This window comes from Flaviramulus basaltis (assembly GCF_900114265.1).
In the GTDB taxonomy this organism is placed as follows: domain Bacteria; phylum Bacteroidota; class Bacteroidia; order Flavobacteriales; family Flavobacteriaceae; genus Flaviramulus; species Flaviramulus basaltis.
Map to the genome: position 1 here is coordinate 173,014 of NZ_FPKV01000001.1, position 57,671 is coordinate 230,684.

Below are 57,671 nucleotides of genomic sequence, written 5' to 3' on the forward strand. Positions count from 1 at the left end.
AAATTGATAATCCTCAAATGTATTAATAACCATATCTGGAGTTCCATTTGGTTGTACAAATGGTTGAATACGTTTAGCATTACCAGAACTTACATTTATATAATAGTATGTTTTATCTGTATAACAGTTAATATGTGTTCTGCTTTCTTCATTATATTCTTTTGGTCCTTGAGCATAAAAAAGTATATAATCTTCATTATTAAAAATACCATCTTCCTCTCCTACAAATTTTATAGCATTCTCAGGCACATCAAAAGGATATGCTTCTGCATTAGAATAAGGAATCATACGCCCGCCATGACCATACAACTTAATACTTCTAGGATCAACATTATTAACATTAACACCTAAACGCTGTAAAAAGCTTTTAGATAATTTAAAAACACCTGTGGTATCAACGTAAAACCTGTACCATTCTCCAGAATTTAAAACCGAATTAGAAATAACTTTCGAGCTACCAAAGCTTTTATTTAATAGAGAGGACTTATTGGCATTAACACCATTTTTATAATTAATTTGAAACGATATTACCTTCTTATAAGTTCCATTAGCATCTTTTATTATTGGAGAAAGCTGAAAGTAGATATATTTTTTATTTCTTGAAATTGAATTTTTTAAACTAAACTTTAAAGTATTAGATATTATGTTAACATCTAAATCCTTTAATTCTGTTTTAGAAATTGTTTGATAAATAACATTAGTAAGAGATGCTGAAGCTTCATTTACCAAAGTACTTGTTTCCCATTGGTCAACAAACAGCAAACCATCATCAAAACTATAAGTAAAATGTTCTTTATTAAAGGAAGGTATTTGAATTGAAAAACTCTCACCAGAAAGTGTTTGGGAATCACCCCAAGAAATATTATATTTTTTTTGTTGGCTAAATACAACTGTTGAAAAAACCAGCAGTAACCATAAAATTTTCTCTTTCATCAATAAATTAACGTCATTAACAACTTGTTATTATTAAAAAAACAACAATTTTAAAAACTAGGGCGAAAATACAATAATAAATTAGTAAAACACACGTTAATACAAGACAAAACAATGGTGTAAAATAGTAAAAACATCGTTGTAATGTTTAAAAAATAGGACGAAATACACATTTTTTTGGTTAAAATGCAAAAAATAGCTTGCGTTATTCGGTTTAATTCTTATATTGCAGCACCAAAAATATTATTAGCTTACTTAAAAAGTATGGATATGAAAAAAGTAGTAGCATTCAAGATTGTGTTAGTTTTGGCATTAACAGTCGTGTCAACTAGCTGTAAAAAATCTTCGAGTTCAAAAAATAGCTCCAGAGCTACAGGTTGGCAAATCAACTCTAAAGAAGGTGGTTTCCAGTACAATAATGACTTCACAGAACAAGAAACTTCTCCTGGATTAGTTTTTGTAGAAGGCGGTACCTTTACTAAAGGTCAGGTTCAAGATGATGTGATGCATGATTGGAATAACAGTCCAAATCAGCAACACGTTCAATCCTTTTACATGGATGAAACTGAAGTTACTAATGCCATGTATATGGAGTATTTAGATTGGATAAAACGTGTTTATCCACCATCTGATGAGAACTTTAGAGCCATTTATCATGGTGCTTTACCAGATACATTGGTTTGGAGAAACCGTTTAGGCTTTAACGAAGTAATGACAGATAACTATTTACGTCACCCAGGTTATGGCGAATACCCTGTAGTTGGTGTAAGCTGGATTCAAGCTGTAGAATTTTCTAACTGGCGCTCAGACCGTGTTAATGAATACAACTTAGAAAAAGCAGGTTATTTAAAACGTGATGCTAAAATTGTTGATGTAAATTCAGAACAAACTTTTAGTACTGATACTTACATTAATGCCCCAACGTTAACTTATGGTGGTAATGAAGAAATTATTAACGGTGAGAAACGTAACAAAAAATATGTTAGAACAGATGCAGATGGCAATGAAACTAACATTTATGCAACTCGCGAAACGGGTTTAATCACACCTAAATATAGACTCCCAACTGAAACAGAATGGGAATATGCTGCTTTAGGTTTAAGTGAAATTAGAAGTTATAACCTTTACCGTGGACGTAAAAAATATCCTTGGGACGGACAATACACACGCTCAGGAAAACGTAAAATACGTGGTGACCAAATGGCTAACTTTAAGCAAGGAAAAGGTGATTATGGTGGGATTGCAGGTTGGTCTGACGATGGTGCAGATATCACAAATGCAGTAAAATCATACGATCCAAATGATTACGGTTTATATGATATGGCAGGTAATGTTGCTGAATGGGTTGCCGATGTTTACAGACCTATTATTGATGATGAATTTAACGATTTTAACTACTATCGTGGAAATGTATATACTAAAAATGCATTAAACGAAGATGGTACAGTCAAAGTTGTTACTTCAGACGATATCGTATATGATACTTTATCAAACGGAAAAGTAATCGCTAGAAATTTACCAGGCGAAATATTACAAGTTCCTGTTGATGAAAATGAAACATATTTACGTACTAACTTTGATAAAAGTGATGAAATAAACTTTAGAGATGGTGATAAGCGTTCTTCTCGTAACTTTGAAAGTTTTAACGATGATGAAGGTGTAGATGAAAGTACTGAAACAAGATTAATGTATAATTCACCTAAACATACAATATCTAGAGATTCTTCTGGCAATATCATCAGAGAATTTGACAAAAGAAACAACAGAACATCTTTAATTAATGATGAAGTTCGAGTTTACAAAGGTGGTTCTTGGAAAGACAGAGAGTATTGGTTAGATCCAGCTCAAAGACGTTACTTCCCTCAGGATATGGCAACAGACTATATAGGTTTTAGATGTGCTATGTCTCGTGTAGGATCAAAAAGTAAAACAAAAAATAAAACTAAAAACTAAAAATTAGTTTTTAAATAATAATTAAAAAAGTCCTAGCATTTGTTAGGACTTTTTTAATACATTTATTTTCTTAATAAAACATCTAACCTTTGAAAATAGAAGAAATACATCAACTTTTTTTAAAAAGCCATTCGGTTTGTACAGACACTAGAAAAATTCAGAAAAATGACATATTCTTTGCCTTAAAAGGTGATAATTTTAATGGAAATAAATATGCTAAAAAAGCTATTGAATTAGGTGCAAAGTATGCTATTATTGATGAAGAAGAGTTTAATACAACTTCTGAAATCATTTTAGTAAATGATGTTTTAGAAACACTTCAAAAACTAGCAACATTTCACAGAAACTATTTAAAAACACCAATAATAGCACTAACGGGCAGTAATGGTAAAACAACTACAAAAGAACTTATTAATGCTGTGCTATCTAAAAAATTCAAAACCACTGCCACAGTTGGCAATTTAAACAATCACATAGGTGTACCCTTAACATTATTGTCTATAACCAAAAACACCGAGATAGGTATAGTTGAAATGGGGGCTAATCATCAAAAAGAAATTGAATTTTTATGCTCAATTGCACTACCTGACTTTGGTTACATCACAAACTTTGGTAAAGCGCATTTGGAAGGTTTTGGTAGTGTTAAAGGCGTTATTAAAGGCAAAAGCGAAATGTATGATTACTTAATAACCAATAATAAAACTGTATTTGTAAATACAAACGATATTATTCAAGTTGAAAAAACGAAAAAAGCTAAGGTTTTCGCTTTTGGAAATAAGGAAAATACTAATGTTAAAATTAATTTTACTAAAGCCGACCCTTTTGTTATAAGTGAATACAATAAATTAGAAATTAAAAGCCAACTTATTGGAGATTATAACTACAACAATATTGCTGCTGCTATAACAATTGGAAACTATTTTAAAGTTGATGATTATGATATTAAGTCTGCTATTGAAGACTATAAACCAAATAATAACAGATCACAAATTATAGAAAAAGACACTAATAAAATTATTCTAGACGCCTATAATGCTAATCCTTCAAGCATGACAGCCGCTTTATTAAATTTTGAAAAACAAGCAGAAAATAAAGTTGCCATTTTAGGAGACATGTTTGAACTTGGTCAAGAAGCAGAAAAAGAACATCAAAGTATTGTAAATCTATCTAGCTCACTTAACATTAATCAAATAATTTTTATTGGTGAAAATTTTTACAAATCTAAAACTCAATCAGAAAAAATATTAAAATACAATTCTTTTGAAAGTTTTAAAAATACTTTTGATGTATCTGAAATTAAAAATTCTATATTTTTAATAAAAGGCTCTCGTGGCATGGCTTTAGAACGGGTTATTGAGCTTATATAAACTTAAAAAAATACTAAAAATATAAAAGTGCCACATTCAATTTATTGAAAAGTGACACTTTTTTTAATTCTCCCTAAGAACTAATTAATAGCAATGTAAAAGTCTTAATGTTAACAATGACTCACAATACTCAATTTGAGTAAATACCTTGTTTCTAAGCTTTTTTCGTTAAAACACCATTTAAATCTGTTTATAATTTAAGATGCAATAATTTTAAGACTACAAAATGGTTTTACTCATTTTTAACAAAGCAACAAGCTCTCCTGTAGATGATAAATTGAGCTTTTTTAAAATATTACGCCTGTGTGTATCAACAGTATGCGAACTAATATTTAATTTTTCTCCTATCTTTTTACTTGAATAGTTCAATATTAAAAGTCTAATAACATCGCGTTCTCGATGACTTACTGCATTATCTAAAAGTTTTTTGGAAAAGCTATTAAAATATTTTGTTTCATATTCATCATTGCTATTTAATAACTTCGCGGTGGCTGTTATATCCAATTTAATTTTGGGATCAAGAACAGTATAGTGCGCTAAACCTATAATTGGCTTCATACCAGAATCAAACTCTAATGGCGTAGTATTTTGTATAATATTCACATATTCATCTTGAGCATTTTTAAAACGGTAATTCCAAGTATAACTCATTCGGCTTCTATCATTTTCGATTATAGCGTCTAATGTAAAAATCATTAATTCATTAAGTGCTTGTAGCCATGGTTCAAGATCATCCGGATGAATTCTACTCCAAAAGTAGCGCATACCTTTAAATTGCATGTCAGCTTTATCTAAACCTACGCATGACGTCATGTTTTTACTTATATATTCAAAAGTGAGTTCCTGAGTATTGGTAATACAAAAAAATGTTGAACTATAAGGCCAATAAGCATCTAACTCAATGATTTTTTCAATGTGATTTTGAAGAGAAGGGTTGTCGTAAGACTTAAAAATATCTTTATAAAAATGCTTTATATTACTAAAAACCATAAGAGTATAATTCTTTTGTATAAAGTTACTAAAAGAAATTGATACATTAGCATTACTGAGTATTTGCTGGAATAAATGAGAAATAAAAAATCCTAAAGTAAAAACTTTAGGATTTTTTTGTGGGCGCAGAGGGATTCGAACCCCCGACCCCTTGGGTGTAAACCAAGTGCTCTGAACCAACTGAGCTATGCGCCCTTCTAATTAGGTGTGCAAATATAACCTAGTTTTTAATATTGCAAAAATTTTTTTAATAAAAATTTAAATTATTTCTGCTACAACAAAAGTACTCCCCCCAATAAAGAGTAAATCAGTAGATTTTGAGTTTTTTAAAGCCGCTTTATAAGCCTCATTAACTGAATTATACGCATCTCCTTTTAATCCATAATTATTAAAAGCCTGTTTTAATTCATTAGTATCTAAACCACGTGGAATATCTGGTTTACAAAAATAATAAGTTGCTTTTTTGGGTAATAAGTCTTTAATAGAGTTTAAATCTTTATCATTTACAACTCCAAAAACAATATGTAGTGTGTCATATACTTCTTTTGAAAGCTGATCCATTACATAAGTTAACCCATCTTTATTATGACCTGTATCACAAACTACTTTTGGGTTTTCTTGCAAAACCTGCCATCTACCTAATAATCCTGTGTTTTTTATAACATTTAGCAACCCTTTTTCAATATGATGTTGCGCGATTTTATATCCTTTTACTTGAAGCACCTTAACTGCTTGAATAACAGTTTTTATATTTTTAGCTTGATAACTCCCTACTAAATCTGATTTATAAATTTCTGAAATATTTTTATCTGCGTAAACTATTTCAGAATTATTATTTTTTGCTAAATCGTTAAAAACAGATGTTGTTTCTTTTTGAGTTTCCCCTATAACCACTGGTATATTAGGCTTAATAATGCCGCCTTTTTCAAAAGCGATAGCTTCTAATGTATCCCCTAAAAACTGTGTATGATCTAAACCTATATTAGTAATTACTGAAACTTCTGGAGTTATAATATTGGTTGAATCTAATCGCCCGCCTAATCCAACTTCAATTACAGCAATATCAACTTTATGTTTTGAAAAATAATCGAATGCCATCCCAACAGTCATTTCAAAAAACGATAATTGATTTGAATCAAAAAAAGATTTATTACGTTGTATAAAGCCAATTACAAATGCTTTACTTACTTCTTTCCCGTTTATTTTAATCCGCTCTCTAAAGTCTTTTAAATGTGGTGATGTATACAATCCAACTTTATAACCTGCTTCTTGAAAAATAGATGCTAACATATGACTTGTTGACCCTTTCCCATTAGTACCAGCTACATGAATAGATTTGAATTTAAGCTCAGGATTACGCAGCTTATCAACTAATTTTATGGTATTGGATAAATCTTTCTTAAATGCTATTTTACCTTGTTTTTGATACATTGGCAGTTGAGAAAACATCCAATTAAGAGTATCTTGATACGTCATTTTTTTATTGACCCAATTTGAAGTTTACTTTCACAAAACCTATTTGTTTTGCTGGCGCGTTAGAATCTGCAGGCCATTTATGAGATAATGCAATTTTTTTTGCTGGCTCTAATAAACATTGTGCAGTATTGGTTGTTCCTTTTTGTCCTGGTTCTGCTGAAATAACATTTCCGCTTTGGTTAACAACAATTCTAACGATTACCATTCCTGACTCGTTACAATCCTGTTTTAGGGTCTCATAGGTTGCTCTACCTCTACCATTTAAACCATAACCAACGCCACCACTTCCTGTACCTTGACCACCAAAATAACTTGGCGCATAAGGATCGCCATCTAATTGCCCCTTATCACCAGCTTTATTATCGTTACCCTCACTACCTGTTGTAGTGCCATCAGATTTACTAACACCTCCAATTAACGCATCCAACTTTTTCTTCTTTTCCTCTTGCTCACGTTTTTCTTTAGCAACTCTATCTGCTTCTGCCTTTGCTTTTGCATCTGCTATAGCTTTTGCTTTAGTTTCTGCCTCTTTTTGTTTTTTAATGGCAATTTCTTCAGCATTGTCTGCAGTCAAAACCTCCTCTTTAACCTCAGAAGACGCAGTTGGTTCTGCCTTATTTACCTCTGGTTGTGGTGGCTCGTTTACTTCTTGAGGAATAGATTTTACAGGCTCTTTTGGCTGAACGTTTCCTTTACCAAAATCGGTATTACCAAAGTTAACCGCTACACCATATTCTTCTGGTGGATCCATATAAGTTGTCCCAACAACAAAAAGCAAAAGCAATAGTATAATAGAAATTAAGGCTGTTAATTTCGCTGAATTTTTTTCGTGCTTTGTTTTGAAGTATTTCATAGTAAACTTACACCCTTGTATTTATTATAAAGTTAAACTTTAAGCAATATAAATCTTTAGAATCTTTATTTTATATTAGGAAACGATACTTTATCACCGATAACCCTTTAAATTAAGGCTTTACAGCTAATATAACTTTAAACTTATTTCTGTTAGCAATATCCATAACCTTAACAACATTTTCAACAGGTACAGATTTTTCGGCTCTTAAAACAATAGTAGGTTTTTCTTGTGATGAAAGCGCTGCAAGTAATTCATTTTCTAAAACACTTTCACCTACTCGTTTTTGATCTATATAATAAGTTAAATCTTTTTTTATACTAACCGCTACAGACTTTTTATTTTCTGTTTTACCACTCGCTTTTGGCAATAAAATATCAATAGCATTAGTGCTAACAAGTGTGGAAGCTATCATAAAAAATATAAGAAGCAGAAACACAATATCTGTCATAGACGACATATTGAATTCTGGTGTCACCTTATTTCTTCCTCTAAAATTCATATTATGTAGGTTCGTTTAAGTGATCTAAAAATTCTAACGAATTCGCTTCCATTTGATAAACAACTTTATCGGTTTTAACAACTAAATGGTTATATGCCATATAAGCTACAATACCCACTATTAAACCCGCTACAGTTGTTGTCATGGCAGTATATAACCCACTTGCCAAAACATCCATTTGTATAGTACCTCCTGCATTAGCCAATTCAAATATGGCTAAAATCATTCCAATTACTGTACCAAGAAACCCAATCATTGGGCCTGCTCCAGATATAGTTGCTAGAATACTCACGTTTTTTTCTAGTCCGTAAATTTCTAAACGTCCTGCATTTTCAATAGCTGTGTTAATATCAGCTAGTGGCTTTCCTATTCTTGAAATTCCTTTTCCTATTAATCGAGATACTGGTGAATTTACTTGAGCACAAAGCATTTGAGCAGAATCAATTTTACCATTACTAACATGGTCTTTAATTTGATTCATAAAATTAGCATCAACTTTTGAAGCCGCTTTTATAGCAAAAATGCGCTCAAAATAAATATAAATAGCCCCTACAAGTAATATAAACAGTACTGCAATTATAACTTGTCCCGCAGCACCACCACTACTAATTAGTTCAATTATTGAAAGTGTTTTTTCAACTGATTCTCCATCAGCCGGTACTTCTACTACTTCTTGTATGTTTAGTAATAATGTATTTAGCATATAATATTAAATTTATTGCAACTTAATAACGTTAGTTTTTCTTTTAAAGTATAAAGCTTCACCTTTTGCTTATTTCCGTGAAAGCGATAACTTGTTTATTTGTCTCTGTTTCCTTTTTGTTGAGAATGGCAATTTTTCGAAGACCTATTCAAAACACTAATATTTTAATTCTTAATTTAAAATAAAGTTCTAGTAAACATAAAAGCTACTGATCCCACTAGAAAACCTATTAAAGCTAACCATGAAATCTTTTTTAAGTACCAGAAAAAATCTATTTTTTCCATACCCATTGCAACTACTCCAGCTGCAGAACCTATAATTAACATACTACCTCCTGTACCTGCTGAATAGGCTATAAAGTGCCATAATTCATCATCCATAGGTTCGTGAAACATCCCTAAACTTGCTGCTACTAATGGTACATTATCAATTACAGCAGAACCAACACCAAGTAAAAGAACCACTAAATCTGAAACTCCTTCCCCTGTATGTATCTCAGTTCCGAGCATTGGCATAGAATCTTGTAATGAGTTAGCGAAATTAAATAAGATACCCAACGATTCTAAAGCTGCAACTGCCATTAAAATACCTAAAAAGAAAAGTATACTTGGTAATTCTATTTTTGATAGTGAATGATGCACAGGGCTATGGTGAGCGTGGGCGTCACTTTCCTCTGAATCATACTCAGTCATACTAAATTTAGAACTACTATAAATCTCAGCAAATATGGCCACAACTCCTAAAGACAGCATCATACCAACATAAGGTGGTAAATGTGTAATCATTTTAAATATTGGTACAAAAACAATAGCACCTAAGCCTAAATAAAGCATAGTTCCACTAAACTTAGATTTCTTTTTCTCTTCTACTTCTTCAACATCTAAATCTCCTTTAAATATTGGTAAAAATGAAGCGATAAAAGAAGGCACTGCCATACATAAGAATGAAGGAATAAATAAATAACCAACTAAATGGTCTGTTGACACCTTTTTACCAATCCATAACATTGTGGTTGTTACATCTCCAATTGGTGACCATGCTCCACCTGCGTTTGCTGCAATAATAATTAAACCTGCATAATAAAGACGAACGTCTCTATCTTTTACTATTTTTTGAAGAATAGAAATCAGTACTATAGTTGCTGTAAGATTATCAATAATAGCAGATAAAATAAATGCTAAGATTGAGAAAATCCATAAGATTTTTGTTTTCTTTTTTGTTTTAACAAAATCTTTTATGGTTGAAAACCCATCAAAATAATCTATAATTTCAACAATAGTCATGGCTCCCAAAAGGAACACTAATATTTCGGAAGTTTTACCTAAATGATGAAGTAAGGTTTCTTCCATAAGATGCATCTTTTCATCTGATGTGAAATTCCCAAAACCTTCTAATAATGAATGGTTAGCAGAATCAAACCATTGCGGAAAGCCTTCTAAACCTAGAGCAATTAGCGCCCAACAAATAGCCATCATGACCAATGCTGGAATTAATTTATCTATTTTTATACTATGCTCTAAAGTAATGGCTAAATATCCCATTACAAATACCAAAATAATTGCTGCTTCCATAAATTTATTTTTAGATAAGTTGGCTTAGTGCTATTTCAAATGCTGTTGCACTAATTTCTGTTTTTGATTTATTTTTATTGTAAATTTTTTCTATTGCTTCTCTAATTATATTTGATGTGTCATTAAATATGGCTTCATCAGTCATTTGTACACGTCTCTCCATAAAATATGCAAAAACACGAGCCATTCCACAGTTTGAAATAAAATCTGGAATTAAACTCACACGATAATCGGTATGCTCCATAATTGGTCCGAAGAAAATTTCTTTGTCTGCAAAAGGCACATTTGCTCCACAGGAAATAACTTCTAAACCGCTATCAATCATTTCATCAATCTGATTAATTGTAATTAATCTTGATGCGGCACAAGGTGCGAAAATTTCTGTTTTTATTGACCAAATTTTCTCGTTAATTTCATTAAATGGAATTAAATTTTCTGCTTCTAGAGTATTTCCTTTTTTAGCTAAGAAAAGATTCGTTATTTCTTCAAAAGTAAAACCTTCTTCTTTAATTAACCCGCCTGCTATATCAATAATTCCAACAACTTTAGCTCCCATTTGCGATAAATAAAAAGCTGCTGCGGCACCTACATTACCAAAACCTTGTATTACGGCGCGTTTACCTTCAACTGTACCACCATAAACATTATAATATTGTTTCACCGCTTCTGCAACGCCAAAACCGGTAATCATATCTGCAACTGTATATTTTCTTGAAACATTAGGAGAATACTCTGGGTTCTCAATAACCTTTATAACCCCTTGACGTAACTGACCTATTCTATTAATTTTATCAGCTTCAGTAGGTTTGAAATGACCATTAAAAACACCCTCTTGAGGATGCCAAACACCACTTTCTTCTGTTATTGGAATAACTTCATGAATTTCATCTACATTTAAATCACCACCCGTTCCATAATAACTTTTAAGTAGTGGCGAAACCGCTTTATACCAACGTTCTAAAACACCTTTTTTTCTTGGGTCTTGAGGGTCGAAATTGATACCTGATTTTGCACCACCAATAGCCGGACCAGAGACTGTAAATTTAATCTCCATAGTTTTTGCTAAAGACAACACCTCGTTCATATCAAGTCCTTTTCGCATTCGTGTTCCTCCACCAGCAGCTCCACCGCGTAATGAGTTTATAACAACCCAACCTTCTGCTTCTGTTTCAGAGTCTTTCCAATTAAAAACAATTTCAGGTTCTTTATTTTCGTACTTTTTTAATAATTCTTTCATTTATGTATTTATATGATTCGTTTTTAGCTTGTAATTAAATTTTTTGAAATTTTATTTAAGTGTAGCTAAAGCTGATTCATAAGGAAAGTATTAAATTATTAATGTAACAAATATAAAAAACTAAAATCCTTTAAGATTAATTTTTTGTTATTTTTAAGGTATATATATTTTGCCAGAACTGTGATCTTTTATTGCCCCCGTAACACTTTTTAAGCAATTAACTTGTTCTCTGAGTTTTAGCACACCTAGCAACCCAAAAATTAAGGCTTCCTTGTACTCAATTACCTCATTTTTAGGAATTATAATAGTATGTTTAGAATGTGCTTTTATTCTATTTATTAGATAACTATTATACACACCACCACCAGTAACTAAAACGGTTGCATTATTCTTTTTATTTATTTCTGAAGATATTTGAATTGAAATATGCTCAACAACTGTTTTTAAAACATCTTTAACTTCCAAATTAAAGCTATTTATTAATGGAAAAATATATTTATTCACCCACTCTAATCCTAAGGATTTAGGATAGTTTTCTTTATAAAACGCTATTGAATTTAATTGGCTTAGTAATTCTTGATTAATAATTCCTGTTGAAGCTATTTTACCGCCATCATCATAATTAAAACCAAGTTTGTTTACATAATGATTTAACACAATGTTTACCGGACAAACATCATAAGCAATTCGGTTTTCTTCTATTTCAGTTGAGATATTTGCAAATCCGCCCAAATTTAAACAGTAATCATAATTAGCAAACAATAATTTATCACCAATTGGTACTAATGGCGCACCTTGCCCACCAAGCTCAACATCTCCAACTCTAAAATTGCAAACAACCTTTTGCTTTAATAATCTTGCTAAAACTGGCTTATTCCCTATTTGGTAGGTTAATTTTTTTTCTGGCTGATGTAATGCAGTATGCCCATGAGAACAGACGGCATCAATATTATTTATATCATATTTTTTGATAAAATTTTCAATAATACCTGCTAAATAAATAGTGTAATCTTCATCTATTTGCTGTAATTCTTCAAGCGAAAAAGACACCAATTTTTTCAATACATTATACCAATCGTTGGTGTAGCTTACGGTTTCACAATGAATGATTTCAAAACGCCAAAAATCATTAAACTGGAATTTCACTAAAACCAGATCGATTCCGTCTAAAGATGTTCCAGACATCACCCCAATAATATTGTATTCATTTTTTTCCATGAGAGGTAAAAATAATAATCCCAACTGAAAAATTAACACTAATAAGCTATATTTGTAAATATTTTTTACCAAAACATCATTTTAATTACGAATTATGAATTTTAGTCTTTCCGAAGAACATATTATGATACGCGAAGCTGCTCGCGATTTTGCACAAACAGAATTACTACCAGGTGTTATTGAACGAGACAACAAACAAGTGTTTCCTAATGAGCTAGTTAAGAAAATGGGCGAACTTGGATTTATGGGTATTATGGTAGACCCAAAATATGGCGGAAGCGGTATGGATGCTATTTCTTATGTTCTTATTATGGAAGAATTATCAAAAATTGATGCTTCGGCTTCAGTAATTGTTTCTGTAAATAATTCGTTGGTTTGTTATGGTCTTGAAGCTTATGGATCTGAAGAACAAAAACAAAAATATTTAACCAAATTAGCAACTGGAGAATTTGTAGGTGCTTTTTGTTTAAGTGAACCTGAAGCTGGTAGTGATGCTACATCACAAAGAACTACAGCTATAGATCATGGTGATCATTACGTTATAAATGGCACAAAAAACTGGATTACAAATGGTGGTCGTGCCGATGTTTATTTAGTAATTGCTCAAACTGACAGAGATAAAGGTTCTCATGGTATTAATGCTTTTATTGTTGAAAAAGGTATGGAAGGTTTTCATGTGGGACCTAAAGAAGACAAGTTAGGAATCCGCGGAAGCGACACTCACACCTTACAATTTAATGATGTTAAAGTCCCTAAAGAAAACAGAATTGGCACAAATGGTTCTGGTTTTAGATTTGCAATGAAAACACTATCTGGTGGTCGTATTGGTATTGCTTCTCAAGCTTTAGGAATAGCGTCTGGTGCTTACGAGTTAGCTCTTAAATACTCAAAAGAAAGAAAAGCTTTTGGTACCGAGATTTGCAACCATCAAGCTATTGCTTTTAAATTAGCCGATATGTATACGGAAATTGAAGCAGCAAGGTATTTAGTAATGAAAGCTGCTTGGGATAAAGACCAAGGTAACAACTACGATAAGTCTAGTGCTATGGCAAAACTTTACGCCTCTAAAGTAGCTATGGAACATACCGTTGAAGCTGTACAAATTCATGGTGGTAATGGTTTTGTAAAAGACTATCACGTAGAACGTTTAATGCGTGACGCCAAAATCACACAGATTTACGAAGGCACTTCAGAAATTCAAAAAATAGTTATTTCTAGAAGTTTAATAAAGGAATAATTTCCTTTTCTTTATTAATAAGCTTAAATACTTTAATTCAAAACTAAAATAATAGGTCTAGTACCTAACTAACAAATAGGCAATTCTGTTTTTAAAATTGTATATTTGTTAGTTAGGCTTATCGCCTATTTCAAAATAATCAATTTAAAAAAATGAATATATTAGAAAGAGAAAAATTCATGCTAGAAGCCGTAAATGCTGCTTTAAAAGGCATGAATAATAATGAAGGCGGACCGTTTGGTTGCGTAGTTGTTAAAAACGGAGAAATTATTGGGCGTGGAAACAATAAAGTAACCTCAACTAATGATCCAACTGCACATGCCGAAGTTACCGCAATAAGAGATGCTTGTAAAAATTTGAATTCTTTTCAATTAGATGGCTGCGAAATTTACACCTCTTGCGAGCCATGTCCAATGTGTTTGGGGGCTATTTATTGGGCACGTCCAGACAAAGTTTTCTACGGAAGCAATCAAGCAGATGCCGCAAATATTGGATTTGATGACGAGTTTATTTATAAAGAAATCCCATTACCTTATGCAGAACGCAGCATTCCTTTTGAACAATTAGCAAGAGAAATTGCCTTAGAACCATTTCAAAAATGGCAAAAAAAAGAAGATAAAACAGAATACTAAATGCCAATGATTCAATTCATTCTGAACAATAAAACAATTAAGACGTCTCAAAATTCTGGAATGACTTTATTAGATTTTGTGAGATACGAACAAAGTCTAACAGGTACTAAAATTGGTTGTCGTGAAGGAGATTGTGGAGCTTGCACGGTTTTGGTTGGCACTTTAAAAAACAATGAGCACATTGAATACCAAAGCATCACCTCTTGCATTTCCCCTTTAGGAAACGCACATGGCAAGCATATAGTTACAGTTGAAGGCACAAACCTTCAAGATAAATTAACAACAGCTCAAGAAGCCATGAAAGCTAATTATGCAACACAATGTGGTTTTTGCACACCTGGCTTTGTTGTTTCTCTAACAGGGTTTGCTTTATCTAATTCTGAAAAAAATCACAATAATGCACTTAACGCTATTAGTGGTAACATTTGTAGATGCACAGGTTACAAAGCTATTGAAAAAGCAGCTTATCAAGTTGTTGAAAAATTACAAGACCAGAAAACTGACAACTCTTTTAATTGGTTAATAAAAAATGAATTTATTCCAGATTATTTTAAAAGTATCCCAAAGCGTTTAAAAGATTTAGATGTAAAAAACATACAGCAACCAAAGGGCAAATATGTGTCTGGTGGAACCGATTTATATGTGCAACAAGCTGATAATTTAGTAGACAACTCGGTACATCTTATCGCAGAAAAAGATTATCTAAAAGAAATTACTTTTAATAATAACATTTGCACTATTGGATCAAACTCAACAGTTTCAGATTTATGGAATAACACTGAGTTAAATGCAAAATTACCCAACTTAAGAAAATACTTAAAACTTGTTTCCTCAGAACAAATTAGAAACATGGCTTCCTTTGGAGGAAATCTTGTAAATGCTTCGCCAATTGCAGATATGGCTATTTTCTTTTTAGCCTTAAATAGTAAAATAACCATTACTAATGTAGAAGAAGAAAAAGAACGTATAATTTCTCTTAAAAACTTCTATCAAGGTTATAAAACATACGATTTAAAAGAAGGAGAACTAATTAAAAATATCACCTTTAAATTACCAACAGATCAAACCTTTTTTAATTTCGAAAAAGTGTGTAAACGAACCCATCTAGATATTGCTAGTGTAAATTCTGCGATTCAAATTTCTTTGGCAAACAACATAATTTCTACTGCTCACATATCAATTGGTGGCGTTTCTGCCATTCCAAAGTATTTACACAAAACTTCAAGTTTTTTAGCAGGAAAAACTCTTACCTCAAAAACAATAATTGAAGCAAACGATATTTTACAAGAGGAAATCTCACCAATAAGCGATGTTAGAGGCACAAGTGATTACAAACGTTTATTAGGAAGACAATTATTTTTTGCTCACTTTATCGAATTATTTCCGAAGCAATTCACTTTAAAAGATTTTGTTCAGCATGCATAAAAATAAATTAAATAATAGCCTAAATTTAAAATTAGATCATGTTTCTAATGCTTTAAAAAAAAGTGTAAAAAACATTGATTCTTATACGCATGTGCGTGGAGAATCCTTATATGTTGATGATGTTATTGTGCGACAAGGAACGTTCCATGCTGTAGTTTTTGATTCACCAAAGGCACATGGAATAATAAAAAGCATCGATTATTCTAAAGCGGAAGCTCTAGAAGGTGTAGAACGAATTTTCACCTGTAAAGATATTCCTGGTAAAAATGAAATTGGGGGTATTATACATGATGAACCTTTATTTGCTGAAAATGAAGTCCATTTTTGGGGAATGCCCATAGCATTAATTGTAGCTAAAACAGAATTTATAGCTAGAAAAGCACGAGAATTAATTCAAATTGAAATTGAAGAATTACCTGTTATTACAACTGCAAAAGAAGCTAAAGTAAAAGGAAGTTTTATTAATGCCCCGCGCTCTTTCAGTTTAGGTGATACTGAAAAAGCTTTTTCAAGTTGTGAATACATTTTTGAAGGTGAAACATTTTCTAATGGACAAGAACATTTATACATTGAAGCACAAGGTGCGTATTCCGAACCTTTAGAAAACGGAAATATAAAAATAACCTCATCTACTCAAGGTCCTACTTCTGTTCAAAAAACTATTGCAAATGTATTAGGGATTGCTATGCATAAAATTGAAGTAGATGTAACACGTCTTGGTGGTGGTTTTGGTGGAAAAGAAGACCAAGCAACACCATGGGCGGTTATGGCTGCTTTAGCCACTTATTATTTAAACAAGTCTGTTAAATTGATATTGAATCGTCATGATGATTTACGCATGACAGGAAAACGCCATCCTTATGAAAGCACTTATAAAATAGGATTATCCAAAGATTTAAAGATTTTGGCTTACCAAGTTGAATTTCTTCAAAACTCTGGTGCAGCTGCCGATTTATCTCCTGCAATTGCTGAGCGCACTTTGTTTCATGCTACCAACAGTTATTATGTACCAAATGTATTGTCAAAAGTTTTAAGTTGTAAAACAAACTTACCACCAAATACTGCTTTTAGAGGTTTTGGCGGACCTCAAGGCATGTTTGTTATTGAATCTGCAATTGCAAAAGCGGCCTCAAAAATTGGTGTTTCAGCAAGACAAATTCAAGAAACCAATTTATTAAATGAAAACGACACTTTTTCTTATGGACAAATTGCTAAAAAAGTAGAAGCCAAAAACACTTGGAATTCAGCTAAAGATATTTTCGATATTGATGCTTTAGAAGATGAAATTGAATACTTCAACAAAAACAATGCTACCTTTAAAAAAGGCCTCGCTTTAATGCCCATTACTTTTGGTATTTCATTTACAAATACATCAATGAATCACGCACGAGCCTTGGTTCATATTTATCTAGATGGAAGTATTGGCATTAGTACTGCTGCTGTAGAAATGGGACAAGGCGTAAATACAAAAATAATGCAAATCGCTGCACAAGTATTTTCTGTTTCTTTAGATAAAATTAAAATTGAAACCACTAACACAACTCGGGTTGCTAATACCTCGCCTTCCGCCGCTAGTTCTACAGCAGATTTAAACGGAAAATCGACCTTAATGGCTTGTAATTCATTATTAGAACGACTTAAAAAAGTAGCCTCTGAAAATTTAAATGTTTTAGAAGAAAACATAAAATTGAAAGATGAATTTGTTTACATAAATGATGAAAAATCAAACTTATCATGGACAGAACTCATTAGCAAAGCCATGTTTAATCGTGTGGCTTTAACTGAAAATGCCCATTACGCAACACCAGAAATTCACTTTGATAAAACCAAAGAAAAGGGACATCCTTTCGCATATCATGTTTATGGAACTGCAATTTTTACCACAACGGTAGACTGTATACGTGGTACTTACGAATTCGATTCGGTTAAAATCGTACACGATTATGGAAAAAGTATGAGTGAAGGTATAGACTTAGGTCAAGTTGAAGGTGCATTAGTACAAGGCATTGGCTGGATGACTATGGAGGAAATTGCATATAATAGTAACGGCAAGCTACTTTCTAACGCGCTCTCAACATATAAGGTTCCAGATGTTTTTTCAGTTCCAAAAAGTATTGAAGTTATTCCCGTAGAAACAGATGGTAACGATATGGCTATTTTAAAATCTAAAGCAGTTGGTGAACCACCATTAATGTATGGTATTGGTGCTTATTTTGCTATCCAAAATGCAATAAAAGCTTTTAATCCAAACTACAAAGTAAAATTTCATGCTCCAATGACCCCTGAAAAGGTTTTAATGAGTTTATATAGCGAATAACCTAATGACAGAATTTTTAATATATAGCAAACGTTGTTTTATCAACGATAGATTTGTTGAGTCTACAATTCACATAAAAAATGACAAAATTCATCAAATCTATAATGGTTACAATGAGCATAATGAAATACCGCTTTTAAATTATAATAATCTTATTGTAATGCCTGGAATTATTGATGCTCATGTTCATATTAATGAACCTGGTCGTGATACTTGGGAAGGTTTTGAAACCGCCACAAAAGCAGCAGCGATTGGAGGTATTACCACACTTATTGAAATGCCTTTAAACGCTAGTCCAGTTACAACCTCTATAAAAGCATTTAAAATTAAACAAAATGCCGCAGTAAACAAATTACATGTAAACTGTGGGTTTTATGGAGGTGTTATTCCTTCAAATTTAACAGATATAGAAGGTTTAATAAAAGAAGGTGTTTTTGGCATCAAAGGGTTTTTAACGCATTCTGGAATTGACGAATTTCCAAATGTTACTAAAAACCATTTAGAACAAATTGCGCCTATTTTAAAAAAGTACAACGTTCCGCTACTATTACATTGTGAATTAAGCGACAATAATGTACCTAAAGTTAATAATCCAAAAAGCTATCAAGAGTATTTACTATCGAGACCACAAAATTGGGAAACCAATGCCATTGATTTAGCTTTAGACATACAAAAACGTTTTGATATTAAAGTACATATTGTACATCTTTCAGCTTCTGATGGGATAAAAAAAATATTAGAACATAAGGAAAAAACCAACAAATTAACGGTAGAAACCTGTCCTCATTATTTATATTTTAATGCTGAAAACATTCCTGATGCTTCACCTATTTTTAAATGTGCTCCACCAATTAGAGAAGCCTCAAACAATGATAAACTTTGGGGATTTCTATTAGAAGATGGCTTTAATTTTATAGCTTCAGATCATTCTCCTGCGCCTCCAGAAATAAAACAACTTGAAACTGGAGATTTTTTTAAAGCTTGGGGAGGAATTTCGGGATTGCAATTCACATTACCTATTTTATATACAGAAGGAAAAAAAAGAGGTTTAAAACTGGAAAAATTAATTCCTTTGCTTACCAAAAATCCAGCCGAATTTTTAGGACTAGATTACAAAAAAGGAATATTAAAAATTGGTTATGATGCAGACATTTCTGTTTGGGATGACACTCATGAATTTAAAATCACTGAAGAAACCATTCAGCATAAACACAAAGGGACGCCATATTTAAATGAAGTTGTATTTGGAAAAAATATTCATACTTTTATCAATGGTGTTCAAGTAGTAAAAAATTCCGAACTTAAAACCCTTCAACAAGGACAATTCCTACTTAATAAAATTACATGATTGAAATTTTAATTCTTATAGCTTGGCTTATAATATTTACAATAATAATAGCTGCTACATACAAAACTCATCACCTAATTAATCACCATAAAAATGAGGGGAACAATGATGTAGCAGAGAACTTACAAACATCTCAAAACTGGTTTTACACCTTTATAATTATAGCTTCAATTAGTGGCATTGGCATTCTTTATCTTTTTTTAAAAGACACTATTTATGAAAGTCATTTATTTGAATGGCTTAACTTAACTATTCGCCTCATTCACATCACCTTTGGTATTGCATGGATTGGCGCTTCGTTTTATTTTGTTTTTTTAGAAAACGCTCTTAATAGAACAGATAATGTAAGAGATGAATTAGCGGGTAATCTTTGGGCCGTTCATGGCGGTGGCTTTTATTATTTAGAAAAATATAAACTGGCTCCAAAAAAGATTCCTAAAAACTTACATTGGTTTAAATACGAAGCCTATTTTACATGGCTTTCTGGTTTTAGCTTACTTACTGTTGTTTATTACTTTAATGCAAAATCATTTTTAATTGACCCCGAAGTTTTAGACCTTCAACCATTTCAAGCCATTTCTATAAGTATTATATCATTAATTATTGGATGGATTGCGTACGACCTTATTTGTAAAAAATTAAGCAATAACAAGGTTGTTTTTACAATCGCGATTACTGTTCTAGTTTTCTTTTTTGCTTGGTTTTATTCTCAAGTTTTTAGTGGAAGAGCTTCATATATCCATTTTGGAGCTTTACTTGGTACTTTAATGGCAGCAAATGTGTTTTTTATCATTATCCCTGGTCAAAAACGTATGGTAAACGCTGCTAAAAAAGGACTACCTCCAAACCCAGAAGATGGCAAAGCAGCATTTTTGCGTTCATATACCAATAACTATTTTACACTTCCTGTATTATTTGTAATGATTAGCAATCATTTTCCAAGTACTTTTGGAAATAACTATCAATGGATTGTTCTTATTGCTATTACTCTTGGAACAGCTGGTGTAAAGCACTATTTAAATATTCGTGAAAAAGGACAACTTTCTGTTTTAGTTATGCCAATTTCTGTTTTAATTTTATTAGGTGCTGCTTTTATGACTGCTCCTGTAAAACCTAAATATGAAAATTGTATAGAAACAGTATCTTTCAATGATGTTGTATTAATAATAAATAAAAGATGTATTACGTGTCATTCTTCAAACCCAACAGATGCTATTTGGAAAGTTGCTCCAAATGGTGTAAAGTATGATACAGCAGAACAGATTTATAATTTAAAAGACAAGATTTTTCAACGTGCTGTTGTGAGTAAGAATATGCCTTTTAATAACAACCAAACAGGCATGACACAAGAAGAACGAGATATGATTAATTGCTGGATGTCTCAAGGCGCATTAAAAGAATAAATATCATGACTTTAAATCAACTTAATTCACTTTCAAAACAGGATGCTTTTGCAAACTTAGAAACATGTTGTGTATCTAAAACATGGGTTTTAAAAATGTTAGAAAATAGACCTTTTAATTCGGAGGAAGAGCTTATTAAAAAAGCGGCTTCTATATGGTACAATGAGTGTTCTATTAACGATTTTAAAGAGGCTTTTACTGGTCATCCAAAAATTGGAGATATAAATAGTCTTAAAGAAAAATTCGCGCATACAGCAAATTGGGCAAATAACGAACAAGCTGAAGTTGCACAAGCAAACACTAAAACCATTGAAGCCCTAGCTGAAGCTAACAAGCAATACGAAAATAAATTTAAATATATATTTATTGTAAGCGCTAGCGGAAAATCTGCAGAAGAAATGTTAGCCATTATTAATGAAAGGTTACACCACAATTCTGAAGATGAGATATATATTGCTATGAATGAGCAACATAAAATAACCGTAATTCGTTTAGCAAAACTTATTGAGGACTTGTCTGAAAAAGCTAATTTAACAAGTCATATAACTACACATGCTTTAGACACCTCCATAGGAATTCCTGCAAACCAAATGCTTATTACTTTAAAAGGGTTACGAAACAATCAATGGAAACCAATGAGTTTAGGTGTTACAAATAATGATGGAAGAATTTCAGATTTACTACCGCCTGGACAATTATTAAGCCCTGGAGTATATACAATAACATTTAACACTGCTAGTTATTATAAAAGTAAAAATCAAAAAGGTTTTTATCCTGAAGCTTCTATTCAATTTGAAGTTAATAATACTAACCATTATCACATTCCTCTGCTAATAAACCCATTTGGTTATTCAACTTACAAAGGAAGTTAGATCACAATAAATAAAAACATAATATTAATTCATAAAAATATAAAAAATGGCATATACATTCAATCCACCAAAAAGATATTTAATGGGTCCTGGACCATCTGATGCTCATCCAAGAGTACTAAAAGCAATGGCCTCACCTTTAATTGGTCATCTAGATCCTCATTTTGTAAATATGATGGATGAAGTTAAAGACATGGTTCAAAAAGCATTTTTAACAAAAAACAACTTAACATTTGTAGTATCTGCTCCTGGAAGTGCTGGAATGGAAACCTGTTTAGTAAATTTACTAGAACCAGGAGATGAATGCATTATATGTATTAATGGTGTTTTTGGAGGTAGAATGGCAGAAATTGCTGAACGTTGTGGCGCTAAAGTTCATAAAGTAATAACGCCTTGGGGAAAAGTAACCAGCGAACAACAAATAAAAGATGCTCTAAAAGAATGTCCAAAACCAAAGCTTGTGGCTTTAGTACATGCAGAAACCTCAACAGGTGCTTTACAGCCTTTGGAAGAAATTAGCAAACTAGTTCACGAAGTAGATTCGCTTTTAGTAGTTGATGCTGTTACTTCTTTTTGTGGTGTTCCTTTAAAGGTTGATGAATGGGGAATTGATGCTATTTATACAGGATCTCAAAAAAACTTAAGTGCACCTCCAGGATTATCCCCTGTAAGTTTTTCTCCTAGAGCTATTGAAGTACTTGAAAACAGAAAAACAAAAGTACAAAGCTGGTTTTTAGATTTAAATTTAGTTAAAAATTATTGGGCTGGTGCTAAAAGAGCTTATCATCATACAGCTCCTGTTTCTGCAGTGTTTGCTTTACATGAAGCATTAAACTTAGTTATGGAAGAAGGTTTAGAAAACAGATGGAAAAGACATTATGAAGTACACGAATATCTTCAAAAAGAATTAGAAGCCCTTGGCTTTAGATATTTAGTTGATAAAGAACACAGATTACCAAATTTAAACTCGGTTTATCTACCAGAAAACGTTAAAGATGAAGCTGCTTTAAGAAATACACTCTTAAATGACTTTAATATTGAAGTTGGTGGAGGACTAGGTGATTTTGCTGGTAAAATTTGGCGTATTGGAATTATGGGTGAAAGTTGTACGCATAACCATGTTAATATGCTAATTGGAGCTTTAAAAGAAATATTGTAAAATGAAATAAAAAAATTGCCGGTTTTTTAACCGTCAATTTCTTTTAATGTTAATGCTAAAGTCTTTACGCCTTTCTCAATTTGTTCTGGAGAACTATACTCATCTGGTCTATGACTTACACCGTCTTTACTAGGTATAAAAATCATTGTAGTAGGAAACAATTGTGCCATAAACAGTGAATCATGATAAGCATGACTCGCCATTATTTTAGAAGAATACCCCAAACTATTCGTTACTTTTTCAATAGTATTTACCAATTGGGAATCACATATTGCTGGCGGATCACAGTTTAATATTTCTATTGAATATTTAATATTGCGTTTTTCACATATTTCTGCTATTTCCTGTTTTAAATCGCTTAAAGCTTTATCTCTAGTTTCAATATTAGTATCTCGCAAATCAATTTCTAAATAAGCCTCTTTAGGAATACTATTTACAGCTCTTGGTAAAATATCAAAAATTCCTGTAGTACCAACAGTATCATCACTATTCGATTTTTTTGCAATACGTTCTACAGCAATCATAATTTCTGCACCAGCAATGCCTGCATCTTTTCGAATTGGCATTAATACGGCTCCTGCATGACCTCCTTCACCAATCAAATTAACTCTTAGCGTACTTGGAGCTGCAATTTTACTTACTATACCTATATCTAACCCTTCTTTTTCTAATCTTGGACCTTGTTCTATGTGCAATTCTATAAAAGCATGATAGTAATCTTTAGAAAGTTCTACTTCATTTAAATCGCCTTTAAAGCCTGCTTCTATTCTAACATCATTTAAAAAATTACCCTCTTTATCTTTTAACTTTAATGCTTGTTCTAGTTTTAATTGTCCAGACATCATCCTACTACCCAAGCATCCTATTGCAAAACGCGTAGGTTCTTCCGCAGTAAACAATACTAATTCTATAGATCGTTTGGGTTTAAAATTTATACTTTTTAAGTATCTAATAGCTTCTAAAGCTCCAAAAACCCCAACAGTCCCATCATATTGTCCAGATAACGGAATGGCATCTATATGCGAACCCGTACCTATTGCTGCCAATTTTGGTTCGGCACCTTCCCAACGTGCATATGTATTCCCTATAGGATCAATTCGTACTTTCAAATTTAAGTCTTCACATAATGAAATGAAATATTGTCTGGCTTCTAAATCATTTTGTGTGTATAAAACTCTTGTAACCGAAGGATATTCACTTGAAGAAAAACGCGCTAATTTATCTAACTCTTCATGTAATCTTTGCATAAAATTTTAAATTGTAGTTGGAAATCGGTTAATATTTTTATAATAAATATAGACCGCTGGCTCTGTACCTAAAGCACCAAACCATTGCGGGCAATAAGGTGCCATCCAAATACTATCTCCTTTTTTAATTGGATACCATTTATCTGCTAAGCGATAAATACCTTGTCCTTCTAAATAAATTAAGCCATGTTCCATAATGTGTGTTTCAACAAATGGAAGATTAGCTCCTGGATTATATGTAAAAATATTAACTGCCATATCAAAAGATAAATTATCTTGATCTGGTAATAAATTTTGCATTAATAGATTTGGATCTTCACAATAAATATTTTGATTAATATTTGATGCATTATTAATCATCACATCTGGCACAGAATAACCTTCAAGAGGCTCATAAACTTTATGGAAGGTTAATAATTTAGTGCCTTCTTTTGCATTAGAAAAAAGGTATTCTTTTCCTATAGGTAAATATATATACGATCCTTTTTCAAGCTTATTTTTTTGATTATCAACTTTTACATCACATTCGCCTTCTAAAACATAGAAGAAAATTTGTGAATCCTTTGTCTTACCTTCTAGTTTCCCAGTATCTTTTAATGTTATTAAAAGCTGACAAAAATTGGCGCCCATAGCTTCATTAATAACCACATTAACCTCACAATTATCCCAACCTGGAACTTTACTATTTACAAATCCATCACCTGTAATAACGGCATGATCACTTTCTACAACCGATCTTGATAAGGATGTAAGTTTTATTTTATTCATAACTATTTAATTAATTAACTTTAATAAGTTCCTCCAAAAATTGATCTGATACTTTTAGAGAAACTTCTATATCTTCTGGACTAGCATATTCTTCTGGATTATGACTAATACCATCTTTACAACGCACAAATAGCATTGAAATAGGTGCAACTTTAGAAATCATAACAGCATCGTGCCCTGCTCCACTTGGTATTTCTATTGGATTAGTAATACCTATTTTATTTATACTTTTACGAAGCAAATCTTTTAATTGATTATCACATAAAACTGCTGGGTTGGTTTGCATAATTTCCCATTTAAGCCCAATATTTCTTTTTTCTGATATCTGTTTTGCTTTTTTTTGAAGTAAATCTGTTATCTGATTTAAAAATCCTTCGTCTGCACTACGAACATCTAAGCTATGACATACAAGCTCTGGAATTACATTTGAAGTATTTGATAAAACATTCATTTTCCCTACAGTTGCGACTAACTTGTCTTGATAGGCAGTGCCTGTTTTTTCTACTTCCAAAATAAATTCTGAAGCGGCACAAAGCGCATCGTACCTTAAATTCATTGGAGATGTTCCTGCATGTCCACTTACACCTTGCCAATTTACATTAATTCTAGTTTGACTTGCAATACTGCTAACCAAACAAATTGGTAAATCTTTTTCGCATAATACAGGGCCTTGTTCTATATGAATTTCATAATAGCCCAACCAATCTTGTTTTGGGATTTTATCATTAAAAATAGCTTCAAAATTTTCTGAATAATTTCTAATAGTATCACTTAAAGTTTTACCACTATCATCTTTTCTTAACAACCAGTCTTGTTTGAATTCTCCCGCTAAAGCACTACTTCCCAAATAGGCAGTATTAAACCTAGACCCTTCTTCATCGGAAAACGAAATAATGTTTAAATGAAAAGGTAAATCTTTATTTTCTTTAATCAACCTTTGCGCTATTTCTATGCCCATTATAATACCTAAAGGTCCATCAAATTTCCCAGCGTTAAATACAGTATCGTAATGAGATCCTATTACAAAGTGTTTTGCGTTTTCTACATTACTTTTATAAATCCCTCTAACATTTCCAATGTTATCACAAAGCACTTTTAAACCTGCTTGCTGCATCCATAAAACCAACAAATCTTTAGCTTTGCTATGTGCATTTGTTCCAAAAAAACGTGATAAACAATCGCTATTATCGCTAATGGAACCTAATTGTTCTAATCTATTTATTATTCTTCCTACTCTAATATCCATTCAGGTATAATAAAATTTAATTTGTGAAAATAATTAAAAACACGCTACCAATCAAAATAAACGAATAGTATTAAAATGAATAAAAATATATTTAATTTGAATAATGTACTTGTAGTAATTGTGCAACAACACTAATAGCAATCTCCTTTGGAGCATTGCCACCTATCTTTATTCCTATAGGACAAACAACATTGCTCATTCCTTCTTTAATACCCATATCATTGATTAGCATATTATTAAAACGAACACGTTTTGTATTACTACCAATTAAACCAAGAAATTTTGTTTCATTTTGCAATGCCATAGCTATAATATCAAAATCTATAGAATGATCGTGAGTTAATACTAAAACATAACAATTATTTCCCCACCGTACAGCATCTCTAAAGGTTTTAAAATCTCTAATATCAACAGGAATTTTTTTTACATGAGAGTCAAATTCTAAATCATTGAGCCAATTATTCCTTGAATCGATTAACTTTACTTGAAAAGGAGTGTTTTTTAAAATTTCACATATTTCTATTCCAATATGACCTGCTCCAAACAAAAATAACTCTGGCGATTGATTCATAGGCTCTATAATTAATTCAACTTTTCCTCCACAACATTGTTCAAATTCTGGACCTAAAGTGAATGAAATTTCTATAATTCTATTTTGATTTATGGCTTCAATGGCTTTGTCAATACTTTCAAACTCTAACTTCCCACCACCAATAGTTCCATGAATTTTCTTGTTTTTAGTAACAATTATTCTTGAGCCAACAACACAAGGTGTTGAACCCAAACATTTTGTAACAGTTATCAAAGCAACTGGCTCATGCTTTTTCTTAAAATCATTTAATATATCAATCCAGTTTTGCATATAGTTATAAGTGAATAAATGTAAACAGAATTAATAATTTAGACTGAAACTTTTTTTACTAATTTACCAACTGTTAAGCCTTGTACTAAAATAGAAAAAACAACCACTACATAAGTGATTACTAAAAACAAATCACGCTCCATAATCTCCGTTAAACTTAGTGCTAAAGCAATAGAAATACCACCTCGCAAACCTCCCCAAGTCATAATTAAATTTGTTTTGGGTACAAAATCTAATCGTTCTTTAAAGAAATTTATAGGCAATAATAAAGAAGCATATCTACACAACAATATAATTGGCACAGCTAATAATCCAGCTAAAATATACTTACCACTAAAAGCTAAAACCAACATTTCCATACCGATAAGCACAAACAAAATGGTATTTAAAAGTATATCGATTAATTCCCAAAATTTATCAACATAACTCTCTGTTATTTTAGACATTGCCGTTCCTCTTACAGTATCATTACCAACAATAAGGCCTGCAGTAACCATCGCTAAAGGCGCAGATAAATGCAATTTATGAGCAAGAACTGTTCCTCCCATAACAGCAGCTAAAGTAATTATAACCTCAATATCATAATCGTCTATAGACTTCATTAATCTGTAGGTTATCCAACCTAAAATTAAGCCTAAAACAATCCCACCAATCACCTCTTGTCCAAAGAGTTTAAATATATCAACAACTTCTATATTTTCACTTCCTAAAGATGCAATTTGAAAAATAGTTAGAAACACGACTACTCCAACACCATCGTTAAATAAAGATTCGCCAACAATTTTTGCTTCTAATTTTTTAGGGACACCAGCTTTTTTTAAAATTCCTAAAACTGCAATTGGGTCTGTTGGAGATATTAATGCTCCAAATAACAAACAATAAATAAAATCAATATTTAACCCTATTATGATTAACACATAATACATGGCAATTCCAACCAAAAATGTAGACACTAAAATACCTAAAGTAGCAAATACTAAAACTGGCCAACGCTGCACTTTAAGTTGCTCAAAATTAGTATGCAAAGCACCAGCAAATAATAAAAAACTAAGCATCACATCTAATAAAACTGTTTTAAAATCAATGCGGTTAATAATATCACGTTCTGCCTCAAGCAAAGTGTTGTCATAATAACTTAATGCAAACACACTCAATGTAAAAAGTATGGTTATTAGCATTAAACCAATAGTATTAGGAAGCTTTAAAAATCTCACATTTATATACCCAAAAACTGCCGAAAGCAAAACCAATATTGTAATTATTGAAAAGTAATCATTCATTGTTATGGTGTTTATTTATGCTAAAGTATAGCTTAAAATGTATTTTAACAATTTATGTTAAGTATTGGCAATATTTTCGACTTAAGCTATTAGATTTATATCTTTGAGTAAAAATATTTTTTATGCAAAAAACATATTACGATCCGGCAGATTTAAAAAAATTTGGAAAAATAAGTGACTGGAATAAAGAATTAGGTGATAAATTTTTTGAATACTACGGAAAAGTTTTTGAAGAAGGCGCTCTCTCTGCTAGAGAAAAATCATTAATTGCTCTTGCTGTTGCGCACGCTATACAATGTCCTTATTGTATTGATGCTTACTCGGGCGATGGTTTGCAACGCGGTATCACCAAAGAAGAAATGATGGAAGCACTTCATGTTGCAGCTGCTATTAGAGGTGGCGCTTCTTTAGTACATGGCGTGCAAATGATGAATAAAGTGAATAAATTAGAAATGTAAGCAGAGAGCTTTATTTTAATTTTCAAAATTAAGTGAATCGCTTATACTGAGAGAAGTTGAAGGATCTAAATGAAACAAACATTAATGGCAACAAAGTCCCTGCATAAACGCGAAAGCAATTTAGCTAATAGCAATAAACAATTAGAAATTCTCTCTAACGGTATTTTTCAAAGTGGTGAATTACCAACTTTTAAAAATAAAATTGCCGAAACAAATCAGTTTCCTTTAAAGGCAAAAAAGCTAGAAGTTCTTCAAATAAATGTTGGCTACATGTGCAATCAAGTATGCGAACATTGCCATGTTGATGCTGGGCCAGACCGCAAAGAAATTATGACTCGCGAGACGATGCTTCAATGCTTAGAGGTTATAAAAAACACAGGTGCACATACATTAGATTTAACTGGAGGTGCTCCAGAAATGAATCCAGATTTTCGTTGGTTTGTTGAAGAAGCTGCAAAAGCAGGTATTAAAGATTTTATTGTGCGTTCTAATTTAACTATTATTAGAGCCAATAAAAAGTATCACGATCTCCCAGAATTTTTTAAAAAATTCAATATTCATGTAGTAAGTTCTATGCCGCATTGGACTCGCGGAAAAACAGACAAGCAACGTGGCGATGGTGTTTTTGATAAATCTATAAAAGCCCTGCAAGAATTAAATGAAGTTGGTTATGGTATGCCAAATAGCAACCTCCGTTTAGATTTAGTTTACAATCCTTCTGGAGCTTTTTTACCAGGAGATCAAACTTCTATGCAAAAAGATTTTAAAAAAGCTTTAAAAGACGATTTTGATATAGAGTTTCATAATTTATTTGCTATTACCAATTTACCTATTTCAAGGTTTTTAGATTATTTAATTGCTTCAGAAAACTATGAAGATTACATGTATGCTTTAGTTGAAGCCTATAATCCAGTTGCTGTTTCTAACGTCATGTGCACAAATACCATTTCTGTAAGTTGGGATGGTTATCTATACGATTGCGATTTTAATCAAATGTTAGAATTGCCAGTAAATAGCAAAATAAAACACATATCTAACTACAATGAAGAATTATTAGAAGGTCGCGATATTGTGATTTCTCAACATTGCTATGGCTGTACAGCTGGTGCAGGAAGTAGCTGCCAAGGTGTTGTAGCTTAATTATTTTTCTATGAATAAAGAACTTGTTATTGTTTTTGTGAAAAACATAAAATTAGGCAAAGTAAAAACAAGGCTTGCCAAAACCATTGGTAATCAAGGTGCTTTTGAAGTTTACAGCGAATTAGTAAAAGTGACTGAAAATGCTACAAAAAATTTATCTGCTGATATTCGCATATACTTTTCTGACGAAGTGGTTGATACAAAATGGAAAGGCTTCAAAAAAACAACACAAAAAGGAAACGATTTAGGCGAACGTATGAAAAATGCTTTCGAAGACGGTTTTCATGATGGTTACAAACATATTGTTTTAATTGGCTCCGATTTGCCAGACATATGCAATAATCACATTAATGAAGGTTTAAATAACTTAAAGGAAAATGAAGTTGTTTTTGGACCTGCCGAAGATGGCGGTTATTACTTAATAGGAATGTCTAAAATGCACGATTTTATTTTTGAAAATAAACCATGGAGTCAATCTATTTTATTTGAAGAAACCACCAGTGAATTAAAACTTAAAAACATAAAATTCGCTACCTTAGTTACGTTAAATGATATTGATACTTTTGAAGATTTAATAACCTCAAAATTTTACAAATCGAATTTAAAATTACAAGAAAAAATAAAAAATTTACATGATTAAATATATTGAAGAAACTGTAGATTATTTAAAGCAAAAAGGCTTTGAAAAACCAGAAATAGGAATCATTTTAGGCACAGGATTAGGACAACTTATTAACGAAATAGATATTATAAAAGAAGTTAGTTATAATCACATTCCTAATTTCCCAACTGCAACAGTAGAGTTTCATAAAGGCAAACTTATTTACGGCACTTTAGCAAATAAAAAGGTAATGGTTATGCAAGGTCGTTTCCACCTATATGAAGGCTACACACTACAAGATATTACTTACCCCGTACGTGTTATGGAACAACTTGGCATTAACACATTACTTGTTTCCAATGCGGCTGGTGCAATTAATTTAGACTTCAAAAAAGGAGAATTAATGCTTATTGAAGACCATATAAATCTTCAAGGTAGCTCGCCACTTGCTTTTAAGGGTGTGGAACTTTTAGGAGAACGTTTTACAGATATGAGCGCGCCTTATGATGCAGAAATCAATTCAAAATTTAAAAACATTGCAAAAACAAATAATATTACACTCCACGAAGGTGTTTACGCCAGTGTTGTTGGTCCGCAATTAGAAACTAGAGCAGAATACCGCATGTTAAAAGTAATTGGTGCAGATGCCGTTGGGATGAGTACGGTTCCAGAAATTATTGTTGCCAATCATTTAAACTTAAAGGTTGCAGCCATATCCGTTTTAACAGACGAATGCGACCCAAGCAACTTAAAACCTGTTGATATTAGAGATATTATTGCTCATGCTGAAAAAGCTGAACCAGATATGATTGTTTTATTTAAAGAATTAATAAAAACACTTTAACGTCATTCTAAAAGAAATAAAGCAATCTCATAAAAAGATTGACACAGTATTTCAATTTTTAGCAATGATATAAAAATACATAAAATGAGTTATTTAGAAACCACACACGATGTATACAAAGAAGCAGCATTAACTCCAGACGTTGGTTTATGCTGTACCACAAACCCTATTTGGGAATTACCAGGATTAAAAATTCCTAAAATTATGCAAGAAATGAATTATGGTTGTGGTTCTACTGTTCATGCTCGCGATTTAACTAACAATCCAAAAATGCTTTATGTTGGTGTTGGTGGCGGTATGGAACTTTTACAATTCGCATATTTTAATCGTGAAAAAGGAGGTGTTGTAGGCATTGATGTGGTTGACGAAATGCTTGAAGCCTCAAGGAAAAATTTTATTGAAGCAGAAGCTCAAAATACTTGGTTTAGAAGTGAATTTGTAGACCTTAAAAAGGGAGATGCTATGAATTTACCTGTTGAAGACAATAGCATAGATGTAGCCGCTCAAAATTGCTTGTTCAACATTTTTAAGGCAGATGATTTAAAAAAAGCCATCGCAGAAATGTACCGAGTTTTAAAACCCCATGGTAAATTGGTTATGAGTGATCCTACTTGTGAGCAGGAAATGAATGCTAATTTACGCAATGATGATAGATTAAGAGCTCTTTGTTTAAGTGGAAGCTTACCAATTAAAGAATACGTAAAAGCCTTAACCGATGCTGGTTTTGGAACCATTGAAATTAGAGCCAGAAAACCTTATAGAATTTTAGACCCTAAAAACTATCCAACAGACGAATTAATATACATTGAATCTATTGAAGTGGCAGCAATAAAAGACCCAATGCCTCAAGATGGACCATGTATATTTACAGGAAAAGCAGCTATTTATTATGGCAGTGACGATTATTTTGATGATAAAGCTGGCCATGTTTTACTTAAAAATCAGCCTTTAGCCATTTGCGATAAAACAGCAGGTGCCCTAGCTTCATTAAATAGAGATGATATTTTTATTAGCGAATCTACTTTTCATTATGATGGTGGTGGATGTTGTTAAGCCATTAATCACCATTTGATAATCTTATAAGTGGAGAAATATTTAGACATTTTAAAAAAATCTTATTCTGGTTATTGGAACTATCTTAAACATGAGATATTTTTTCCAAATAACTGGGATAATTATTTTTATGGCTTAATTGCTATTTCTCTTATTGTTTGGCTATTAGAAATTATTTTTCCATGGCGGAAGAACCAATCTTTTTTTCGAAAAGATTTTTGGCTGGACACTTTTTACATGTTCTTTAATTTTTTTCTATTAAACCTTATTGTTTTAATTGCTTTATCTAATACGGTTGCCGAATTTTTTAATGACATATTAAAAACAGTTGGATTATCACTTTCTAGCTTTAAGGTTTTTAATGCAGATGATTTACCAAAATGGTTAGGTTTAATCATTTTTTTCCTAGTTTCAGATTTTGTTCAGTGGAATACTCATCGTTTATTGCACCGTGTACCTTTTCTTTGGAATTTTCATAAAGTCCATCATTCTGTAAAAGAAATGGGGTTTGCAGCACACTTACGTTATCATTGGATGGAACCTGTGGTTTACAAATCGTTATTATATATTCCATTAGCATTAATAGCTAATTACAAAGCACAAGATGTGGCAATTGTTTATTTTTTTAGTATTGCTATAGGACACTTTAATCATGCAAATTTAGGATGGGATTACGGTTTTTTAAAATACGTTTTTAATAATCCGAAAATGCATATTTGGCATCACGCTAAGCAATTACCTCAACACGTAAGTTATGGTGTGAATTTTGGACTAACTTTAAGTATTTGGGATTACCTTTTTAGAAGCGATTACATTCCGCATAATGGAAGAGATATTGAGTTAGGTTTTGAAGGTGATGAAAATTTCCCAAAAGGATTTTTAAATCAGGAATTATATCCATTATCAAAAAGTAAATGATAAAACGTTTAATAGCATTAATCACTTTTATTTTTATTAGCTTTAATAGTCACACTCAAAAAATAGACTATTCGCTTTGGACCTCCTTTTTAGAAAAAAATGTGACCTCTAACGGAAAAATAAATTACAAAGCTATCAAGGAAGATGAAGCAGATTTAAAAATTTACTTAAATCAATTTATAAAAACACCACCTCAAGATTCATGGTCTAAAAACGAAATATTAGCCTACTGGATTAATGCTTACAATGCGTTTACTATTAAACTCATAGTTGATAATTACCCTGTAAAAAGTATTAAAGACATAAAAAAACCATGGGATAAAAAATTTATTCCAATTGATGGAGACATTATTTCATTAAATTATATTGAGCATGATATTCTTCGTAAAATGAATGAACCTCGTATTCATTTTGCTATTGTTTGCGCTTCATTTTCTTGTCCTAAATTACTAAACAAAGCATACACTTCTAATAATTTGGATAATCAGCTAACTCAAGCAACAAAAGATTTCCTTAAAGATTCTCATAAAAATAAAATCTCTGAAGATAGTTTAGAGTTATCAAAAATATTTCAATGGTTTACTAACGATTTCAAACAAAACGGAAGTTTAATCCATTTTTTAAATCAATATTCAAACATTAAAATTTCAGAAAAAGCAAAGGTTGAATACAAAGACTATAATTGGAATTTAAATGAGTAAAATTTCTATAGTTATTCCCATTTTAAATGAAGAAGTCTTTATAGGTAAACTAATAGAACATTTACACGCTAATTCTTCTGCAAAACATATCTCTGAAATTATAGTTGTTGATGGAGGAAGTTTAGATAATTCAAAAAACATTGTATCTCAATTCAAAAATACTATTCTTTTAAACTCAAAAAAAGGGCGTGCAAAACAAATGAATTTTGGTGCTAAACATGCTACTGGAAATATTCTTTATTTTTTACATGCCGATTCTTTTCCTCCAAAACATTTTGATGAATTAATTATAAATGAAGTTAAAAAAGGCCATAAAGCTGGATGTTTTAGAATGCAGTTTGATAGCAATCATTGGTGGTTAAAACTTGCTAGTTGGCTAACAAAATTTAGTTGGAGAGCTTGCAGAGGTGGTGACCAAAGTCAATTTATAATAAAATCTTTATTTGATGAAATAGGTGGTTTTAATGAACGCTATATTATTTATGAAGATAATATTTTAATTAACGAATTATACGCTAGAAAACAGTTTATAGTAATTAATAAAAAGTTAAAATCTTCAGCAAGAATGTATAAAAAGCATGGCGTTTGGAAACTTCAATATCACTATTGGTCTATTTATATAAAAAAGTTGCTTGGTGCAGATGCCAATGAATTATACAACTATTATAAAAAGCATATTTGCTAATAAAATCAACCCTTATTTCGTCCCTTTTCATCTGGATATAAAGAAGGCAAATTATCACTTTGAAAAATGGCTTTTGTATTTACATTTATTGCAGATAATTTCCCTGTAAAAGCAGCACCAGTATCAATATTCCAAACATTAACTGCATGCATTGGCACTTCTTGCTTAAAATTAATTGTAGGCGTGTGTCCTATAAAAATTTCTTGGTAATGTTTAAGTCGGTTTGGATATAAAAGCGAATCTGTTTTAATACCATTATCCATACTCAATGCCATTTCCCACAAGGTTCTATCATAAAAAAATGTGGATTGAAAAACTTCTTTTTCGACACCATGCATTGAGGTAAAACCAGCATGAAGAAACAACCTGTTTTCATCATCTAAATAATATAGTGGCATATTTTCAAAAAACTCTAAATGGCGCTTTTTATCATCTTTAGAGAGACCTATATAACTTTCTATAGTTTCCTTTCCACCATGCATGTACCAAGTTGGGTTAACATCATCAGATTTTAACCAATCTTCACACCAAACATCATGATTTCCTTTTATAAAAACACAGTTTATAGTTTGAGATAATTCCATTAAAAACTCAATAACCTGAGCCGATTCACTCCATCCATCAACATAATCACCCATAAAAATAAGAGTGTCTTCGTCTTTAACTTCAATTTTATTTAGCAGCTGTATTAAAGCCTTTAAACCTCCATGTATATCTCCTATTGCAAAAATTCGCATAAGTAAATTCTTTTTCAACAAAACTAATGATTTTTTAAAATTATAAAAAAAGCCTTACACTATTTTAAACTGTAATTTTGCTTTATTAAAGCTTCAACTGGTTTATTTTGCGGTGTGAACATGTGGTTTTTTTCTCCTCCAACTTCATCATGTCTGTTAAACCACTTCCATATAAACCCACCAGCAAACCAATCTTCCTTCCAAAAGGTTTCATATAAAGCTTGAGTCGTGTTCGTTTGTGCTTCAAGATTTACTTGGTTCATCGTTCTATCGCTTTTCCACGGTTCTTTTCCAGAATAATCAACACTTCGGTAGCCGTACTCGGTAAATAAAATGGGTTTATTATTATTTTTACTTATAGATATAATTTCCTTCTTATGCTTTTCCCAGCCTTTTAAACATTCTTCTAATGTTGGTGTTTTACTCTGGCTAACTGGAAAATAAGCATCAATCCCAATATAATCTAGCTTACTCCAAAATGGTGTTCTATCAAATTCATTCCAATTGGCGGCGTAGGTTAATTTGCCCTTATAAATTGTTTTAATTTTTTTAATTAATGAAAACCAATATTCGGGTCTGTTGTCTATAAATCGTTCTAATTCTGTACCAATACAGAAAATTTCAACATTCATTTCCTCAGCTAATTCGGCATATTCTAATATAAATTCGGAATAAGTTTTTTCTAAAGCTTTCCAATTTTCCTCACTTTTCATTTGTATTAAACCTGTAAACTCACCTCGCCAAACCCAAATCTGGGGTTTTATCATAATTTTAATATTATTTTTATGGAGCTCATTAATATATTGCTTTGCTCCTGCTCTAGTTTCTCCAAACCACTGTCTATCGGTATTATGAATAATCTCTGGATGTTCTAAATTTTTTATAAAACCGAACGGCATTATCGCTGCATAATTTGCATTTACATTAATAATTGGCTTAATATTATTTTCTTTAATACTATCTCTTGAAGCTACAAAACTCACACCATTAATCTTATATGGCTTAATAGGAGTCATTGCACAAGAACTTAAAAACAATAAAAAACACAATGTTAAAAAGACTCTCATATTCTACATTTATTCATTAAATTTAAACAAATTGAAAACACCAAGTTAAGGTTTTAACAAAAGCTTCGACAAAATTTCAACCAAACAAAACCAATGGAACACATTGTTATTATAGGAAATGGTATTTCTGGAGTTACTGCTGCTAGACATATTAGAAAACTTTCCAACAAAAAAATCACTATCATTTCAGCTGAAACAGATTATTTCTTTTCTCGCACCGCACTCATGTATATTTATATGGGCCATATGAAATTTGAACACACTAAACCTTATGAAGATTGGTTTTGGAAGAAAAACAACATTGAGCTTAAAAATGGTTATGTAAAAACAATAGATACTGTTTCTAAAACACTTCAATTTGCGGAAGGAGATAACATGCCTTACGACAAGCTTATTATTGCTACTGGTAGTAAACCCAATAAATTTGGATGGGCAGGGCAAGATTTAAATGGTGTTATGGGTATGTACCATAAACAAGATTTGGATACTCTTGAAAAGCATGCACCAAATAATAAAATGTGCAAACGTGCTGTAATTGTTGGAGGCGGTTTAATTGGTATTGAACTTGCCGAAATGTTAAACTCTCGAAATATTCCAGTAACATTTTTAGTTAGAGAAAGTAGCTTTTGGAACGGCGTTTTACCCGAAAACGAGAGCCAAATGATTAACAGGCACATAAAAAATCATCATATCGATTTACGCTTAAGCACCAATTTAAAAGAAATTATTTCTGATGAAAATGGCAAAGTAAAGTCTATAATTATTGAAGAAACGGGTGAAGAAATTTTTTGTGATGTGGTTGGTTTAACTGCTGGTGTTTCACCAAATATAGATTTTCTAAAAAATTCGAATATTGAAACCAATCGTGGCGTCAAAGTCAATCGTTTTTTGGAGACCAATATACCAGATGTTTATGCCATTGGTGATTGTGCAGAACAACATGAAGGTATTAACCAACGTAAACCTATAGAAGCTGTTTGGTATACAGGACGCATGATGGGTGAAACTATTGCGCAAACCATATGCGGAAATCGTATTCAATACAATCCTGGACATTGGTTTAATTCGGCAAAATTTTTAGATATTGAATATCAAACCTATGGTTGGGTTTTTGGAAATAAAGCAAAACCAGATTATGAACAACATTTTCATTGGAAACATGAAGATGACACCAAATGTATTACTGTAGCTTATCATAAAGAAACTAATGAGTTTTTAGGAATAAATACTTTTGGTATTAGAATGCGTCATGAAACATTTAATACTTGGCTAACCGAAAAACGCGATGTAAATTATGTTATAGAACACTTAAAAGAAGCTAATTTTGAACCTGAGTTTTATAAAACTTTTGAATCAGATATACTTTCGGCATATAAAAACCAACTACAAATCGTATAATAAATACCATATGAGTAATAAATTAAATCATAGTATGTCTTTGGCTAAACCTGAGGCTAACGATTTATCTTCAAAACAAAAAATTGCTGTTTTTATAGGCGTTGTTGGGCTTTTCATTCTAACATTAGCGTTGTTAAATATCAACTTTCCTAATAAAACATTATTTCTAACCTTGTCTTTAGGATGTATAGCTGCTGGAACCGTAATTTTTACAAACGATCTGTATTTAACCAAATTAGAAGGCATTAAAAATGATGGTGTTTGGTTTAAATCTATATCATCAAAAGGTGTTTTGGGCTGGGTTACAGGTATTGTACTAACACTTTTTTACATCGTTCTTTATTTTTATCCATCTCTATTGGGTTTAGGTCAAAAAGGAGAAAGTAATACCGGTTTAATTGCTTTATTTGATCCATTGAGTCAATTATTAAGCGGAAGACCAGCGAGCCAATGGTTTGTTTACGGAACATTATACACTTTAGCTATTTTAGTGTTTGGTTATAAGTTTATGCTTAAATACCGTCATAATAAATACCAGCAGTTACGAACGGCTTCGGTTATGTTTTTTCAATTGGCATTTGCTTTTTTAATCCCCGAATTTATGTATCGCTTAAATTCAGATTTACCATATTACGATTTAAAAAGTATATGGCCATTAAACTATTATAATTTTGAGCGTTACAGAATAAATCAGTTTATTGATGCTGGCGATATTGGTTTGGCTTTATTAATATTCGGAGTTGTTTCCATTTTCATTATCACCCCTATTCTTACATACAAATATGGAAAACGTTGGTATTGTTCGTGGGTTTGCGGTTGTGGTGGTTTAGCCGAAACTGTTGGAGATCCTTTTAGACAATTAAGTGATAAACGTCAAGTCGCTTGGAAAATAGAACGTTGGGTAATACACAGTGTTTTAGTATTTGTAGTTTTAATGACTACTGCTGTTATTTATTCTTATTTGGGTAAAGACAGTAGTAAATATTGGCTAACAAGAGATGTTTTTTTAGGTTTAGTCGCAGGGTTTTTAACGCTCATTTTTGCCTTAACGCTCATTTTTAAACGAAAAGAATTAGGCAAAGATGCTATTTATGGTGCTATTGGTTATCTTGTAATTATTATCACTTTAATTGGTTTGCATTATTTTAGTTCAGGCTCAAAACTCTTTCTATTTAAATCTGAAACTTTGCGTACAACCTATGCTTTTTTAATAGGTTCTATATTTTCTGGAGTTATTGGCACAGGCTTCTATCCTATTTTTGGAAGTCGGGTTTGGTGCCGCTTTGGATGTCCAATGGCTGCTGTTTTAGGTTTCCAACAGCGTATGTTTTCTAAATTTAGAATTACTACTAATGGCGGACAATGTATTTCCTGCGGTAATTGTTCTACCTATTGTGAAATGGGAATTGATGTGCGTGCTTATGCACAAAAAGGTGAAAATATTGTACGCTCAAGTTGTGTTGGTTGCGGTATTTGTAGTGCTGTTTGCCCAAGAGGTGTTTTAAAATTAGAAAATGACACTATGAAAGGACGCATTAATCCTACAGAAATCTTATTAGGAAATGATGTGGATTTAATGGATTTTATTAATAACAAATAATCTAAAAATGATTGTACTTTTGTGCTCTGAAAATTTAAAATTTAAATGACCAACATAAAAGTCATCATACCTGCTTATAACGAAGCAGATTCTATTGCTCACGTAATTAATGATATTCCTGATATTGTAAATGAAATTATAGTTGTAAGCAATAATTCTACTGATGATACTGAAATTAATGCAAAAAAAGCAGGCGCAACTATTTTAACCGAAAGCAATAAAGGTTATGGTTATGCTTGCTTAAAAGGCATGAATTACATAGCAAACCAAAAAGAAAAAACAGATATTGTTGTTTTTTTAGATGGTGATTATAGTGATTACCCTGAAGAGTTAAACAAAATAGTCGAACCAATAATTAAAGATAATATCGATTTTGTAATAGGTGCACGCGTTAAAAACCTAAGAGAACAAGGCTCGATGACGATTCCTCAAATTTTTGGCAATTGGCTAGCAACCAACTTAATGCGACTATTTTTTAATGCAAAATTTACAGATCTTGGCCCTTTTAGAGCTATAAAATACAATACCCTTTTAGCTCTGAAAATGGAAGACAAAACCTATGGTTGGACGGTAGAAATGCAACTTAAAGCACTTAAACAAAAACTTACATACGTCGAAATACCAGTAAACTATAGGAATAGAATTGGTGTTTCAAAGGTGTCAGGTACAATAAAAGGTGCTATATTTGCAGGCGTAAAAATCTTAGGTTGGATTTTTAAATACAGTATTAAAAAATGATTCTAGAAACAACAGTTATAGTTATTTACACCATTGCACTTTTGCTTATATTCATGTACGCATTGGCGCAACTAAATCTGCTATTCAATTATCTTTCTTCTAAAAAGAAAGAAGATACATGTTGCCAATTTGACTTCTCAAACCCAGACGAAATTCCGTTTATAACCATACAACTACCTGTTTATAACGAAATGTATGTTATGGATCGTTTGCTAGATAATATTGCTTTAATTGACTATCCAAAAAATAAGTTAGAAATTCAAGTGTTAGATGATTCAACTGATGAAACCGTTGAAACTACAAGAGAACACATTGAAAAAATTAAAGCTACAGGATTAGATATTCAACATATTACCAGAACAGATCGTTCTGGATTTAAGGCTGGTGCACTTAAAGAAGGATTAAAAATAGCTAAAGGTGAATTTATTGCTATTTTCGACTCAGATTTTTTACCTAAAAAAGACTGGTTAAAAAAAACTATTCCATATTTTAAAGATGAACAAATAGGTGTGGTACAAACCCGTTGGGGACACATTAACCGCAACTATTCTATACTTACCAAAATTCAAGCTTTTGCTTTAGATGCTCATTTTACATTAGAGCAAGTAGGTAGAAATAGTAAAGGGCATTTCATTAATTTTAATGGAACTGCAGGTGTTTGGAGAAAATCTTGTATTCTAGATGCAGGAAATTGGGAAGGAGATACTTTAACAGAAGATCTTGATTTAAGCTACCGCGCTCAACTAAAAAACTGGAAATTCAAATACCTTGAAGATGTTGAAACTCCTGCCGAACTTCCTGTGGTTATTAGTGCTGCACGTTCTCAACAATTTAGATGGAATAAAGGTGGTGCCGAAAACTTTAGAAAAATGATGTGGCGCGTTCTTAAAAACGAAAACATCTCAACTAAAACAAAAGTTCACGGGTTACTACATTTATTAAATAGCACTATGTTTTTAAATGTGCTTATTGTTGGGGTTTTAAGCATCCCAATGCTTTATATAAAAAATGAATACGCTCATTTAAAACCATATTTTTATGTAATGAGTTTCTTTGTACTTAGCACTATAATATTTTTTGTGTGTTATTGGTTTATGTACAAAAATATGTATGGTAGTGGTATAAAAAACTTTATACGCTATATAGGTATGTTTTTTGTGTTTTTCTCAATAGCTATGGGCTTTTCATTACATAATTCCATTGCTGTTTTAGAAGGCCATTTAGGCAAGAAAAGTGAATTTGTACGTACACCTAAATTCAATATTAGTGCGTTTAAAGACAACTGGAAAAACAACAAATACATGAAGAAAACAATATCTATACATGTTGTTTTTGAAGGCTTACTTATGCTATATTTTGGTTTTGGTATGTACAGTGCTTTTATTGTAGGTAATCAAGGTGGAGATTTTGGCCTTTTTCCTTTTCACCTTATGTTATTTGTAGGTTTTGGTTATGTCTTTTTTAAATCGATAGCTTCTAAAGTTTAATATCTAAATCAATACGAGCTCTACTTCCGGTTTCTTTAAAAGCTCCATAAGGAACTAACTGATCAACAAAATACCATTTCATTTTAAGTGTCATTTTTTGGTTTAAAGCATAGCCTCCAACAAGTTCAATACCTTTGAAATTTGTTAAGCGTCCGTCGGGAGAATCAAAAGAAGAATAATCCCATCTTGCCCAATCGTTTTGTGCAAAAAAATCAACCGCTGCATATTGTTCTAAATTGGTATAAGTTACTTTAAACAACCAATCACCTTGGGTTTTTAATTGCCCAAAGGTAATACCAATTACAAATCCATTTTTTTGGTTTTTGAAGTTTGATTCAATATTATCATTGCTATCATAATTTTCTAAATTTGAATAATAATCTGCTTCAAAATTTACATTAGGCTTACTTAATAGTTTCAATTTTGTTCCTAGATGCAAAATGGAATAATTAAAAACAAAATCGGCATTACCATCTGGTATATTAGGTATATTTTTAAAATAGTAAAATGATGGATATACTTTTAACTTACTATCAAACAAACTAAAAGATGCCTGAAAACCCTCAAAATAACTATCGTTTTCAAAAGAATTTCCAGAGGTATTAATAATAAAATGCCCGCCACTAAGGTCTAGCTGATTAACAAATTTAGATTTAATAATAAAACGCTTCTTTAAAAAAAAACCTTCAGGATATACATTATCACTCCAAAACAATTCGTTACTTTTTTCAAAAGGAAATGTGTTTTTCCCAGCCCAAATCAAAAAGCCCTTATGTTTTGCTTCAAAAAATACTTTCTCAAACCCTATTGGCAATGTATTAAACTCACCATAACCATCGCCTAAAGTAAGTTGCGGGTCTTGTTGTTTATCTGGCTGTCCAGTTCTTATTCTGGCACCAATAGTAGCCCATTGATTTATATTATAACTACCTCCTAATCTAACTCTATATCTTAATCGCGACCTGTTGTCCCTAAAAGTACCATCCGTTTTTTTTGAGTCCCAATCTTGCTCTACTCTAAACCTAAAATCTCCTGTAAATGTAAATTTTGATGAAGATGTATCTGTTTGTGCATTAACACTTAAAACATAACATAACAAACCAATTATAAGAGTAGTTTTTCCCAATGTGATAAAATATAGTTTAGCAAATTATAAAAAAAGTGATTATGTATTTAATACTATTTTTAAATATACTTGAAATATATTGTCTATTGAGTTTATTGGGCGTTACCCAAAAAAAGGGTCGCGCTTTCCGTTATATCTTTTCTCTCGTTCCTCAAAAAAGGATGCCACTGCAATCGCTAACGCATAAAAAGGTATACTTAGGCAATTGAAAATTATCTTCAACTATTAATTACAAAATAACTTTTTAAGAAAATTAATCTGACTCTTACTTGATTCGTTAAATAATTCACTAGGATATTCTAATAGACCAAAATGACCACCATCAAGTTCTATTATTTCTTTTGGCTGGCTAATTTTATCAAAAACCGCTTTAGAAATTATATCGCTTGCTCCCTCCATTTCGTCATTTGTTGCAATAACCAATAATACAGGAACTTTTAAAAATCCTGCGGCAATTCCTCTATGATAGTTTTTTGGAGCATTTATAAAAGTTGCAAAAGAAATACTGTTTTGCCAATTGGTATTAAACCTTCCTCCGTATTCTATAAACCAACGATATGCAGTAAGCTCTTTAAGTGCCGAAACCATATGCCCTTGATTTGGAGACACAACAGCTATTACATCAGTTTCATTTTTATCTAAATTTTTTAAATTTTCATTTAAAAGGATTTCTTTAATGCTTTTCATCATTTCATCTGCCCTTTCAAATGGAATTGGATCATCACCAAAAGCTGGAACTTGAGCAATAATTGCTACTATCCTTTCATCAATAGCTGCAACAGTTAAAACTTCAGCACCACTCATACTGTCCCCCCAAAGTACAATTTTGTCTTTATCAATATGAGTGATGGTTTGTGCAAAATTTATAGCATCAATATATCCTCTGCATTGTTCCCAATAATTGAGTTCTTGCCTTGGTTTGCCTTCACTAATACCAAAATTTTTATGATCATATAGTAAAACAGCATATCCTGCATTATAAAATTCTTCTGCATATTTATCTGCAACCATACCATTAATAGTGGATGAAAAACCATGAGCCATAATTACCAAAGGATATTCTATGCTATCGCTTTTTGGTATATACAACCTTCCTCTTAACAAGACGCCTTGAGAAGGAAATTCTACATTCTTACAAGCCATTTATTTTATTTTTACTATAATGAAATTATTCCTAATAATAAATACAGCTAGAAATCCTATCATAACATTCAAGAGAGTATCTTCAATAGAACTTAAGTCGTCTTACAAATTATTAATATTGATGTTTATCATTTGCTTTTTATAAAAGGAATAAGCATTGGCACTTCCTTTTGATAAGTTTCATATTTTTCACCAATTGATTTACGTAAATCTTTTTCTTCTAAAAACTTTATAGCAATTAAAATATAAAGTGTTGTAATCACAGCAAACATGAGGTGTCCTACTGTCATTACAGGTGTTGCCCAAAAGGCAATTATGAATCCTAACATAATTGGATGTCTAATAATTTTGTACAAATAGTTGGTTTGAAATTTCGGGTTTTCTGTTTGTTTATTTTTTAGATTATTAAAAATTTGTGCTAAACCAAAAAGCTCAAAATGATTAATCATAAATGTAGAAAGCAGTACAATTAACCACCCCAAGAAAAACACTCCAATAAGTATAAATGCAATAATTTGGTTTTCAACGTCCCAAACTACAGTTGTTAAAGGCTGCCAATATAAGTAAAGCAAAATAAGTGCTAAGCTTGATAATAAAACATAAGTACTCCTTTCTATTGCAGGTGAAATTATTGAAGTAAACCATTTTTTAAATGCTGGTCTTGCCATCAAACTATGTTGTATTGCAAATACACTCAATAAAATAATATTGATAATTATAGCTTTAGATAATGAAGTTTCAACTCCAGAGTCTATTGTTTTTGGCACATACATATTCCCTACAAATCCTATTGCATAAAGAAATGCAATAAGGAAAATAATGTAAGCCAATGCTCCATAAATTAAGATGATAATTTTTTTCATTTCTTTTAGTTTTTTTATGATAAAGTAAAAGTCTACTAAAAGAAATAATATGGCTTTGCTAAAAAATCCTAATAATGTGTTTTAAAGTCCAAAATAAACATATTAATCATTTGTGTGTTTTATTCTAAATTGATTCGGAGATAATTTAAATTTTCCTTTGAAGGATTTTATAAAATGGGAATTATTGATAAACCCGCTTTCATAACATATTTGATTCACATTTAAATCTGACTCTAATAAAAGCTTCTTTGCATAATCTAGACGTTTTTCTTTTATCCATCTAAAAGGTGTCGTACTAAATTGCTTGCTAAAATTTCTTTTAAACACAGACAAGCTTAGACCACATAGTTTAGCAAAATCTTCTATTGTTAAATTATATTGAAAGTTATTAAGCATCGTCTCTTCAATATCAATTTTCAAGTATTTAACTGTTGGATTCTTAAGTTGACTAACTTTCTTTACAGGTCTTATTCCTGTAATAAATTCCTCAACTTCTACTAATACAGAATAGGAATCACCTACCCAAAAACAATGATCATTTCCTTGTAGTTCTACAAGTTTTGAATTTGAAATGCGTTCTGCTAAATATTTAGCCTCTTCAAATTTAACGTCTATATCGTCTTTTCTATGAAGAATTAATGAAGGAACTTTAATGGTGTTTAAAATATTTGTTATGTCTGATTCGGTATTCATCACAGCAAGTGCAAGTGCTGCTTCAGGACTTGCCGATGAGCGTAAGTAGCTTGCGAACCAATTATAATATTCCTTATCATTAGCCGCAGAAGGCATAATCCATTCTAATCCTATTTTTTGAGCATTACCCCATTCTTTTTTTATAGCATCGTAGAAAACTTTTCGTTCCTCGGGTTTAGGCGCCCAAGGGTAATCTATAGAATATTTTCTTTTCGCAAAAGCACCAAAAGTTATTAAAGAAATTGATAGTTCTGGATAGGTGGCTGCAAAAAGACTTGCAATTGTTCCACCTTCAGAATGACCAAAAATGACTGTTTTTTTACTTCCCACAGCATGCATTACACTCAAAATATCATCCATTCGTTCTTCAAGTGTGCATGTTGGATTCACTCTATCTGAAAGACCTGTTCCTCTTTTATCAAACAATATGAGTCTTGAAAATCTTGTAAGTTGATTAAGAAAATCTCCAATTTTAGAATCTATCCACATCATATCAATATTAGAAACCCAACCAGGTACAAAAATAAGGTCTACCTTACCTTCACCAACAACTTGATAAGCTATATTAATACCTTTGTTTTTAGCATATTTGGTAATTGGTTTCATGGTTTGTAAAAACTATATATTTTCATTCTAAAACTTTTGGACATCATACTCATTTCTAGATAAAAATTTGCAATGTTTATTTATCAAGTATTGAACTAAGTTATCATTTTTTTAACAAATTCAAGTTTGTTTTTATTACTAACTACAACAAACAAATAATACTATATTTGAGTATGCTTTTAAACCCAGCTTTTTTTAAACTATATAAAACGCCTTTATTATTGGCTTTTAGTAGCATACTTTTTTATATCTCGTTTGCTTACGATTTACTGCGTACAGACTATGTAAAACTAGTGTCGCTCTATGTAACTTTGTTTTTTTTATTTTATAAGTTGGTACAAATATTTAAACACAATATTAAACTACTTACTTATTTAGCATTTGGGTTTAGAGCTATTTTTATACTTGCTATTCCAAACTTATCGCAAGATTTTTACCGTTTTATTTGGGATGGACGACTAATTCTTGAAGGTTTAAATCCTTATTTGTTTAATGTAGAATCTTTTATAAGTAGTGGTGAATTTCCAATAGCTCAATCCCAAGAATTATACGCTGGTATGGGTACTTTAAATGCGAGCCATTTTAGTAATTATCCGCCAATGAATCAATTATGTTTTATTATTGCTGCTTTATTTACTGGTAAAAGTATTATAGGTTCGGTAATAGTAATGCGCTTACTTATTATCACTGCCGATTTTGGAACCTTACATTTTGGCAAAAAACTGTTAGAAAAATTAAACTTACCTGTTCACAACATTTTTTGGTACATTTTAAACCCATTTATTATTATAGAACTTACTGGCAACCTTCATTTTGAAGGCGTTATGATTTTCTTTCTAATATGGAGTTTATATTTACTGCATATAGGTAAATGGCAATTTGCAGCGGTGATTTTAGCGTTATCGATTTCTGTTAAGTTAATTCCTTTACTATTTTTGCCTTTGTTTTTTCAGTGGTTTACTAAAGAAAAACAATCAGTTAAAACATGGGTTCCTGACTTCACAGGAATACCAAAACTGATTTTATTTTATGTTATTGTTGGTATAATAACGCTCTTGCTTTTTGCTCCTTTTTATGCCTCAGAATTTATTGAAAACTATATAAACACTACAAGTCTATGGTTTAAAAATTTTCAATTTAATGCTAGTTTATTTTACATTGCAAAAGCCATTGGATATTCTCATGGTGGTTACAACGAAATTGTTAGGATTGGAAAAACAATACCTTATATTGTTATTTTGTTTGTTTTAATCATCAGCTTTTTCAGAAAAAACAAAACCACAGTTCAACTTATTACCGCCATGTTATTGGTGATTTCGTTTTACTATTTTACAGCTACAACGGTGCACCCTTGGTATATTGCTACACTTTTAATTTTATCAGTTTTTACTAAAAATAAGTTTCCATTGGTGTGGAGTTTTGTAATTATGCTTAGTTATCTCGCTTATTTGAACATTAACAAGGCCGATAAATCTGAAAACCTGTGGGTTATTGCTTTAGAGTATGTAATTGTTTATGGTGTTTTTATTTGGGAAGTTTTTATAAAAAAGGCTTCCAAAATGGAAGCCTAAATTTATAGTAAAATGAATATCTGAAAGAAATTTATAATTTTTCTAATTTAGAAATGATATTAACCTCTTCCTCTTCTTCATAACCATCACTATCTATAGTAACTTCAACTTCTGTAGTATAAGTAACTTTAAATTTTGCTCCAACTAAATCATCTGAATTTAAATCGAATGCTTTTAATATATCTTCTTCAATTTGTTGAAACGTTAAAGTATGTTCATCACCGTCTTCATTTTTTGTTATAAAATTATAACCATAATCTTCATGTCCATCATAAACAGCATTTATAACTTTTGCGTCTTGAACATGATATTCAATAGTATTGAAAATAGGTGCATTTTTAAAACTTGTTAATGTAAAAACCGACAAAACAAGACCACTTAACATGAATAAAAATTTTGTTTTCATTTTGATAATATTTAAAATTAAATTGAAATAATTTATCGGAAATCAATCTACCACAAGTCCGATTTACTTACAAAGACTTAACCCTTTAAGCCATTAGTAGTGTGCAAGTTAAAAATAATATATTTTTCTGCTTTTTTAAATTAAATTAATAAGTTTTGCTATAAATAAATCAATAACTTCAATAACAATAAGGATGATAATTATCCATTCTAAACGGCTACTTTCCTTATGGTCCATAATATCTTTAAAGAGCTCTAAATTCTCTTTAATTATTTCTATTCTATCGTGAATTAATCGATATCTATCTTTTAAATCAAAAGTGTTTTTTAAATCTTGATTAAGCCTATTTAATTGTTCGTTATCCCAAGTAATTTCTGGTGAATCAAAAATATATAAGTTCTCCGAAATCTTGTTTTTGATGTTAAAAATCTTTCCAATAAAACGTTTTAATTTATTGCCCGAAATATCTAGTTTCCCATTTTCTTCAAGATATGAAGTATGATTATTGGTTTCAATAAGTAAATCTTCGGTGATTTCAGAATACCTATCTAAAGCAACAGATTGTGATATATTTAACATAACCAATCTTATCATTTCCTTATGTAAAGTTGGTAAAATTACTGTATCAAACTGAACTTTAAGTGAGTTTGGTTTTATGAAAACCTCAACAGAGTCTGAAAGTTTTTCAGAAAAATAATTTGAGCAAAAGGGCTGTAATATTTTTAGAGTTGCTTCAATTTCGGTAGTAATCATGTTAAAAAAACAAACCATACCGTATTGAAATATATAAATATACTTTTGTTCTGAACTCGTATAATAAAGTTCGTCGCTATTTTGAAACACTAATTGCCATGGCAATTCCTGTTTACTAGATTTTATATTAATAGCACTAGCTACTTGGTAAGCAACTACAGAGTACATTATGAATTAAAAATATCTTTTGATTTTTTAAAACTCTTAAATTCTAACATATAATCATTGGGATCTTTTATAAAAAAAGAAGTGTGTTCTCCCATTTTATCTTTTAAAAATGTGCTTTCTGTTACTACATTTAAACTTTGCTCTTTGAGTTTAGCATAAATACTATTCCATGTTTTTAAATCGAGAATTATTCCAAAATGAAAAGACGGCAAAATTTTACCTTCAAATACATAATTAGGATTGTTAAAATGGAATTTTCCCGCCTTTATAAATGTTATTTGGTGCCCAAATAAATTTATATCAACCCAATTTTGTGTTGTTCTTCCTAAGGAAGCACCAATATTAATGTAAAAGCCTTTTGTCTCCTTGACACCGATACAAGGTAACGACATGTGAAACGAGGTTTGCATAGTGCATAAATTAAATTGGTTTTAAGCTTTCTACTCTGTAAATAACATCGTCACCATCTTCATCTTCAACAAATGTTATTCTGAATTCTTGATCTATTAAACTTTTATCGTTTTTTAAATCGAATTGTTTTAAAACTCTAGGATGAACGTCTTCAAAAACTAATTCTTCCCCGTTTTCAAACCAAAACTTATAGTAACCGTTTTTGCAGGACTTAAAAACAGCTTTTCTCATAATACTAATATTTGTTTATTCGTTATCGTCGTCGTCTGTATCTTCATCAACCACATCTGGATCTTGTACTGCATCTGGATCATCTCCAGCAAAATCTTCATAATCATCCTCATCATAATTCTCCATAGTAACTGCAAGTTTAGTACTTACTTTCACCAAATACTTGGTGTCTTTAGTAGTTACCTCTACAGCTTCAATAATTTCATTGTGCTGATTTTTAAAAGATATTATTTGGTCATCATCATAACCATCTGGATATCTATCAACTAAAAGGGCTAAAATTTCCGGGGTTAGTTTCTTGAAATCTACAATAACACGTTTTAAATTATCGTTTCCTTTTTTCATTTATTTGGGTAAAAATTGATTTGTTATATGTTTTAAAGATAATTATTTATGGTTATTTTACACGAATAACATCATAAAAATCTTTTCTTCTGTCTTTTAAATTTTTAACTGCTCCAAATGAGTGGAGTTCTCTTAGTAAACTTAAATCTACATCTGCAACTAATATCATTTCTGTATTTGGTGTTGCTTCTGCTTTTATACCATTACTTGGAAATGAAAAATCGCATGGTGTAAATACGGCAGATTGTGCATATTGGATGTCCATATTATTTACATTTGGTAAATTACCAACACTTCCTGATATCGCTACATAACATTCATTTTCTATAGCACGCGCTTGAGCACATAAACGAACACGTGAATAGCCGTTTTGAGTATCTGTTAAAAATGGTATAAATAATATATCCATACCTTCATCAGCAAGTAAACGAGATAATTCTGGAAACTCTGAATCGTAACAAATTAAAATTCCTATTTTACCACAATCTGTATCAAATGTTTGCAATTTATTTCCACGTTGCATGCCCCAAACTTTAGCCTCATCTGGTGTTACATGTATTTTTTCATAGCGCTCACTGCTTCCATCTCTTTTGCATAAATAACCTACGTTATATAACTTATCTCCAACCACTTCTGGCATACTACCAGAAATAATATTTATGTTATACGAGATAGATAACTGCTTTAGTTTATTTACTATTGTCTCGGTAAATTTTGCTAGCTCTCTAATCGCTTCTGGTTCATGCATATGATTGAACTCTGCCATTAAAGGGGCATTAAAAAACTCTGGGAATACTGCAAAATCTGATCGGTAAGCAGATACACTATCAATAAAATATTCTACCTGCTGCATTAATTCGTCTAAGCTTTTATACGTTCGCATTTGCCATTGTATAAGACCTAGTCTAACTACTGTTTTTATAGTGCTTGCTTTTTTGTTGGGTTTGGTATAATATATATTATCCCATTCCATTAAAACCGCATATTCATTTGATGCTGTGTCGCCTTCTAAATAATTCTTTAAAACACGTACAGGATGAAAATCGTTAGAAATTTGAAAATTTAAAACAGGATCATGAATTTCCTTACGTTTTACTTTTTCAATATATTCTTTAGGTGAAAATTCTTTATGCTTATGATAATTTGGCATTCTACCTCCAAACATGATACTTTTTAAGTTTAACGTTTCGCAAATTTCTTTTCTATAATCATAAAGACGTCTACCTAAACGTAAGCCTCTATATTCTGGTTTTATAAACACATCAATACCATATAATACATCGCCTTCAGAATCGTGATTTTTAAAAGATTCTCCAGAAATAATATCATTATAGGTATGGTTATCATCAATTTTATCATAATCTACAATAAGTGATAATGCACAACCTGCTAAATTTCCATCAATTTTAATAACCACTTGACCTTCTGGGAACATGGTTGTTAATTTTTGTATATGATGCTTTTTCCAATACGAATCAAGCACACCTCCATAAGACTCTAATGTTGCTGCTTTTAATTCCTCAAAATCATCAACAGTTAAGTACTTAAGTTCTATATTTTCAATTTTTTTTGCGTCCATGGTTATTGCCCTAATAAATAAGCAAAAATTAATGGCGCCACAATAGTAGCGTCACTTTCTATTATAAATTTTGGGGTATTAATATCTAATTTACCCCAAGTTATTTTCTCGTTTGGTACTGCACCAGAATACGACCCGTAACTTGTTGTTGAATCACTAATCTGACAAAAATAACTCCAGAATGGTGTATCTGTACGTTCCATATCTTGATATAACATAGGTACTACACATATTGGAAAATCTCCAGCAATTCCTCCTCCTATTTGGAAGAAACCGATTCCATTTTTTGAATTATCTGTATACCAGTCTGCTAAAAATGTCATGTATTCTATTCCAGATTTCATGGTACTTGCTTTTAATTCGCCTTTAAGCACGTAACTTGCAAAAATGTTACCCATTGTACTATCTTCCCAACCTGGGCATACTATTGGTAAATTTTTTTCTGCAGCAGCATACATCCATGAATCTTTTAAATCTATTTCGTAATACTCTTCTAAAACTCCAGACAACAACATTTTATACATATACTCATGCGGCAAATAGCGTTCTCCTTTAGCTTCAGCATCTTTCCAAATTTTATGAATATGTGTTTGTAAACGTCTAAACGCCTCATGTTCTGGAATACAAGTATCAGTAACACGGTTTAAACCTTTTTCTAACAAATCCCATTCTTCTTGAGGTGTTAAATCGCGATAATTTGGCACACGCTTATAATGTGAATGTGCTACCAAATTCATAATATCTTCTTCTAAATTCGCTCCTGTACAAGATATAATTTGCACTTTATCTTGGCGAATCATTTCTGCAAAACTCTTACCTAGTTCTGCAGTACTCATTGCTCCTGCAAGAGATACTAGCATTTTTGCACCAGAATCTAACTGAGCTTCATACCCTTTTGCTGCATCAACTAATGCTGCTGCATTAAAGTGTAAATAATGTTTTTCTATAAATTGTGAAATTGGTCCTTTAGTATTCATCTTCGTCGCTAAATTTAGAAGCGTTAGTTTTTTGTTTTGAATTATCGTAAGTATTATCGTATTCGTTGTCTATGGCTTCGTCCATAAATTTATAACTTAACATCTTATAATACAATTTTGCAGCTAAAAAATCGGATGATTTTTCTTTTGAATTTGGGCAGAGCTCAACAATGTCAAATCCTACCACATTTTTTTCTTCAAATACTTGTTTTAGAAACTCTAAAGTTTCATACCACAATAAGCCGCCTGGTTCTGGTGTTCCTGTACTTGGCATAATAGAAGGATCTAAAGCATCCAAATCAAAAGTGATAAACACATTATCCGTCATTTGATCGATTGCTGAATCCATCCAAGTATCATCAACCGCCATATCATGTGCAAAATAGGTTTTCTCTTCGTCCATTACAGTTTTTTCCATAATATCCATAGAACGAATCCCTACTTGAATTAAATTAGTGTTTTGACTTGCTTCATAAACCGCACAAGCATGATTACATTTAGAACCATCATATTCTTTACGCAAGTCTGCATGCGCATCAATATGCAACACGGTTAAACTTGGAAACATTTCGTTAAAAGCACGAATGGTTCCTATAGAAATAGAATGCTCGCCACCAAAAATGGTTACAAACTTGTTTTTCTTGATGTACTTTTTAGTAACTTGATGTACCGCATCAATCATAGCTTCTGGTGATGTGTTTTCGGTTACTGCATCAGCTAAAAACACACCTTGTTGATACACTTCTGTACCTGTTTCAATATCGTAATATTCCATGTTTTCTGAAGCTTCTAAAAAAGCCTTTGGCCCTTTATCTGCTCCTTTTTGCCATGTACTTGTACCATCGTAAGGCACAGGAATTAATACAATTTTAGCACTTTCCAGTTTTGCGAACTCTTCTGGAATTCCTGCGTAAGTATTATTCATAACCTAAAATCTTAAGTAAGTCTTCACTTTTTTGTTGTTCACTAAATAATTCTGTTGTGATGTTTCCATCTTCATCTCTATCAATTAATATATGTTTTGGTGACGGAATTAAACAGTGTTGTAAGCCACCAAAACCACCAATAGTTTCTTGGTATGCACCTGTATTAAAAAAGCCAATATATAATGGTTTTTCTTTATTGTACTTTGGTAAATAAATAGCATTCATGTGCTGCTCGCTATTATAATAATCATCACTATCGCAAGTTAAACCACCTAATAATACACGTTCGTAACTATCTTGCCACCTGTTTATTGGCAACATAACAAATCGTTTATTTATAGCCCAAGTATCTGGCAATGTTGTGATAAATGATGAGTTAATCATATTCCATTTTTCACGATCGTTTTGTTGTTTTTGATAAAGTACTTCGTAAATAGCACCACCACTTTCTCCTACTGTAAAGCTACCAAATTCGGTAAAAATATTAGGCACATCTACCTCTTCTTCTTCACAAACCGTTTTTATCTGGTGTATGATTTCATCAACCATATATTCATAATCAAAATCAAATACTAATGAATTTTTAATTGGAAATCCACCACCAATATTTAGACTGTCTAAAGTTGGACAAATCTTTTTAAGACTTGTATAAACCTTTAAACATTTTGATAATTCATTCCAATAATATGCATTATCTCGAATACCTGTATTAATAAAAAAGTGAAGCATTTTAAGTTTAACCTTTTTATCATTTTGAATTTGATTTTTATAAAATGGTACAATATTTTTATAGCCAATTCCTAAACGCGATGTATAAAACTCAAACTTTGGTTCTTCTTCTGAGGCTATACGAATACCTATATTGAATTTGCCTTTTATTTCTTGAGACAATAATTCAATTTCCTCGTAATTATCAATTATTGGAATAGCATTTTTATGCCCGCTGTTAATTAATCTAGCAATATTAGTAACATATTGTGCACGCTTAAAACCATTACTAATAACAAAAGTTTCATTAGTAATTTTACCAGCTGCTTTTAAATTTTCAACAATATCAATATCAAAAGCCGATGACGTTTCAATATGTATATCGTTTTTTAAAGCTTCATTTAAAACATGTTTAAAATGTGAACTTTTTGTGCAGTAACAATAGTTGTATTTACCTTTATAATCATTTTTTTCAATAGCATCTGCAAACCATTTTTTTGCACGATTAATATTGTTTGAAATTTGTGGTAAATATGTAAATTTTAATGGAGACCCGTAGGTTTCAACCAGCTTCATAAGGTCTATGCCGTGAAACTCTAATGTTTTATTATTTAAATTGAATTCTTCTTGTGGGAAATCAAAAGTTTGATTGATTAAATCAATATACTTAGTATTCATTTATTTTTTTTAAAAAGTTAAAGATGTAATTTGTAGGTTAACTACAGGTTAAGATAGTAAAAAATAAACAATATCAAATACGAATTTGACTCTGTGTTGTAGGCACAAAGGCATATTCATGCTGGATCGCATAAATGGGTGATACTGAAGTAAGCTTTAAAATTCGGTCACTTAATCTGTAAGCTGCTTTTGAATATAACTTCCTATTTTTCAAAAGCCCGAACATAGAAACAGGTTTCAATTTGTTCAGCTAAAAAACAGTGCAAATGAAATACAAAATTTTTAATTACACCCTTTTTTTTTATTTTTTTTTTGAACTGCCACATCCCTTGTTATGGCTCTATTCTATGAATAAATTATCAAGCTTATTTTTTTTAGAAACCAATGAATTAGTAATCAAAAATATTTACTACTTTTAGTATATTAATTCCACTAAATGAAGCACAATATAAAATCTATAAGAGCTTTTTTTGGCGCAAAAGATTATAATCTTTCACGCCAATTTTATTTAGATTTTGGTTTTGAAGAATTTAAAACCTCATTTAAAATGTCATATTTTAAAAGTGGCGATTTCGGATTTTATTTACAAGATTCTTATGTAAAAAAATGGGTTGATAATTCTATGATTTTCCTTGAAGTTGATAATGCAGAAGAACATCTAGCTGAAATTAAAAAACTAAATCTTACTTCTAAATATAAAATGGTAAGAATATCAGAAATACATTATAACGATTGGGGAAATGAATATTTTGTTCACGACCCTTCTGGTGTTTTATGGCATATTGGAGCCTTTAAAAACTAATTAAAGCATCTTCAACGTATTCAACTCTAGCTCGGTTAAATGTTTCCAACTACCACGTGGAATATCTTTTTTTGTTAAATGCCCAATAGCAACACAATCTAAACTTACAATTTCGTAGTTAATGTATTCAAAGATAGTACGTATAATGGTGTTTCCTGTGTTCTTAATTTTTAAACCAATTTCTTTTTTTGAAGTACCATCAATATAACTAATCTCTTCTACAGAAAACAACTTTCCTTCTATTTTTAAACCTGCTTGAATTTTTTTTAAGTCTTCAAGTTTTAAGTTTTTATCAAGTTCTATATGAAATAAACGTGCAACTCCATTTTTAGAATTTGTGAATTTATCGTGTATTTGCTCATCATTTGTAAATAGTAATAATCCTTTAGAGTTTCTTCCTAAACGACCAATAGGTTTTATACGAGACGATGTTGCATTAGCCACTAAATCCATTACCGTTCTTCCTTTACCTTCGCTTGTTGTAGTTGCAAAACCTTTTGGCTTATTAAGTAAAACATAAGCTTTTTTCTCTGGGTTTATTCGTGCACCATCATATCGTACCTCATCACCTGGTTTTACCTTATACCCCATTTCTATAATCACTTTTCCGTTTACAGAAACTAAACCTGTTGCAATATGTACATCTGCCTCTCTTCGAGAACACATACCAGAATTTGCAACATATTTGTTTAATCTAATTTCATCTGGATTAGATTTTTTTGGTGAAGTTTGTTTAGTTGTACTAGAAGGTTTTGTAAATCCTCCTTGATTTTTTATAGGCGCATTTCCGCGTGCAGAACTATTACTACGAGTATTATTACTACCTCGTCCTGAAGTTTTTCCTTTTCCTTTACTACCTTGATGCCTGTTCATTACTTTTATTTTTTTGCAAATATACTCTTTAAATTTACGAAATGCGATTTTAGATTTACGATTTAAATACGATTTAAAATAACACTTACATCTATTAGTAAAATACTAAAAACACCAGTTAAAATAATAAATTTAAGGATGTTATGTAATATCAAATAATGTGTTTTTGTTTTAGATTTCCAAAGGATTACCAAAAACACGACTAGTAGAACAGTACTTCCATAAAAAAAGTTATTCATATGGCCTACATCAAATTTATATAACAATAAATAAGTAGGGATGATTGTTAAAACCGACAATGCTGTTAGCATTATTTTCGAAACTTTCTGCCCATAAACTATTGGAATGGTTTTGTAGTTTTGAAGCAAATCGCCTTTCATGTTTTCTAAATCTTTTGTGAGTTCCCGCATAGAAATTATTAAAAACAAGAATATAGCGTGTACAAAAATAACTGTTTCAAAATTTTTATAATATAAGAAAATGGCAAAAAATGGTGTTATAGTTAAAACTGCCGATGTTAAGTTTCCTATAAAAGGCATCCTTTTAAGTTTGTGAGAATAAAACCAAATAGCAAAAATGTATATTGAAAAAAATACCACAGCATTAAAAGACACATAACTTGCCATAACAACTGCCGTAAAATTTAGTACAAAATAAAATGACAGTTTTGTATTTTGACTTACTAACTTATCTAACCTAGACTTAATAGGTTTATTAATTAGATCTTTTTCTGAATCGTAAAAATTATTAATAATATATCCACCTGCAATAGTTGCTGAAGATGCC

Annotated in this window: 55 protein-coding genes and 1 tRNA gene (2 of these 56 only partly in view); 24 read left to right on the top strand and 32 right to left on the bottom strand. The window is 31.2% G+C overall.

The annotated features are described in order from the left end of the window. On the bottom strand, positions 1-933 hold the 5' portion of the coding sequence (porU, locus tag BT151_RS00805; protein WP_072399704.1) for a type IX secretion system sortase PorU. The gene continues 2,955 nt to the left of window position 1, outside the view; only the first 933 of its 3,888 coding nucleotides appear in the window; the start codon lies at positions 931-933; its stop codon lies beyond the left edge, outside the window. A 264-nt stretch (positions 934-1,197) separates the two neighbouring features. On the opposite strand from porU, the gene gldJ reads away from it, so the two are divergent. Together gldJ and BT151_RS00815 are read left to right on the top strand one after the other, a co-directional pair. After that, on the top strand, positions 1,198-2,886 hold the full coding sequence (gene gldJ, locus BT151_RS00810) for a gliding motility lipoprotein GldJ (protein ID WP_171946614.1): 1,689 nt from the start codon (positions 1,198-1,200) through the stop codon (positions 2,884-2,886). Between the two features lie 89 nt (positions 2,887-2,975). After that, entirely contained in the window at positions 2,976-4,253 is a 1,278-nt protein-coding gene (locus tag BT151_RS00815; RefSeq protein ID WP_072399706.1) for a UDP-N-acetylmuramoyl-tripeptide--D-alanyl-D-alanine ligase, read from the top strand. Between the two features lie 219 nt (positions 4,254-4,472). On the opposite strand, the gene BT151_RS00820 is transcribed toward BT151_RS00815, so the two are convergent. The 9 genes from BT151_RS00820 to BT151_RS00860 all read right to left on the bottom strand — a co-directional run bounded on the left by BT151_RS00820 (position 4,473) and on the right by BT151_RS00860 (position 12,803). Next, entirely contained in the window at positions 4,473-5,243 is a 771-nt protein-coding gene (locus BT151_RS00820) for a LuxR C-terminal-related transcriptional regulator (RefSeq protein WP_072399708.1), read from the bottom strand. A gap of 120 nt (positions 5,244-5,363) precedes the next feature. Beyond that, positions 5,364-5,438, bottom strand: a tRNA-Val gene (locus tag BT151_RS00825). Between the two features lie 63 nt (positions 5,439-5,501). Continuing rightward, positions 5,502-6,719: a bifunctional folylpolyglutamate synthase/dihydrofolate synthase gene (locus BT151_RS00830; RefSeq protein ID WP_072399709.1), complete on the bottom strand. Its 1,218-nt coding sequence runs from the start codon at positions 6,717-6,719 to the stop codon at positions 5,502-5,504. 4 nt (positions 6,720-6,723) lie between these two features. Next, positions 6,724-7,572, bottom strand: coding sequence for an energy transducer TonB (locus tag BT151_RS00835; protein WP_072399711.1), 849 nt, complete (start codon positions 7,570-7,572; stop codon positions 6,724-6,726). Between the two features lie 112 nt (positions 7,573-7,684). After that, on the bottom strand, positions 7,685-8,074 hold the full coding sequence (locus BT151_RS00840) for an ExbD/TolR family protein (protein WP_072399713.1): 390 nt from the start codon (positions 8,072-8,074) through the stop codon (positions 7,685-7,687). Between the two features lies 1 nt (position 8,075). Further along, positions 8,076-8,777 carry a MotA/TolQ/ExbB proton channel family protein gene (locus BT151_RS00845; RefSeq protein ID WP_171946592.1) on the bottom strand — a complete coding sequence of 234 codons (702 nt, stop codon included), beginning with the start codon at positions 8,775-8,777 and terminating at the stop codon, positions 8,076-8,078. Positions 8,778-8,953: 176 nt separating this feature from the next. Continuing rightward, complete coding sequence (gene nhaD / locus BT151_RS00850) at positions 8,954-10,348, bottom strand: sodium:proton antiporter NhaD (RefSeq protein ID WP_072399714.1); 1,395 nt, start codon at positions 10,346-10,348, stop codon at positions 8,954-8,956. 10 nt (positions 10,349-10,358) lie between these two features. Next, on the bottom strand, positions 10,359-11,585 hold the full coding sequence (locus BT151_RS00855) for a Glu/Leu/Phe/Val dehydrogenase dimerization domain-containing protein (protein ID WP_072399716.1): 1,227 nt from the start codon (positions 11,583-11,585) through the stop codon (positions 10,359-10,361). Between the two features lie 153 nt (positions 11,586-11,738). Beyond that, positions 11,739-12,803 carry an anhydro-N-acetylmuramic acid kinase gene (locus BT151_RS00860; RefSeq protein ID WP_072399718.1) on the bottom strand — a complete coding sequence of 355 codons (1,065 nt, stop codon included), beginning with the start codon at positions 12,801-12,803 and terminating at the stop codon, positions 11,739-11,741. 94 nt (positions 12,804-12,897) lie between these two features. Between BT151_RS00860 and BT151_RS00865 the strand changes: the two genes are divergently transcribed. From BT151_RS00865 to BT151_RS00900, 8 genes are all read left to right on the top strand, one after another. Further along, entirely contained in the window at positions 12,898-14,040 is a 1,143-nt protein-coding gene (locus BT151_RS00865) for an acyl-CoA dehydrogenase (protein WP_072399720.1), read from the top strand. 152 nt (positions 14,041-14,192) lie between these two features. Continuing rightward, positions 14,193-14,672, top strand: coding sequence for a nucleoside deaminase (locus BT151_RS00870; RefSeq protein WP_171946593.1), 480 nt, complete (start codon positions 14,193-14,195; stop codon positions 14,670-14,672). Between the two features lie 6 nt (positions 14,673-14,678). Beyond that, a complete protein-coding gene (locus BT151_RS00875) occupies positions 14,679-16,097 on the top strand; it encodes an FAD binding domain-containing protein (protein ID WP_072400943.1) in 1,419 nt (472 codons plus the stop codon). Next, positions 16,090-18,414, top strand: a complete 2,325-nt coding sequence (locus BT151_RS00880) for a xanthine dehydrogenase molybdopterin binding subunit (RefSeq protein WP_072399721.1) — start codon at positions 16,090-16,092, stop codon at positions 18,412-18,414. Before BT151_RS00875 ends, BT151_RS00880 begins: the two co-directional genes overlap by 8 nt. Before the next feature lie 4 nt (positions 18,415-18,418). Beyond that, positions 18,419-19,762, top strand: coding sequence for an allantoinase AllB (gene allB / locus BT151_RS00885; protein ID WP_072399723.1), 1,344 nt, complete (start codon positions 18,419-18,421; stop codon positions 19,760-19,762). Then, positions 19,759-21,165, top strand: coding sequence for a urate hydroxylase PuuD (locus BT151_RS00890; RefSeq protein WP_084647816.1), 1,407 nt, complete (start codon positions 19,759-19,761; stop codon positions 21,163-21,165). The genes allB and BT151_RS00890 overlap by 4 nt, the downstream gene beginning before the upstream one ends. Before the next feature lie 5 nt (positions 21,166-21,170). Then, positions 21,171-22,037 (top strand): 2-oxo-4-hydroxy-4-carboxy-5-ureidoimidazoline decarboxylase, encoded by an 867-nt coding sequence (uraD, locus tag BT151_RS18720; protein WP_216231052.1) that lies wholly within the window; start codon positions 21,171-21,173, stop codon positions 22,035-22,037. Between the two features lie 46 nt (positions 22,038-22,083). Continuing rightward, positions 22,084-23,196, top strand: a complete 1,113-nt coding sequence (locus BT151_RS00900) for a pyridoxal-phosphate-dependent aminotransferase family protein (protein ID WP_072399727.1) — start codon at positions 22,084-22,086, stop codon at positions 23,194-23,196. Between the two features lie 26 nt (positions 23,197-23,222). Here BT151_RS00900 and BT151_RS00905 read toward each other — a convergent pair whose 3' ends face one another. From BT151_RS00905 to BT151_RS00925, 5 genes are all read right to left on the bottom strand, one after another. Further along, positions 23,223-24,443 carry a M20 family metallo-hydrolase gene (locus BT151_RS00905; RefSeq protein WP_072399729.1) on the bottom strand — a complete coding sequence of 407 codons (1,221 nt, stop codon included), beginning with the start codon at positions 24,441-24,443 and terminating at the stop codon, positions 23,223-23,225. A 6-nt stretch (positions 24,444-24,449) separates the two neighbouring features. Continuing rightward, the gene (allE, locus tag BT151_RS00910; RefSeq protein WP_216231055.1) at positions 24,450-25,211 is read right to left on the bottom strand and encodes a (S)-ureidoglycine aminohydrolase; all 762 of its coding nucleotides are present in this window, start codon (positions 25,209-25,211) and stop codon (positions 24,450-24,452) included. Positions 25,212-25,221: 10 nt separating this feature from the next. After that, positions 25,222-26,457 (bottom strand): M20 family metallo-hydrolase, encoded by a 1,236-nt coding sequence (locus BT151_RS00915; protein WP_072399731.1) that lies wholly within the window; start codon positions 26,455-26,457, stop codon positions 25,222-25,224. A 91-nt stretch (positions 26,458-26,548) separates the two neighbouring features. Continuing rightward, complete coding sequence (gene xdhC, locus BT151_RS00920; RefSeq protein WP_072399733.1) at positions 26,549-27,319, bottom strand: xanthine dehydrogenase accessory protein XdhC; 771 nt, start codon at positions 27,317-27,319, stop codon at positions 26,549-26,551. Positions 27,320-27,357: 38 nt separating this feature from the next. Continuing rightward, positions 27,358-28,599, bottom strand: a complete 1,242-nt coding sequence (locus BT151_RS00925; RefSeq protein WP_072399735.1) for a cation:proton antiporter — start codon at positions 28,597-28,599, stop codon at positions 27,358-27,360. Between the two features lie 122 nt (positions 28,600-28,721). Here BT151_RS00925 and BT151_RS00930 point away from each other — a divergent pair, with 122 nt between their 5' ends. The 8 genes from BT151_RS00930 (at position 28,722) to BT151_RS00965 (ending at position 34,999) form a co-directional block, all read left to right on the top strand. Further along, positions 28,722-29,057: an arsenosugar biosynthesis-associated peroxidase-like protein gene (locus BT151_RS00930; RefSeq protein ID WP_072399736.1), complete on the top strand. Its 336-nt coding sequence runs from the start codon at positions 28,722-28,724 to the stop codon at positions 29,055-29,057. An 84-nt stretch (positions 29,058-29,141) separates the two neighbouring features. Then, positions 29,142-30,197: an arsenosugar biosynthesis radical SAM (seleno)protein ArsS gene (gene arsS, locus BT151_RS00935; protein WP_072400946.1), complete on the top strand. Its 1,056-nt coding sequence runs from the start codon at positions 29,142-29,144 to the stop codon at positions 30,195-30,197. Positions 30,198-30,207: 10 nt separating this feature from the next. Beyond that, positions 30,208-30,837, top strand: a complete 630-nt coding sequence (locus BT151_RS00940) for a TIGR04282 family arsenosugar biosynthesis glycosyltransferase (protein ID WP_072399738.1) — start codon at positions 30,208-30,210, stop codon at positions 30,835-30,837. Beyond that, positions 30,830-31,642, top strand: coding sequence for a purine-nucleoside phosphorylase (locus BT151_RS00945; protein ID WP_072399740.1), 813 nt, complete (start codon positions 30,830-30,832; stop codon positions 31,640-31,642). Before BT151_RS00940 ends, BT151_RS00945 begins: the two co-directional genes overlap by 8 nt. Positions 31,643-31,726: 84 nt before the next feature. Next, the gene (arsM, locus tag BT151_RS00950; RefSeq protein ID WP_072399742.1) at positions 31,727-32,695 is read left to right on the top strand and encodes an arsenosugar biosynthesis arsenite methyltransferase ArsM; all 969 of its coding nucleotides are present in this window, start codon (positions 31,727-31,729) and stop codon (positions 32,693-32,695) included. Between the two features lie 30 nt (positions 32,696-32,725). Beyond that, complete coding sequence (locus BT151_RS00955; protein WP_072399744.1) at positions 32,726-33,613, top strand: sterol desaturase family protein; 888 nt, start codon at positions 32,726-32,728, stop codon at positions 33,611-33,613. Beyond that, the gene (locus BT151_RS00960; RefSeq protein WP_072399746.1) at positions 33,610-34,314 is read left to right on the top strand and encodes a DUF547 domain-containing protein; all 705 of its coding nucleotides are present in this window, start codon (positions 33,610-33,612) and stop codon (positions 34,312-34,314) included. The genes BT151_RS00955 and BT151_RS00960 overlap by 4 nt, the downstream gene beginning before the upstream one ends. Then, on the top strand, positions 34,307-34,999 hold the full coding sequence (locus tag BT151_RS00965; RefSeq protein ID WP_072399748.1) for a TIGR04283 family arsenosugar biosynthesis glycosyltransferase: 693 nt from the start codon (positions 34,307-34,309) through the stop codon (positions 34,997-34,999). Before BT151_RS00960 ends, BT151_RS00965 begins: the two co-directional genes overlap by 8 nt. A gap of 5 nt (positions 35,000-35,004) precedes the next feature. Here BT151_RS00965 and BT151_RS00970 read toward each other — a convergent pair whose 3' ends face one another. Together BT151_RS00970 and BT151_RS00975 are read right to left on the bottom strand one after the other, a co-directional pair. Continuing rightward, complete coding sequence (locus tag BT151_RS00970) at positions 35,005-35,736, bottom strand: metallophosphoesterase family protein (protein ID WP_072399750.1); 732 nt, start codon at positions 35,734-35,736, stop codon at positions 35,005-35,007. A 59-nt stretch (positions 35,737-35,795) separates the two neighbouring features. Further along, positions 35,796-36,752, bottom strand: coding sequence for a glycoside hydrolase family 113 (locus BT151_RS00975; RefSeq protein WP_143144228.1), 957 nt, complete (start codon positions 36,750-36,752; stop codon positions 35,796-35,798). A 144-nt stretch (positions 36,753-36,896) separates the two neighbouring features. Here BT151_RS00975 and BT151_RS00980 point away from each other — a divergent pair, with 144 nt between their 5' ends. Genes BT151_RS00980 through BT151_RS00995 form a run of 4 tightly spaced genes read left to right on the top strand, consistent with a single transcriptional unit; the run spans position 36,897 to position 42,026 of the window. Continuing rightward, positions 36,897-38,201 carry an NAD(P)/FAD-dependent oxidoreductase gene (locus BT151_RS00980; protein WP_072399754.1) on the top strand — a complete coding sequence of 435 codons (1,305 nt, stop codon included), beginning with the start codon at positions 36,897-36,899 and terminating at the stop codon, positions 38,199-38,201. Between the two features lie 10 nt (positions 38,202-38,211). Then, positions 38,212-39,801, top strand: coding sequence for a 4Fe-4S binding protein (locus BT151_RS00985; RefSeq protein ID WP_072399755.1), 1,590 nt, complete (start codon positions 38,212-38,214; stop codon positions 39,799-39,801). 45 nt (positions 39,802-39,846) lie between these two features. Further along, positions 39,847-40,539 carry a glycosyltransferase family 2 protein gene (locus BT151_RS00990; protein ID WP_072399756.1) on the top strand — a complete coding sequence of 231 codons (693 nt, stop codon included), beginning with the start codon at positions 39,847-39,849 and terminating at the stop codon, positions 40,537-40,539. Further along, positions 40,536-42,026, top strand: a complete 1,491-nt coding sequence (locus BT151_RS00995) for a cellulose synthase family protein (RefSeq protein ID WP_072399757.1) — start codon at positions 40,536-40,538, stop codon at positions 42,024-42,026. Before BT151_RS00990 ends, BT151_RS00995 begins: the two co-directional genes overlap by 4 nt. Here the strand turns inward: BT151_RS00995 and BT151_RS01000 are convergent. The 4 genes from BT151_RS01000 to BT151_RS01015 all read right to left on the bottom strand — a co-directional run bounded on the left by BT151_RS01000 (position 42,016) and on the right by BT151_RS01015 (position 46,457). After that, positions 42,016-43,152, bottom strand: a complete 1,137-nt coding sequence (locus tag BT151_RS01000; protein WP_072399758.1) for a putative porin — start codon at positions 43,150-43,152, stop codon at positions 42,016-42,018. The two genes, BT151_RS00995 and BT151_RS01000, sit on opposite strands and share 11 nt — an antisense overlap. Positions 43,153-43,377: 225 nt before the next feature. After that, entirely contained in the window at positions 43,378-44,295 is a 918-nt protein-coding gene (locus BT151_RS01005; protein ID WP_072399759.1) for an alpha/beta hydrolase, read from the bottom strand. Positions 44,296-44,423: 128 nt separating this feature from the next. Next, positions 44,424-45,158: a methanethiol S-methyltransferase gene (gene mddA, locus BT151_RS01010; RefSeq protein ID WP_072399761.1), complete on the bottom strand. Its 735-nt coding sequence runs from the start codon at positions 45,156-45,158 to the stop codon at positions 44,424-44,426. Between the two features lie 102 nt (positions 45,159-45,260). Next, positions 45,261-46,457: an alpha/beta fold hydrolase gene (locus tag BT151_RS01015; protein WP_072399763.1), complete on the bottom strand. Its 1,197-nt coding sequence runs from the start codon at positions 46,455-46,457 to the stop codon at positions 45,261-45,263. Positions 46,458-46,630: 173 nt separating this feature from the next. Here BT151_RS01015 and BT151_RS01020 point away from each other — a divergent pair, with 173 nt between their 5' ends. Beyond that, positions 46,631-48,028, top strand: a complete 1,398-nt coding sequence (locus tag BT151_RS01020; RefSeq protein WP_072399765.1) for an MptA/MptB family glycosyltransferase — start codon at positions 46,631-46,633, stop codon at positions 48,026-48,028. 31 nt (positions 48,029-48,059) lie between these two features. Here the strand turns inward: BT151_RS01020 and BT151_RS01025 are convergent, their stop codons facing one another. From BT151_RS01025 to BT151_RS01065, 9 genes are all read right to left on the bottom strand, one after another. Then, on the bottom strand, positions 48,060-48,434 hold the full coding sequence (locus BT151_RS01025) for a hypothetical protein (protein WP_072399767.1): 375 nt from the start codon (positions 48,432-48,434) through the stop codon (positions 48,060-48,062). 135 nt (positions 48,435-48,569) lie between these two features. Beyond that, positions 48,570-49,355, bottom strand: coding sequence for an RMD1 family protein (locus BT151_RS01030; RefSeq protein ID WP_072399769.1), 786 nt, complete (start codon positions 49,353-49,355; stop codon positions 48,570-48,572). Continuing rightward, positions 49,355-49,747 carry a VOC family protein gene (locus tag BT151_RS01035; RefSeq protein ID WP_245794674.1) on the bottom strand — a complete coding sequence of 131 codons (393 nt, stop codon included), beginning with the start codon at positions 49,745-49,747 and terminating at the stop codon, positions 49,355-49,357. Before BT151_RS01035 ends, BT151_RS01030 begins: the two co-directional genes overlap by 1 nt. A gap of 28 nt (positions 49,748-49,775) precedes the next feature. Beyond that, entirely contained in the window at positions 49,776-49,997 is a 222-nt protein-coding gene (locus BT151_RS01040; RefSeq protein ID WP_072399773.1) for a hypothetical protein, read from the bottom strand. A 15-nt stretch (positions 49,998-50,012) separates the two neighbouring features. Continuing rightward, entirely contained in the window at positions 50,013-50,342 is a 330-nt protein-coding gene (locus BT151_RS01045) for a hypothetical protein (protein ID WP_072399775.1), read from the bottom strand. A 52-nt stretch (positions 50,343-50,394) separates the two neighbouring features. Continuing rightward, positions 50,395-51,921, bottom strand: coding sequence for a bifunctional GNAT family N-acetyltransferase/carbon-nitrogen hydrolase family protein (locus BT151_RS01050; protein ID WP_072399777.1), 1,527 nt, complete (start codon positions 51,919-51,921; stop codon positions 50,395-50,397). Positions 51,922-51,923: 2 nt separating this feature from the next. After that, entirely contained in the window at positions 51,924-52,898 is a 975-nt protein-coding gene (locus BT151_RS01055; RefSeq protein ID WP_072399779.1) for a deoxyhypusine synthase family protein, read from the bottom strand. Further along, entirely contained in the window at positions 52,888-53,823 is a 936-nt protein-coding gene (speB, locus tag BT151_RS01060) for an agmatinase (protein WP_072399780.1), read from the bottom strand. Before speB ends, BT151_RS01055 begins: the two co-directional genes overlap by 11 nt. Beyond that, positions 53,816-55,210, bottom strand: a complete 1,395-nt coding sequence (locus BT151_RS01065; RefSeq protein WP_072399782.1) for an arginine decarboxylase — start codon at positions 55,208-55,210, stop codon at positions 53,816-53,818. Before BT151_RS01065 ends, speB begins: the two co-directional genes overlap by 8 nt. A 436-nt stretch (positions 55,211-55,646) precedes the next feature. Between BT151_RS01065 and BT151_RS01070 the strand changes: the two genes are divergently transcribed. Further along, positions 55,647-56,012 carry a VOC family protein gene (locus tag BT151_RS01070; RefSeq protein WP_072399784.1) on the top strand — a complete coding sequence of 122 codons (366 nt, stop codon included), beginning with the start codon at positions 55,647-55,649 and terminating at the stop codon, positions 56,010-56,012. Here the strand turns inward: BT151_RS01070 and BT151_RS01075 are convergent, their stop codons facing one another. Together BT151_RS01075 and BT151_RS01080 are read right to left on the bottom strand one after the other, a co-directional pair. Then, positions 56,013-56,885: a pseudouridine synthase gene (locus BT151_RS01075; protein ID WP_072399786.1), complete on the bottom strand. Its 873-nt coding sequence runs from the start codon at positions 56,883-56,885 to the stop codon at positions 56,013-56,015. Positions 56,886-56,947: 62 nt separating this feature from the next. After that, positions 56,948-57,671, bottom strand: the 3' portion of a protein-coding gene (locus BT151_RS01080; RefSeq protein WP_072399788.1) for a geranylgeranylglycerol-phosphate geranylgeranyltransferase. It continues 179 nt past the right edge of the window; 724 of the gene's 903 nt are visible here — the last part of the coding sequence; its start codon lies beyond the right edge, outside the window; it ends in the stop codon at positions 56,948-56,950.

Bases quoted from the DNA above. Each gene is read 5' to 3' on its own strand.
- BT151_RS00925 (WP_072399735.1), bottom strand. From the start codon at position 28,599: ATGAATGATTACTTTTCAATAATTACAATATTGGTTTTGCTTTCGGCA.
- BT151_RS00875 (WP_072400943.1), top strand. From the start codon at position 14,679: ATGATTCAATTCATTCTGAACAATAAAACAATTAAGACGTCTCAAAAT.
- BT151_RS00995 (WP_072399757.1), top strand. From the start codon at position 40,536: ATGATTCTAGAAACAACAGTTATAGTTATTTACACCATTGCACTTTTG.
- BT151_RS00855 (WP_072399716.1), bottom strand. From the start codon at position 11,585: ATGAAAGAATTATTAAAAAAGTACGAAAATAAAGAACCTGAAATTGTT.
- uraD (WP_216231052.1), top strand. From the start codon at position 21,171: ATGACTTTAAATCAACTTAATTCACTTTCAAAACAGGATGCTTTTGCA.
- BT151_RS00880 (WP_072399721.1), top strand. From the start codon at position 16,090: ATGCATAAAAATAAATTAAATAATAGCCTAAATTTAAAATTAGATCAT.
- BT151_RS01030 (WP_072399769.1), bottom strand. From the start codon at position 49,355: ATGTACTCTGTAGTTGCTTACCAAGTAGCTAGTGCTATTAATATAAAA.
- BT151_RS01025 (WP_072399767.1), bottom strand. From the start codon at position 48,434: ATGAAAACAAAATTTTTATTCATGTTAAGTGGTCTTGTTTTGTCGGTT.
- BT151_RS01020 (WP_072399765.1), top strand. From the start codon at position 46,631: ATGCTTTTAAACCCAGCTTTTTTTAAACTATATAAAACGCCTTTATTA.
- BT151_RS00905 (WP_072399729.1), bottom strand. From the start codon at position 24,443: ATGCAAAGATTACATGAAGAGTTAGATAAATTAGCGCGTTTTTCTTCA.
- BT151_RS01035 (WP_245794674.1), bottom strand. From the start codon at position 49,747: ATGTCGTTACCTTGTATCGGTGTCAAGGAGACAAAAGGCTTTTACATT.
- BT151_RS00980 (WP_072399754.1), top strand. From the start codon at position 36,897: ATGGAACACATTGTTATTATAGGAAATGGTATTTCTGGAGTTACTGCT.
- BT151_RS00945 (WP_072399740.1), top strand. From the start codon at position 30,830: ATGATTAAATATATTGAAGAAACTGTAGATTATTTAAAGCAAAAAGGC.
- BT151_RS01040 (WP_072399773.1), bottom strand. From the start codon at position 49,997: ATGAGAAAAGCTGTTTTTAAGTCCTGCAAAAACGGTTACTATAAGTTT.
- BT151_RS01045 (WP_072399775.1), bottom strand. From the start codon at position 50,342: ATGAAAAAAGGAAACGATAATTTAAAACGTGTTATTGTAGATTTCAAG.
- BT151_RS01070 (WP_072399784.1), top strand. From the start codon at position 55,647: ATGAAGCACAATATAAAATCTATAAGAGCTTTTTTTGGCGCAAAAGAT.
- BT151_RS00820 (WP_072399708.1), bottom strand. From the start codon at position 5,243: ATGGTTTTTAGTAATATAAAGCATTTTTATAAAGATATTTTTAAGTCT.
- BT151_RS00865 (WP_072399720.1), top strand. From the start codon at position 12,898: ATGAATTTTAGTCTTTCCGAAGAACATATTATGATACGCGAAGCTGCT.
- BT151_RS00870 (WP_171946593.1), top strand. From the start codon at position 14,193: ATGAATATATTAGAAAGAGAAAAATTCATGCTAGAAGCCGTAAATGCT.
- BT151_RS00940 (WP_072399738.1), top strand. From the start codon at position 30,208: ATGAATAAAGAACTTGTTATTGTTTTTGTGAAAAACATAAAATTAGGC.
- BT151_RS00975 (WP_143144228.1), bottom strand. From the start codon at position 36,752: ATGACTCCTATTAAGCCATATAAGATTAATGGTGTGAGTTTTGTAGCT.
- allB (WP_072399723.1), top strand. From the start codon at position 18,419: ATGACAGAATTTTTAATATATAGCAAACGTTGTTTTATCAACGATAGA.
- BT151_RS00915 (WP_072399731.1), bottom strand. From the start codon at position 26,457: ATGGATATTAGAGTAGGAAGAATAATAAATAGATTAGAACAATTAGGT.
- BT151_RS00830 (WP_072399709.1), bottom strand. From the start codon at position 6,719: ATGACGTATCAAGATACTCTTAATTGGATGTTTTCTCAACTGCCAATG.
- BT151_RS00930 (WP_072399736.1), top strand. From the start codon at position 28,722: ATGCAAAAAACATATTACGATCCGGCAGATTTAAAAAAATTTGGAAAA.
- BT151_RS00890 (WP_084647816.1), top strand. From the start codon at position 19,759: ATGATTGAAATTTTAATTCTTATAGCTTGGCTTATAATATTTACAATA.
- BT151_RS01050 (WP_072399777.1), bottom strand. From the start codon at position 51,921: ATGGACGCAAAAAAAATTGAAAATATAGAACTTAAGTACTTAACTGTT.
- BT151_RS00965 (WP_072399748.1), top strand. From the start codon at position 34,307: ATGAGTAAAATTTCTATAGTTATTCCCATTTTAAATGAAGAAGTCTTT.
- BT151_RS01015 (WP_072399763.1), bottom strand. From the start codon at position 46,457: ATGAAACCAATTACCAAATATGCTAAAAACAAAGGTATTAATATAGCT.
- BT151_RS01065 (WP_072399782.1), bottom strand. From the start codon at position 55,210: ATGAATACTAAGTATATTGATTTAATCAATCAAACTTTTGATTTCCCA.
- mddA (WP_072399761.1), bottom strand. From the start codon at position 45,158: ATGAAAAAAATTATCATCTTAATTTATGGAGCATTGGCTTACATTATT.
- BT151_RS01075 (WP_072399786.1), bottom strand. From the start codon at position 56,885: ATGAACAGGCATCAAGGTAGTAAAGGAAAAGGAAAAACTTCAGGACGA.
- BT151_RS00900 (WP_072399727.1), top strand. From the start codon at position 22,084: ATGGCATATACATTCAATCCACCAAAAAGATATTTAATGGGTCCTGGA.
- allE (WP_216231055.1), bottom strand. From the start codon at position 25,211: ATGAATAAAATAAAACTTACATCCTTATCAAGATCGGTTGTAGAAAGT.
- BT151_RS00835 (WP_072399711.1), bottom strand. From the start codon at position 7,572: ATGAAATACTTCAAAACAAAGCACGAAAAAAATTCAGCGAAATTAACA.
- BT151_RS00845 (WP_171946592.1), bottom strand. From the start codon at position 8,777: ATGCTAAATACATTATTACTAAACATACAAGAAGTAGTAGAAGTACCG.
- gldJ (WP_171946614.1), top strand. From the start codon at position 1,198: ATGGATATGAAAAAAGTAGTAGCATTCAAGATTGTGTTAGTTTTGGCA.
- BT151_RS00960 (WP_072399746.1), top strand. From the start codon at position 33,610: ATGATAAAACGTTTAATAGCATTAATCACTTTTATTTTTATTAGCTTT.
- BT151_RS00840 (WP_072399713.1), bottom strand. From the start codon at position 8,074: ATGAATTTTAGAGGAAGAAATAAGGTGACACCAGAATTCAATATGTCG.
- nhaD (WP_072399714.1), bottom strand. From the start codon at position 10,348: ATGGAAGCAGCAATTATTTTGGTATTTGTAATGGGATATTTAGCCATT.
- arsS (WP_072400946.1), top strand. From the start codon at position 29,142: ATGGCAACAAAGTCCCTGCATAAACGCGAAAGCAATTTAGCTAATAGC.
- BT151_RS01055 (WP_072399779.1), bottom strand. From the start codon at position 52,898: ATGAATACTAAAGGACCAATTTCACAATTTATAGAAAAACATTATTTA.
- xdhC (WP_072399733.1), bottom strand. From the start codon at position 27,319: ATGCAAAACTGGATTGATATATTAAATGATTTTAAGAAAAAGCATGAG.
- BT151_RS00860 (WP_072399718.1), bottom strand. From the start codon at position 12,803: ATGGAAAAAAATGAATACAATATTATTGGGGTGATGTCTGGAACATCT.
- BT151_RS00990 (WP_072399756.1), top strand. From the start codon at position 39,847: ATGACCAACATAAAAGTCATCATACCTGCTTATAACGAAGCAGATTCT.
- arsM (WP_072399742.1), top strand. From the start codon at position 31,727: ATGAGTTATTTAGAAACCACACACGATGTATACAAAGAAGCAGCATTA.
- speB (WP_072399780.1), bottom strand. From the start codon at position 53,823: ATGAATAATACTTACGCAGGAATTCCAGAAGAGTTCGCAAAACTGGAA.
- BT151_RS00970 (WP_072399750.1), bottom strand. From the start codon at position 35,736: ATGCGAATTTTTGCAATAGGAGATATACATGGAGGTTTAAAGGCTTTA.
- BT151_RS00985 (WP_072399755.1), top strand. From the start codon at position 38,212: ATGAGTAATAAATTAAATCATAGTATGTCTTTGGCTAAACCTGAGGCT.
- BT151_RS01005 (WP_072399759.1), bottom strand. From the start codon at position 44,295: ATGGCTTGTAAGAATGTAGAATTTCCTTCTCAAGGCGTCTTGTTAAGA.